This window comes from Bradyrhizobium sp. WSM2793, from assembly GCF_000379585.1.
GTDB lineage: Bacteria > Pseudomonadota > Alphaproteobacteria > Rhizobiales > Xanthobacteraceae > Bradyrhizobium.
Genome location: NZ_KB902773.1, coordinates 56,513 through 112,019, shown reverse-complemented (window position 1 = coordinate 112,019; position 55,507 = coordinate 56,513). Strand labels below are relative to the sequence as shown.

Annotated in this window: 53 protein-coding genes (2 of these 53 cut by a window edge); 26 read left to right on the top strand and 27 right to left on the bottom strand. The window is 63.2% G+C overall.

The annotated features are described in order from the left end of the window. Positions 1-213: the 3' end of a class I SAM-dependent methyltransferase gene (locus tag A3AS_RS0108710; protein ID WP_026201812.1), read on the top strand. The gene continues 594 nt to the left of window position 1, outside the view; only the last 213 of its 807 coding nucleotides appear in the window; its start codon lies off the left edge, out of view; it ends in the stop codon at positions 211-213. A gap of 198 nt (positions 214-411) precedes the next feature. Here A3AS_RS0108710 and A3AS_RS0108705 read toward each other — a convergent pair whose 3' ends face one another. Then, entirely contained in the window at positions 412-1,227 is an 816-nt protein-coding gene (locus A3AS_RS0108705; protein WP_018317213.1) for a DUF2927 domain-containing protein, read from the bottom strand. Between the two features lie 204 nt (positions 1,228-1,431). Then, a complete protein-coding gene (locus A3AS_RS0108700) occupies positions 1,432-2,010 on the bottom strand; it encodes a L,D-transpeptidase (protein WP_018317212.1) in 579 nt (192 codons plus the stop codon). A gap of 267 nt (positions 2,011-2,277) precedes the next feature. Here A3AS_RS0108700 and A3AS_RS0108695 point away from each other — a divergent pair, with 267 nt between their 5' ends. Together A3AS_RS0108695 and A3AS_RS0108690 are read left to right on the top strand one after the other, a co-directional pair. Next, a complete protein-coding gene (locus A3AS_RS0108695; protein ID WP_018317211.1) occupies positions 2,278-3,825 on the top strand; it encodes an acetolactate synthase large subunit in 1,548 nt (515 codons plus the stop codon). 191 nt (positions 3,826-4,016) lie between these two features. After that, the gene (locus A3AS_RS0108690; RefSeq protein ID WP_018317210.1) at positions 4,017-4,535 is read left to right on the top strand and encodes a hypothetical protein; all 519 of its coding nucleotides are present in this window, start codon (positions 4,017-4,019) and stop codon (positions 4,533-4,535) included. A 42-nt stretch (positions 4,536-4,577) separates the two neighbouring features. On the opposite strand, the gene A3AS_RS0108685 is transcribed toward A3AS_RS0108690, so the two are convergent. Further along, positions 4,578-4,811 (bottom strand): DUF3551 domain-containing protein, encoded by a 234-nt coding sequence (locus A3AS_RS0108685; RefSeq protein WP_018317209.1) that lies wholly within the window; start codon positions 4,809-4,811, stop codon positions 4,578-4,580. A 257-nt stretch (positions 4,812-5,068) separates the two neighbouring features. Here A3AS_RS0108685 and A3AS_RS0108680 point away from each other — a divergent pair, with 257 nt between their 5' ends. The 3 genes from A3AS_RS0108680 (at position 5,069) to greA (ending at position 6,619) form a co-directional block, all read left to right on the top strand. Next, positions 5,069-5,416 carry a hypothetical protein gene (locus A3AS_RS0108680; RefSeq protein ID WP_018317208.1) on the top strand — a complete coding sequence of 116 codons (348 nt, stop codon included), beginning with the start codon at positions 5,069-5,071 and terminating at the stop codon, positions 5,414-5,416. A 174-nt stretch (positions 5,417-5,590) separates the two neighbouring features. Further along, a complete protein-coding gene (locus A3AS_RS0108675) occupies positions 5,591-6,076 on the top strand; it encodes a hypothetical protein (RefSeq protein ID WP_018317207.1) in 486 nt (161 codons plus the stop codon). Between the two features lie 60 nt (positions 6,077-6,136). Beyond that, the gene (gene greA / locus A3AS_RS0108670; RefSeq protein ID WP_018317206.1) at positions 6,137-6,619 is read left to right on the top strand and encodes a transcription elongation factor GreA; all 483 of its coding nucleotides are present in this window, start codon (positions 6,137-6,139) and stop codon (positions 6,617-6,619) included. A gap of 122 nt (positions 6,620-6,741) precedes the next feature. Here greA and A3AS_RS0108665 read toward each other — a convergent pair whose 3' ends face one another. The 4 genes from A3AS_RS0108665 to A3AS_RS0108650 all read right to left on the bottom strand — a co-directional run bounded on the left by A3AS_RS0108665 (position 6,742) and on the right by A3AS_RS0108650 (position 10,076). After that, positions 6,742-7,515 carry an SDR family NAD(P)-dependent oxidoreductase gene (locus A3AS_RS0108665; RefSeq protein ID WP_018317205.1) on the bottom strand — a complete coding sequence of 258 codons (774 nt, stop codon included), beginning with the start codon at positions 7,513-7,515 and terminating at the stop codon, positions 6,742-6,744. 47 nt (positions 7,516-7,562) lie between these two features. Next, entirely contained in the window at positions 7,563-7,958 is a 396-nt protein-coding gene (locus tag A3AS_RS0108660; protein WP_198293688.1) for a cupin domain-containing protein, read from the bottom strand. A 130-nt stretch (positions 7,959-8,088) separates the two neighbouring features. Further along, on the bottom strand, positions 8,089-8,874 hold the full coding sequence (locus A3AS_RS0108655; RefSeq protein ID WP_018317203.1) for a carboxymuconolactone decarboxylase family protein: 786 nt from the start codon (positions 8,872-8,874) through the stop codon (positions 8,089-8,091). Beyond that, the gene (locus tag A3AS_RS0108650; protein ID WP_026201811.1) at positions 8,871-10,076 is read right to left on the bottom strand and encodes an arabinose transporter; all 1,206 of its coding nucleotides are present in this window, start codon (positions 10,074-10,076) and stop codon (positions 8,871-8,873) included. The genes A3AS_RS0108655 and A3AS_RS0108650 overlap by 4 nt, the downstream gene beginning before the upstream one ends. A gap of 99 nt (positions 10,077-10,175) precedes the next feature. Here A3AS_RS0108650 and A3AS_RS0108645 point away from each other — a divergent pair, with 99 nt between their 5' ends. The 3 genes from A3AS_RS0108645 (at position 10,176) to A3AS_RS47090 (ending at position 12,917) form a co-directional block, all read left to right on the top strand. Beyond that, positions 10,176-11,075 (top strand): LysR family transcriptional regulator, encoded by a 900-nt coding sequence (locus tag A3AS_RS0108645; RefSeq protein WP_018317201.1) that lies wholly within the window; start codon positions 10,176-10,178, stop codon positions 11,073-11,075. Positions 11,076-11,293: 218 nt separating this feature from the next. Continuing rightward, positions 11,294-11,971, top strand: coding sequence for a membrane protein (locus A3AS_RS0108640; RefSeq protein WP_026201810.1), 678 nt, complete (start codon positions 11,294-11,296; stop codon positions 11,969-11,971). Between the two features lie 577 nt (positions 11,972-12,548). Further along, positions 12,549-12,917: a hypothetical protein gene (locus A3AS_RS47090; RefSeq protein WP_157644238.1), complete on the top strand. Its 369-nt coding sequence runs from the start codon at positions 12,549-12,551 to the stop codon at positions 12,915-12,917. A 1,520-nt stretch (positions 12,918-14,437) separates the two neighbouring features. Here the strand turns inward: A3AS_RS47090 and A3AS_RS0108620 are convergent. After that, positions 14,438-14,743, bottom strand: coding sequence for a hypothetical protein (locus A3AS_RS0108620; RefSeq protein WP_026201808.1), 306 nt, complete (start codon positions 14,741-14,743; stop codon positions 14,438-14,440). A 357-nt stretch (positions 14,744-15,100) separates the two neighbouring features. Between A3AS_RS0108620 and A3AS_RS0108615 the strand changes: the two genes are divergently transcribed. The 4 genes from A3AS_RS0108615 to A3AS_RS0108600 all read left to right on the top strand — a co-directional run bounded on the left by A3AS_RS0108615 (position 15,101) and on the right by A3AS_RS0108600 (position 22,392). After that, positions 15,101-19,210 (top strand): GAF domain-containing protein, encoded by a 4,110-nt coding sequence (locus A3AS_RS0108615; protein ID WP_157644237.1) that lies wholly within the window; start codon positions 15,101-15,103, stop codon positions 19,208-19,210. Then, positions 19,207-19,596 (top strand): response regulator, encoded by a 390-nt coding sequence (locus A3AS_RS0108610; protein WP_018317195.1) that lies wholly within the window; start codon positions 19,207-19,209, stop codon positions 19,594-19,596. The genes A3AS_RS0108615 and A3AS_RS0108610 overlap by 4 nt, the downstream gene beginning before the upstream one ends. A gap of 116 nt (positions 19,597-19,712) precedes the next feature. Then, entirely contained in the window at positions 19,713-20,552 is an 840-nt protein-coding gene (locus tag A3AS_RS0108605; RefSeq protein ID WP_018317194.1) for a universal stress protein, read from the top strand. Between the two features lie 484 nt (positions 20,553-21,036). After that, on the top strand, positions 21,037-22,392 hold the full coding sequence (locus A3AS_RS0108600; RefSeq protein WP_020508644.1) for an integrase arm-type DNA-binding domain-containing protein: 1,356 nt from the start codon (positions 21,037-21,039) through the stop codon (positions 22,390-22,392). 797 nt (positions 22,393-23,189) lie between these two features. Here the strand turns inward: A3AS_RS0108600 and A3AS_RS0108595 are convergent. The 4 genes from A3AS_RS0108595 to A3AS_RS0108580 form a co-directional block, all read right to left on the bottom strand. Next, a complete protein-coding gene (locus tag A3AS_RS0108595; RefSeq protein ID WP_018317191.1) occupies positions 23,190-23,699 on the bottom strand; it encodes an Lrp/AsnC family transcriptional regulator in 510 nt (169 codons plus the stop codon). Positions 23,700-23,754: 55 nt separating this feature from the next. After that, positions 23,755-23,919 carry a hypothetical protein gene (locus A3AS_RS0108590; RefSeq protein ID WP_157644236.1) on the bottom strand — a complete coding sequence of 55 codons (165 nt, stop codon included), beginning with the start codon at positions 23,917-23,919 and terminating at the stop codon, positions 23,755-23,757. Positions 23,920-24,185: 266 nt separating this feature from the next. After that, complete coding sequence (locus A3AS_RS0108585; protein ID WP_018317189.1) at positions 24,186-25,001, bottom strand: MetQ/NlpA family ABC transporter substrate-binding protein; 816 nt, start codon at positions 24,999-25,001, stop codon at positions 24,186-24,188. A 39-nt stretch (positions 25,002-25,040) separates the two neighbouring features. Beyond that, positions 25,041-26,384 carry an LLM class flavin-dependent oxidoreductase gene (locus A3AS_RS0108580; protein ID WP_018317188.1) on the bottom strand — a complete coding sequence of 448 codons (1,344 nt, stop codon included), beginning with the start codon at positions 26,382-26,384 and terminating at the stop codon, positions 25,041-25,043. A 505-nt stretch (positions 26,385-26,889) separates the two neighbouring features. Here A3AS_RS0108580 and A3AS_RS0108575 point away from each other — a divergent pair. Genes A3AS_RS0108575 through A3AS_RS0108560 form a run of 4 tightly spaced genes read left to right on the top strand, consistent with a single transcriptional unit; the run spans position 26,890 to position 30,609 of the window. Beyond that, positions 26,890-27,816 (top strand): TauD/TfdA family dioxygenase, encoded by a 927-nt coding sequence (locus A3AS_RS0108575; RefSeq protein WP_018317187.1) that lies wholly within the window; start codon positions 26,890-26,892, stop codon positions 27,814-27,816. A 21-nt stretch (positions 27,817-27,837) separates the two neighbouring features. Then, positions 27,838-28,896 carry an ABC transporter substrate-binding protein gene (locus A3AS_RS0108570; protein WP_245283169.1) on the top strand — a complete coding sequence of 353 codons (1,059 nt, stop codon included), beginning with the start codon at positions 27,838-27,840 and terminating at the stop codon, positions 28,894-28,896. Next, positions 28,893-29,753 carry an ABC transporter ATP-binding protein gene (locus A3AS_RS0108565; protein WP_018317185.1) on the top strand — a complete coding sequence of 287 codons (861 nt, stop codon included), beginning with the start codon at positions 28,893-28,895 and terminating at the stop codon, positions 29,751-29,753. The genes A3AS_RS0108570 and A3AS_RS0108565 overlap by 4 nt, the downstream gene beginning before the upstream one ends. Next, complete coding sequence (locus tag A3AS_RS0108560) at positions 29,746-30,609, top strand: ABC transporter permease (RefSeq protein ID WP_018317184.1); 864 nt, start codon at positions 29,746-29,748, stop codon at positions 30,607-30,609. The genes A3AS_RS0108565 and A3AS_RS0108560 overlap by 8 nt, the downstream gene beginning before the upstream one ends. A 59-nt stretch (positions 30,610-30,668) precedes the next feature. Here the strand turns inward: A3AS_RS0108560 and epsC are convergent, their stop codons facing one another. From epsC to A3AS_RS0108530, 6 genes are read right to left on the bottom strand one after another with little or no spacing between them, the layout of a single operon-like run. Continuing rightward, positions 30,669-31,595 (bottom strand): serine O-acetyltransferase EpsC, encoded by a 927-nt coding sequence (gene epsC, locus A3AS_RS0108555; protein WP_018317183.1) that lies wholly within the window; start codon positions 31,593-31,595, stop codon positions 30,669-30,671. A 46-nt stretch (positions 31,596-31,641) separates the two neighbouring features. Beyond that, positions 31,642-32,214, bottom strand: coding sequence for a flavin reductase family protein (locus A3AS_RS0108550; protein ID WP_018317182.1), 573 nt, complete (start codon positions 32,212-32,214; stop codon positions 31,642-31,644). 46 nt (positions 32,215-32,260) lie between these two features. Continuing rightward, positions 32,261-33,493: an acyl-CoA dehydrogenase family protein gene (locus A3AS_RS0108545; protein ID WP_026201805.1), complete on the bottom strand. Its 1,233-nt coding sequence runs from the start codon at positions 33,491-33,493 to the stop codon at positions 32,261-32,263. Positions 33,494-33,515: 22 nt separating this feature from the next. After that, the gene (locus A3AS_RS0108540; RefSeq protein WP_018317180.1) at positions 33,516-34,520 is read right to left on the bottom strand and encodes an NrtA/SsuA/CpmA family ABC transporter substrate-binding protein; all 1,005 of its coding nucleotides are present in this window, start codon (positions 34,518-34,520) and stop codon (positions 33,516-33,518) included. A gap of 17 nt (positions 34,521-34,537) precedes the next feature. Further along, entirely contained in the window at positions 34,538-35,266 is a 729-nt protein-coding gene (locus tag A3AS_RS0108535; protein WP_018317179.1) for an ABC transporter ATP-binding protein, read from the bottom strand. Continuing rightward, positions 35,263-36,135 (bottom strand): ABC transporter permease subunit, encoded by an 873-nt coding sequence (locus A3AS_RS0108530; protein ID WP_018317178.1) that lies wholly within the window; start codon positions 36,133-36,135, stop codon positions 35,263-35,265. Before A3AS_RS0108530 ends, A3AS_RS0108535 begins: the two co-directional genes overlap by 4 nt. 266 nt (positions 36,136-36,401) lie before the next feature. Between A3AS_RS0108530 and A3AS_RS0108525 the strand changes: the two genes are divergently transcribed. Then, on the top strand, positions 36,402-37,487 hold the full coding sequence (locus A3AS_RS0108525; protein WP_026201802.1) for an LLM class flavin-dependent oxidoreductase: 1,086 nt from the start codon (positions 36,402-36,404) through the stop codon (positions 37,485-37,487). A 15-nt stretch (positions 37,488-37,502) separates the two neighbouring features. On the opposite strand, the gene A3AS_RS0108520 is transcribed toward A3AS_RS0108525, so the two are convergent. Then, on the bottom strand, positions 37,503-38,843 hold the full coding sequence (locus A3AS_RS0108520; RefSeq protein ID WP_018317176.1) for an LLM class flavin-dependent oxidoreductase: 1,341 nt from the start codon (positions 38,841-38,843) through the stop codon (positions 37,503-37,505). Positions 38,844-38,887: 44 nt separating this feature from the next. Then, positions 38,888-39,853, bottom strand: a complete 966-nt coding sequence (locus A3AS_RS0108515; RefSeq protein WP_157644235.1) for an aliphatic sulfonate ABC transporter substrate-binding protein — start codon at positions 39,851-39,853, stop codon at positions 38,888-38,890. A 482-nt stretch (positions 39,854-40,335) separates the two neighbouring features. Here A3AS_RS0108515 and A3AS_RS0108510 point away from each other — a divergent pair, with 482 nt between their 5' ends. The 4 genes from A3AS_RS0108510 to A3AS_RS0108495 are packed head-to-tail and all read left to right on the top strand — an operon-like array spanning position 40,336 to position 44,015. Then, positions 40,336-41,655, top strand: a complete 1,320-nt coding sequence (locus A3AS_RS0108510) for an O-acetylhomoserine aminocarboxypropyltransferase/cysteine synthase family protein (RefSeq protein WP_026201801.1) — start codon at positions 40,336-40,338, stop codon at positions 41,653-41,655. Between the two features lie 39 nt (positions 41,656-41,694). Next, positions 41,695-43,323 carry an FAD-dependent oxidoreductase gene (locus A3AS_RS0108505; protein WP_245283167.1) on the top strand — a complete coding sequence of 543 codons (1,629 nt, stop codon included), beginning with the start codon at positions 41,695-41,697 and terminating at the stop codon, positions 43,321-43,323. After that, positions 43,320-43,640: a ferredoxin family protein gene (locus A3AS_RS0108500; protein ID WP_018317172.1), complete on the top strand. Its 321-nt coding sequence runs from the start codon at positions 43,320-43,322 to the stop codon at positions 43,638-43,640. The genes A3AS_RS0108505 and A3AS_RS0108500 overlap by 4 nt, the downstream gene beginning before the upstream one ends. A gap of 27 nt (positions 43,641-43,667) precedes the next feature. Next, complete coding sequence (locus A3AS_RS0108495; RefSeq protein ID WP_018317171.1) at positions 43,668-44,015, top strand: DUF3088 domain-containing protein; 348 nt, start codon at positions 43,668-43,670, stop codon at positions 44,013-44,015. Positions 44,016-44,044: 29 nt separating this feature from the next. Here the strand turns inward: A3AS_RS0108495 and A3AS_RS43320 are convergent, their stop codons facing one another. From A3AS_RS43320 to A3AS_RS0108480, 3 genes are read right to left on the bottom strand one after another with little or no spacing between them, the layout of a single operon-like run. Then, the gene (locus A3AS_RS43320) at positions 44,045-44,869 is read right to left on the bottom strand and encodes an ABC transporter permease (RefSeq protein WP_018317170.1); all 825 of its coding nucleotides are present in this window, start codon (positions 44,867-44,869) and stop codon (positions 44,045-44,047) included. Beyond that, positions 44,862-45,677 carry an ABC transporter ATP-binding protein gene (locus A3AS_RS0108485; protein WP_018317169.1) on the bottom strand — a complete coding sequence of 272 codons (816 nt, stop codon included), beginning with the start codon at positions 45,675-45,677 and terminating at the stop codon, positions 44,862-44,864. Before A3AS_RS0108485 ends, A3AS_RS43320 begins: the two co-directional genes overlap by 8 nt. 1 nt (position 45,678) lies before the next feature. Continuing rightward, positions 45,679-46,683 (bottom strand): ABC transporter substrate-binding protein, encoded by a 1,005-nt coding sequence (locus A3AS_RS0108480; protein WP_026201798.1) that lies wholly within the window; start codon positions 46,681-46,683, stop codon positions 45,679-45,681. Between the two features lie 449 nt (positions 46,684-47,132). Between A3AS_RS0108480 and A3AS_RS0108475 the strand changes: the two genes are divergently transcribed. The 4 genes from A3AS_RS0108475 to A3AS_RS0108460 all read left to right on the top strand — a co-directional run bounded on the left by A3AS_RS0108475 (position 47,133) and on the right by A3AS_RS0108460 (position 51,062). Beyond that, a complete protein-coding gene (locus A3AS_RS0108475) occupies positions 47,133-48,755 on the top strand; it encodes an FAD-dependent oxidoreductase (protein ID WP_245283166.1) in 1,623 nt (540 codons plus the stop codon). Continuing rightward, on the top strand, positions 48,752-49,135 hold the full coding sequence (locus tag A3AS_RS0108470; protein ID WP_018317166.1) for a ferredoxin family protein: 384 nt from the start codon (positions 48,752-48,754) through the stop codon (positions 49,133-49,135). The genes A3AS_RS0108475 and A3AS_RS0108470 overlap by 4 nt, the downstream gene beginning before the upstream one ends. 136 nt (positions 49,136-49,271) lie before the next feature. Continuing rightward, positions 49,272-50,264, top strand: a complete 993-nt coding sequence (locus A3AS_RS0108465; protein WP_018317165.1) for an NAD(P)-dependent oxidoreductase — start codon at positions 49,272-49,274, stop codon at positions 50,262-50,264. A 15-nt stretch (positions 50,265-50,279) separates the two neighbouring features. Next, a complete protein-coding gene (locus A3AS_RS0108460) occupies positions 50,280-51,062 on the top strand; it encodes a class II aldolase/adducin family protein (RefSeq protein ID WP_018317164.1) in 783 nt (260 codons plus the stop codon). Here A3AS_RS0108460 and A3AS_RS0108455 read toward each other — a convergent pair. The 4 genes from A3AS_RS0108455 to A3AS_RS0108440 all read right to left on the bottom strand — a co-directional run. Further along, positions 51,059-52,411 (bottom strand): FAD/NAD(P)-binding protein, encoded by a 1,353-nt coding sequence (locus A3AS_RS0108455; RefSeq protein ID WP_018317163.1) that lies wholly within the window; start codon positions 52,409-52,411, stop codon positions 51,059-51,061. The genes A3AS_RS0108460 and A3AS_RS0108455 overlap by 4 nt on opposite strands. Positions 52,412-52,617: 206 nt before the next feature. Continuing rightward, a complete protein-coding gene (locus tag A3AS_RS0108450) occupies positions 52,618-53,193 on the bottom strand; it encodes a hypothetical protein (RefSeq protein ID WP_018317162.1) in 576 nt (191 codons plus the stop codon). Continuing rightward, positions 53,190-53,852 carry a nitroreductase family protein gene (locus A3AS_RS0108445; RefSeq protein WP_049814823.1) on the bottom strand — a complete coding sequence of 221 codons (663 nt, stop codon included), beginning with the start codon at positions 53,850-53,852 and terminating at the stop codon, positions 53,190-53,192. Before A3AS_RS0108445 ends, A3AS_RS0108450 begins: the two co-directional genes overlap by 4 nt. Before the next feature lie 195 nt (positions 53,853-54,047). After that, positions 54,048-55,507 carry the 3' portion of an ABC transporter ATP-binding protein gene (locus A3AS_RS0108440; protein ID WP_018317160.1) on the bottom strand. 301 nt of this gene lie beyond the right edge of the window, so 1,460 of the gene's 1,761 nt are visible here — the last part of the coding sequence; the start codon falls outside the window, past its right edge — the gene reads right to left on this strand; the stop codon is at positions 54,048-54,050.

Genomic DNA, 55,507 nt, shown 5'->3' with positions numbered 1-55,507 from the left:
ATGACACCGTCCGCCCTCAGCCCGCAGCATTTCCGCCGCACCATGGAAACGACGATCGGGCCTTTGATCAAGCTCGTCGCCCAATACAAGGACGAGCCGGACAAGCTCAAGAGCTTCCGAGCCGAATTCGAGGCGCTGATCTCGGAATATTTCGACCCCGGCCACAATGTGATGCGCCAGCAGTTCCTGATGTCGAAGGCAAGCAAGGTGTGAGGCTGAAGCGATAAGCCGCCGCGATCGCACGTGCTTTTCCTTCTCCCCTTGTGGGAGAAGGTGGCGCGAAGCGCCGGATGAGGAGTCTCTCTCCACTCAATGAAATTGAACTTGCGGAGAGAGACCCCTCACCCGTCTCGCCGCTATGCGGCGAGCCACCCTCTCCCACAGGGGAGAGGGTGCAGCGAGCAAGCGCCTTCACTCCTTCAGATCATTCACCTGCTTGACCCAGCCGCGCACGTCGGCGAGCACGGCGGGCAGCACCGCCTTGACCTCGGCCACGGTCATGCCGGGCTTGATGCGGGGATCGTACAGCAGATTGAGGATGTACTGGTCGTAGACGTCGAAATAGCCCATCGAGACGTTGTCGTTGAACATCGTCCACGGCACGCTCGCGGTGTCGTTGATGGGCCCGAGCGATTGCAGCAGCTCCTCATAGGCGCAGTCGAGAAAGACGAAATCGCCGTTGTCGACGGTGAGGATGACGTCGGAATGCTCGATCTCGAAATTGTCGTTCTTGCGGAAGCCGGACAGGCATTGCGGGTCGAGCGAGGTGCGGATCTCGCGCGCCTTCTCGGCGCCGTAGAAGCTGGAGATGGTGCGGAAGAGGTCGCGGTCGCGCACCAGCTTCACCCGCACATTGGCCGCTTCGGCGGTCGCGATCATGGCGATATCGAGATGCTGCACGCGATGGGCGATGTCGGCCACGACCTTGGCGAGCTGCGTCTTGCGGTCGGCGCGGTCGCTCTCGGCGTACACGCGCACCGGTCCGTCGAATTTGCGAATGCGGTCGACGCGGCCGGCGAGGTGATATTCGGCGCCGAACGCCGTCTTCAGGAAGCCCTCGACGATCTCTCCGTCGGTAAAATTCTTCTTCTCGGAGCGCTGGCGCGAGGAGACCGCGGGCAACTCGCCCGCCACCGCCGTGGTCGCGGGATCGGGCGCGCATGTGAGCGCGGCGAGCGCCAGCAGGGCGATGCGAAGGGCAGCCGAGGACGGATTGAGTGCGCTCATCGTCGTGCGACGCTGCCGTATTCACGTCGCGCGCACAAGGCCGCAGATTCACGCGGCCTGCGGGTTCCCGGCATTGTCTGTAGCAAGAGAGTTACAGTGTCGTAGGGTGGGCAAAGGCGCGAAAGCGCCGTGCCCACCATCGCGCCGCAACCGCAGTCAGTGGTGGGCATGCCTCCGGCTTTGCCCACCCTACGGAAGCGTGCGTCAGTTGTTCAGCACCACCACCGTGGTACCGACCGAGACGCGGCCGTAGAGATCGCTGACGTCGTCATTGGTCATGCGGAAGCAGCCCGAGGAGACCGCCTGGCCGATCGTCTCCGGCTCGTTGGAGCCGTGGATGCGGTAGAGCGTCGAGCCCAGATACATCGCGCGCGCGCCGAGCGGATTCTCGACGCCGCCCTTCATGTGGCGCGGCAGGTCCGGCCGGCGGGCCAGCATCTGCGACGGCGGCGTCCAGTCCGGCCATTCCTTCTTGGCGGTGATCCTGTGGACCCCGCCCCAGCGGAAGCCGTCGCGGCCGACGCCGATGCCGTAGCGCAGCGCCTGGCCGTTCTGCAGCACCAGATACAGCCGCCGCTCGCTCGTGTTCACCACGATCGTGCCGGGGGCGTAATTGCCGTTATACATGACGGTGGTGCGGGGGATCGGATTGGCGCCGGAACGGAAGAAGTTCGGTCCGCCGCCCATGATGTCGCGCGAGTCGAACTCTTCGGCGAACGCGCCGCCCGCCATGGCCGACAGCAGTGCGATGGCGGCAATCGGCGCGGCAAAAAACCGGATCATTGTTTCCCCCAGCAAAAAATCGATTCAACAAGGGCCACAGGCCATATTTGCGGGCTTTTCGCAAGCCACGGCCCCGTGAGGGATGCCATGCTTAACGATTGACGTCACCAGATCCGCAACCGCGCCAATTTGACGAAAAGCGTTATCCAAGCCAGCGCATCCTCGCGCGGGGCAGGGCCGCGATGGCCCCTATTGCTTTGACGGGGCCTGCGAACAATGATTGGTCGGATACCTCACTCGAAATCGGCGGTTGCGGGAGCAAGAAGAATGAACGGTGCGGAAAGCCTGGTGCGGACGATGGTCAAGGGCGGGGTGGACATTTGCTTCTCCAACCCGGGAACCTCCGAGATGCATTTTGTCGCAGCGCTCGACCGGGTCCCCGGCATGCGCTGCGTGCTCGGCCTGTTCGAGGGCGTGGTGACGGGCGCGGCCGACGGCTACTATCGCATGAAGGGTACGCCGGCCTCGACTCTGCTGCATCTCGGCCCCGGCCTCGCCAACGGTCTTGCCAACCTGCACAACGCCAAGAAGGCCAATTCCGGCATCGTCAACATCGTCGGTCAGCATGCCGTCTATCACATCGACTACAACGCGCCGCTGACCTCCGACATCGAGGGGTTGGCCCGGCCGATGTCGTCCTGGGTCCGGACCTCGCCGAACTCCAAATCGGTGGCCGCCGACGGCGCCGCCGCGATCGCCGCCGCCAAGAGCGCGCCGGGTCAGATCGCGACCCTGATCCTGCCCGCCGACACCGCCTGGAACGAGGCCGACGGCATCGCCGAGGTTCCGGCCGAGCAGCAGCGCGCGAGCTATTCGCCGCAGGCGGTCGAGCGGGCCGCGAAGATCCTGCACGGTGACGGCGAGGGCACGCTGCTGCTGATGACCGGCAGCGCCCTCAGCGAGCAGGGCCTGGCTCTGGCCGAGCGCATCGCCTCCAAGACCGGCTGCACCGTGATGGGCCCGACCTTCCGCCCCAAGATGGCGCGCGGCCGCGGCCGCTACTCGATCGACCGCATCCATTACGTGATCGAGAACGCGCTGCCGATGCTGGCCAAGTTCCGTCACATCGTGCTGGTCGAGTCTGACGATCCCGTGGCGTTCTTCGCCTATCCGAACAAGCCGAGCATGCTCAAGCCTGAGGGCTGCGACGTCCATCGCATGACCTCCTGGGGCGAGAACTCGGTCGCAGCGCTCGAGGCGCTTGCGGGTGCGGTGAAGGCCAGCGCCAAGGACGTCAAGCCGCAGGCCGTGCAGGAGCTGATCAGGCCGACCGGCGAGCTCACCTTCGCCTCGATCGCGCAGGCGATCGCCTGTGCGATCCCCGAGAACGCGATCATGGTCGACGAATCCCTCACCACAGGCCGCGGCTTCTTCCCGCCGACGGCCGCTGCCGCGCCGCACGACTGGCTGCAGAACATGGGCGGCTCGATCGGCTTCTCGACGCCGCTCTCGATCGGCGCTGCGATCGCCTGCCCGGACCGCAAGGTCATCACCATGGTCGGCGACGGCAGCGCGATGTACACGATCCAGTCGCTGTGGACCCAGGCGCGCGAGAACCTTGATATCGTCACCATCGTGTTCGCCAACCGGATCTACCAGATCCTGCGCGGCGAGTTCGACAATGTCGGCGCCGGCGAGCCCGGCCAGCGCGCCAACGACATGCTCCGCCTCGACCGGCCCACGCTGGATTTCGTGGCGCTGGCCAAGGGCATGGGCGTGCCCGGCCGTGCCGTCACCAATGCCGACGAGTTCAACAAGGCGCTGGCCGAAGCCGTCGCCGAGCCGGGGCCACGGCTGATCGAAGTCCAGATGTAGGGGTTGATTGAACAAGCTCTCTCCCCACGTCGTCCCGGCGAACGCCGGGACCCATAACCCCAGGGAGAGGTTTGGCGAAGACTCGGAGTTCGGAACGTGCGCCGTGTACACTCGATAGACCTCGCGGTATGGGTCCCGGCGTTCGCCGGGACGACACCGAACCAGGTGCGCGAGATGGGCCCGGAGGCACGATGCAGACCGAGCTGAACAAGGTAATCGCGGCGCTGCGGGACTTCTACGCCCACGAAGGCTTCCTGTTCGAGAAGGACATCGGCGAACGCGCGGTCACGCACCGCTTCGCCGTGCATCTGGAAAAGCAGTTCTCCGGCTGGTCGGTCGACTGCAACTATGACCGGCTCGGCGAGCGCACGTTGCATCTGCCGCACGGCACCATCATCTCGACCGACGACCATCTCGGCAAGTCGATCTACCCTGATGTCGTCGTGCATCAGCGCGAGATCCCGAACAATCTGCTCAGCGTGGAGATCCGCAAGGCGAGCAATCACACCCCGCTTGAGCACGACCAGCACAAGCTGAGGGCGCTGACCGACGTCCACGTCTGGTTTCCCTACTGGGTCGGCCTGCTGCTGGTGCTGGACAAGGACCAGGTGACGATGTCGGAGGTCTATGTCAGCGGCGCCGTCGAGGACCCGCTGTCGCGCTGGTTCGCGGCGCGGCTCGAGGAGATCGGCCTTGGAGCTCGCGCATAGAGACGTGCGGCGTGCGCGATCGCCGCGCACGCCGCGACGTGGTCAGTAGGCGTAGGGCTGCGAGTAGGCGTAGCGCGGGTTGATGCCGCAATAGGCCGATGTGCCGGAGGCCGTCGCCGCACATTGCTGGTAGCTGGCGAACTGGCAGTTGCCGGGATAACCCCAGTTGCGGCCTTGCAGGCAGTATCTGTCGCTTCCGGCCTGGGCCGGGGCCGCCGACAACGACGCGGCGATCAGCGTTGCGAACGATGCAAGCGTGAGGATGGTGCGACGCATTTCAATCTCCTTCATGGTAGGTGGAACGGCCGAGCCTTGTCGTTCCCGTGGCTTGTCTGACGCGGGGTCATGCTGTGTTGGTCTCTCCGGCGCCGGATGCGTTCGAAGCGAGGACCATCGTGACGCAGCCGGCGCCTTGCACTGTGATCTCGGCCACAGTTCGCACACGGGTTCCGACCTATCCTCAGCGAACTTGCACGCCTCGATCCGGTGGGACTAGGCTTGCCTCGTTCGGATCAAGGCATTTGGAGGTTCTCATGCAGAAATCATATTTGCTGGCTGCGGTGGCAGCACTGGCGCTCATGACGCAAACGCCGCCTGTCTTGACCCAAGCCCTGGCCCAAAGCGCGCCGGCCGCCGGCGGAACAGCTGCGCCTGCGGCGACAACCGCTGCGCCGGAAACGACGGCGGCGCCGGCCGCGACCACCGACAGCCCCAGCCAGCCGACCGACTCCAAGAAGAGTGCGTCGAAGAAGCCGGCGAAGAAGAAGATGACGCGGCAGCAGGAAATCGATCGCTCCGTCGACACCGGCACCGTGCCCGCGCGCTATCGCAGTTCGGTGCCCAAGCAGTACCAGCAATATATTCCGTTCGCTAAGCAGTGACGGATCGCATGGCGGCGCGGGATGCTCAGCTTCGCGCCGCCTGTGCGCTCGAAGCACCGGCGCTTCGACGAACGGCCTGCTACCAACCGCCTCTGCCCGGCGAACTCCGGCCCCACATCCTCGGTGGCGGTCTGCGAGCGCAGTGCTAGAGTAGGCCGAATCCCGGGGGGAGTGATGAGTGACGACGTGAAGGATGCTGGCCTTGTGGCCATGATCAGCAGCATCCTTGGAGGCAACAAGCGCGCAGACAGTGTTGCACCGCCGCCGCTCACCGAGGGCCCGCCGACCGTGCCGTCGAACGGAGCGGACGCCGTCGCGGCGCCCGTCCCTGAGGCGACGTCGACCGGGCAGGAGGATGCGGCCAACGCTGCGCCGGCCGCCGTGGAACCGGTCGAGCCGGCTGCGAAAATCGTCACGACGCGGGATGGCAAGCAGTTGTTGCCGGCAGAAGCGATCGCCGATCTCGTGCTTGGCGAGCTGCGCAAGCTGGAGAATTTCCCGGCGACCGGGGCCTCGGTCACGGTCTACGGTTACAGGCACTGGAACGCCATGATCACCTTCGCGCCGTTCTCGACCAATTTCCAGAACGCGACGCGGTTCCGCCAGGCCATGCCTGATCTCGTCTTCAAGCTCCGTCGTTTCGTCGAACTTGAGATATAGTCCAGGGCAATCGGCGGCGCGCGGCGCCGCCACTCCGGACAGTTCGACAGGATCTTTGAATTGAGCGTCGCCTTTACCAAGGAAGAAAGCGCCGAAACCGCGTCCGAGACGCTGTTGCCGGATCGCCCGATCTCGCCGCATCCCAACCTCGTGACGGAAGCAGGGCTGCAGGCGTTGCAGACGCAGCTTCAGCAAGCCCGCGAGGCCTATGAGGCCGCGCAGGCCATTGAGGACGTCAACGAAAAGCGCCGGCAGTCGGCGGTGCCGTTGCGCGACGCCCGCTATCTCACCGAACGGCTGCGCACGGCGCAGCTCGTTCCCGATCCGACCTCGACCGAAACAGTCGCCTTCGGCAGCACCGTGACCTTCAGCCGCAGCGACGGCCGCGTGCAAACCTACCGCATCGTCGGCGAGGACGAAGCCGACCCTAAGGCGGGGACGATCTCGTTCGTCGCGCCGGTCGCGCGGTCGCTGATGGGGAAGGCGGTGGGTGACGTCGTAGGGACGGGCGCGCAGGAGATCGAGATCCTGTCGATCGGGTAGGGCGAGCCCGTATTGGTCTGCCTCAAGCATGATCCGGAAAAGTGCGAAGCGGTTTTCCGGAAAGATCATGCGCAAACGTCAACCCAAAGCGCGACGATGATTCATCCAAATCGCATCGCTCTTTAGGCCTGCGGAAGCGGAACTCCGGTCAGCCTGCCCAATCTTTCGATGAGTGCGTCCTGAAAATCCGGATCGGTCGCCTCACCGGCCGGCTCCTCCCGCCGGAGATGATGCCAGTAGCGCCCGCTGACCAGAGCGGCGGGCTCCTCGCTCACCGCGAGCCAGGCTTGCGTCTGTTGTCCGGTGTGGAGATCGACCGCGGCGCCCGAGCCGCCCATCTTGGTGCGTACCCATCCGGGATCGACGGCGTTGCTCAGGACTTTGGGCCAGCGTCGTGCCAGACCGAACGCCAGCGCGACAACGTGCAGCTTGCTCTCGGCATAGGCCTTGGCCGAATCCCAGGCCCGCTGTGTCCAATCGAGGTCGTCGAGCGAGCCCTCTCCACCGCGGTGCAATCCGCTGCTGAGATACACCAATCGGTCGGGCCGCTCGATCAGGGCCGTCAGCATGTACGGCGCAAGCGTGTTGATCGCCAGGGTTTCGGCATGGCCTTCCGGCGTCGCGCCACGGCTAGGCCGTGTGTAGACGCCGGCGTTGTGGATGATCGCGTCCATGCGACCGATCGCGTTGACTTGGTCGGCGATGCTTCTTGCATCTGCGGCACTGCGGAGATCGCCGACCACGATCCCGGCGCAACGCGACGCGAACGCGCCGATATCGGCGGCGCGATCCGCCGACCGCGCGTGCAGCACCACGCGGTGACCTTGATCGACGAGCGATTGCGCCGCTGCCCGGCCGAGGCCGTCCGTGCTGCCGGTGATGAAGATGATCGCCATGCGCTGCTTCTCCGGATGTTTCAGGACGCACTCTACAGCGCCCGCCATCACTTCCGATATTGTTCGTCGCTCACTTTCTCCATCCAGTCGACGTTCTTGCCGCCGGAGGATTCCTGGATGGCAATATGGGTCATCGCCGTCGTCGGCGAGGCGCCATGCCAATGCTTCAGTCCCGGCGGAAACCAGACGACGTCGCCCGGCCGGATCTCCTCGATGGTTCCGCCTTCGCGCTGAACCCAACCCAGTCCCGCGGTGACGATGAGCGTCTGTCCGAGCGGATGCGTGTGCCAGGCGGTGCGGGCACCCGGCTCGAACGTGACCTGGCCCGCGCCCACCCGAGCCGGATCAGGGGCCTGGAATAGCGGGTCGATGCGTACCGTGCCGGTGAACCAGTCCTGCGGTCCCTTCTGGGACGGGCGCGATCCGTTTCGCTTGATGTCGATGTCCAAGTCCATGGTCATGTGCGTCTCCTGTGCGTCCGACGCGCGCGCCTGCGCGCGGCGAATTCCGATGATAACGGCGGTGCTGCCGCCAATGAGCACGTCCCTGCGCCTGATCACGGCACGTCTCCGCTCAGCGCGGCCGCTTTTCGACGACGTCCTTGATCACCGGCGCCGCGGAGAATGCGTTGGGCCAGCCGGCATAGAAGGCGAGATGGCCGAGCACCTCGCCGGCTTCCTCCCGCGTCAACCCGTTATCCATCGCGCGGTTCAAATGATAGGTGACCTGCGCGACCTGACCGGTCGCGATGAGCGCGCTCACCGTGACCAGGCTGCGGTCGCGTGGCGCCAGCGCCGGCCTCAGCCAGAGATCGCGGAACAGCACGTCGGTCGTGTACCGGACGAGGCTTGGCGTGATCTGCCCGAACTGCTCGCCGACGCGGGTCGCCCGCTGCTTCTCCGCGGCTTCGTCGAGCGGCAGTTGCGGCCCAGAGGCCGGCGGCAGCTGATCAGCCCCGATGTTGCGGCTCTTGAAGACGTCGCGCGCCGCCGGGATCGCATCCACCGCGTTCGCCCAGCCGGTGTAGAAGGCGAGGTGCGTGATGATCTCCGATATCTCCGCCGGCTTCACCCCGTTGTCGAGCGCGCGTGCGAAATAGTCGGGCAGCTCCACGGTCTGGTTGCGCGCGATCAGCGCCGCGACCGTGACGATGCTGCGGTCTCGCGGCGAAAGACCGGGACGCTTCCAGAGATCGCCGATGACGAACTTTTGCGCGTAGGCTTCGAGCGCCGGCGCAACGGCGCGGATGACTTCCGATGTCGACATGGGATTTGCTCCTTTGACGGCTGCCGTGTCCGCGGCGACCGGGCCGCCGGCGATGAGCCAGAATGACAACAAGGTGGTTGCGAGCGTTCTCATTGCGGATGTCCTTCGACGGTGAACGGGTGCGCCAGCAGCCACCAGGCGACCAGCGCGGCGCAGAGCACGGCGACGGCGCTGGCGAAAAACAAAACGTTCAGCCTTGCTCCGGTGGCGATCAATCCAAGCGTCGGGCTCGCGATCCCCTGGGCCATGTCGAGAAAGGCGGTGTAGGCGCCCATGGCCAGGCCGCGGTTCTGCACGGGGACGCGGCGCACGGCCTCGACGCCGAAGCCGGGATAGATCAGCGAAAAGCCGAATCCGGTGAGCGCGGCACCGGCCAGCGCCATCTCGGGTCGTGCCGCAAGCCAGATCAGGGCCTGCCCGGCGGCTTCGACCAGGGCACAGAGAAGCGCAACCCTGGCGCCGCCGATCGCATCGGCCAGATGACTGAACAAGACGCGCGCCAGGATGAAGGCGAGGGCATAGGCCGTGTAAGCAAGCCATCCATTGGCCCATCCGCGGCTGGCAAACAGCAAGGCGACGAACGTCGTCACCGCGCCGAAGCCGACGCTGCCGAGGGCCGATCCGAGGCCCGGCACCCATACCGCGCCGAGCACTTTGGCGAACGACAGGCGCACTTGCTGCACCGGCGCCACCGCGGGAAGCTGCATCACGAACAGCAGAGCCAGCAGCGGCGCTGCCGTCGTCGCGAGCGCGATCGCGGCAAAGCCGTAGGTGGCGTAAAGCGCTGAGCCTGCTGGGGCGCCGATAGCGAAGGCGGCGAACATCGCCGAACCGACCCAGGCGATGACCTTGCCGGTGTTGCCGCTCTCGACGAGGACCAGCCCCCAGCTGACCGCGGCCGTGATGATGAAGCTCTCGGCGGCGCCGAGCAGGCCGCGGCCCAGCAGCAGAATGGTCACCGAGGCCAGTGGAGCCTCGGTGAAGCCGAGCGAGAGCAGGTAGAACAGCCCGGACGCCGCGGCCGCGATGAGGCCGGCGATGACACCGCGCTTCGCCCCGCTCCTGTCCGAGACGTGGCCGGCCCATGGCCGCGAGACCAGGGATGCCGCGAACTGGCCGCCGGCGACCAGGCCGACCACGAACGTGCCGAACCCCAATCCGTCGTGCACATGAAGCGGAAGCACGGGCATCGCCATGCCGATGACGAGGAAGGCTGCGAAGACGACCGCCATGATCGGCAGCAAATTCGCCGTGACGCGAAGCGAGGCGACGGGCTGCATGGCTGTCACTGGCATGCTGATTCAGGGCTCCTGGTGGCTGCTCCGAACCTAGGACCTTCGCCGTGCCTTGATTAGGTGATAGATTTCGAATGAAGTTATTAGAGTGACTAATCAATGCATCGGGACGACGCGAGCGACCTTCTTGCCTTCCTGGCCGTGGCGCGGGAGCGCAACTTCACGCGCGCGGCGGCGAAGCTGGGCATGACACAGTCCGCGCTGAGCCAGATCATCCGGAATCTGGAGGAGCGGCTGGGTGTCAGGCTGCTCAATCGAACGACGCGGAGCGTCACGCCGACGCAGGCCGGCGAGCGGCTGTTCCAGAGCATCGGCCCCAAGTTCACCGAGATGGACAACGATCTCGCTGCCCTCGGCGAGTTTCGCGAAAAGCCTGCCGGAACCGTGCGGCTGACCGCGACGGAATATGCCGCCAGCGAAATCCTGCTGCCGGCGCTGGGAAAGCTCCTGCCGAAATACCCCGACATCCATGTCGAGATCATCATCGACTATGGGCTCACCAACATCGTCGCGCAGCAGGTCGATGCGGGCATCCGTCCCGGCGAGCTTGTCGCCAAGGACATGATCGCCGTGCGCGTCAGCCCCGATCTCCGGATGGCCGTCGTCGGCTCTCCGTCCTACTTTGCTGGCCGCAAGCGCCCGAAGACGCCGCAGGATCTGACCCAGCATAATTGCCTCAATCTGCGCCTGCCCACGCACGGCGGCAGCCTCTATGCCTGGGAATTCGAGAAGAACGGGCGGGAGCTCAATGTGCGGGTGGAGGGCCAGCTCGTGTTCAACAGCGCGGGGCTTCTCTTGAACGGAGCGTTGAAGGGCTTCGGCCTTGCCTACCTCACCGAGGGACATGTGCAGCCGTATTTGTCAGAGGGACGTCTTGTCCGCGTGCTCTCGGATTGGTGTCCGCCGTTCTCGGGATACCATCTCTACTATGCCAGCCGGCGCCAGCCTTCGCCGGCCTTCTCGCTGCTGGTAGAGGCGCTGCGATACCGCGGCAAGTAGAACGGCAAGTCGAATCGGCAAGTCGAACGGAATGACCCGCGTCCGGCACTTCAGGCGCGCAGAACATGGAGATTTGATCGATTGCATGGGGTGTGCAGGGTGAGACGAGGATTGCAGGAGCAATCCCATTCGCCTAAAGCATGAGCCATGCGTTTCCGTTGTCTTGTCTTGATATCGATGGTCTCCGCCGTGTCCGCGAAACAAAGCCCGATGGTTGGATGAGACGGTTTCTGTCGGGAGCGTTGCCGTTCTACGCGCTGGCTGTACTGGCCATGTGCATGTACCTCGTCCTGTACAGGACGAACCTTTTCGATCTGAACGCCATCGTCCATGGCGCGACAGGGTCGTCATGGTTTCTGGTCTTCATGTTCGTCTGCGTGCTGCTGGAAGCGGTCTTCCCGTATTTCGGCTATTTTCCCGGAACCGCCCTCATCCTGATGTCCGTGGCGCTCAATCCGAAGTCCGCGGATGGCTCCGTCTTTGTCGTGGCGTGGCTCGCCATCATCCTGGGCGCCGTCTTGAGTTACGGACAGGCTCGGTTCTTCAGGCCGTTCCTGCAGCGGGTGGCCTCGAAGGCGGCCCTGCGCCGATGTGAGTCCCTGTTCGACGCCTATGGCGCTTACGCCCGCATCGCCTTGTTCGTTCATCCCAACGCCTGCGCGATGTATTTCACGGCGCTCGGACTTCTCGGCCGCAGCCTGACGCGGGAGCTCGCCTATCTCTGTGTGGGTGCAGCGGCCGCCGTGGGCATTCTGTTCGTGATCGTGACCAGACTCGTGTCGTCGGTAGGCCCCACCGATGATGGGGAATTGCAGGTGCTGCTGGCGGCAGCGCTGGCCGCCATGGGGACGCTTGTTGGTCTCTACGCGGCCTGGCGGCCGGAGCGGGTCGCCTGAAGCTTGCTCCGTCTTGCACCTCCGCCGGCGGGCGCCGTGATCGCCTGCGAACGACAGGCTTCAGGGCGACGGCGCTGATCTAGCCACACGCTAATAATGCGCCTCTACCCGCCAGGCTTAGTGCAATACCCGAGCGGCTTCTGCTAGCCGGACTTTCTCTCTGAGGCCCTCGAGATCCTGTATTGCCTTAAGCAATCTCACCAAATCGGAAGCTATGTGTGCCAGAGTAGGCCTTTGCGGCTTTGGGGTTCGAGATTTCTGTTTCATCGCGAAACGGCTCCCTGCCAGGACCGGTAAAGATAGGCCGGGATTGGCAAGGACCGTGCCAGGGAAGCGCAACCGGCATTTCAGGCCAGAGAGCGCAGGAGGCAAGCGAAAGGGTTATCTGGCCGGTGCCGCTTTCCATCCATACGACTGGCGTGCGATCTGGCCAGTGATGTCGGTGTCCTTTTCGTCAGAGAGGCGCCAGGCCGCCACCCCGAAGCAGACGGTTAGAACCACGGCTGTTGTTAGAAGCAGCATCGATAGAAACTGGCTCACACCTACACCCCCGAATACGACGCATGAGCCAGCGACCATGGAACGTCGATTCGGAAAATGCAGATGCGTTGACCTAGTAGCAGGTATCCCCAAGCTACGCACAATGCGCAATTATCCTTGGTTGCAATTGTTATTCGTTCAAGCCGTTGAAATTGAATCAGGTTCTGATCGACCAGCGGAGTGCCGTTCCATGGTTTGGAAAACAGCCGCTCAAGAACGCACGCTCAAACCCGCCCGCGGCCTGGGGGCGAAAGTGCAGGCAGCATTTGGTGCTGGCGCGAACCGCGTTGAGATCGTTGCGGACTTCGCATCCCGCGTTGCCGAAAGAGCGGCCGAAACAAAAGATGAAGATCCGATCGTTGCTAGCGCTACGAGCACTACCCCGAAAATTAGGCTGCGCATTTAATCCTCCCTCACTCCATCTCAGCATCGGACGGCGATGTTTCAGCGCCGCTTCGTTTGGCCGCCAAAATGGTTTCGTGCACGCGACCGTGAAGTGTGGATTGCTGTTTTGCTCCGGCCCATGGGCTCTCTAGGCCGAAGCAGAGCCCAGCCGGCCTCAGCCGCCCAGACTGCTCCAAGAACGCGCGCGGCCAGGGCTGCTGTGGACCGATAGCGCTTACAAGTCCGATGACTATTGGGACGAGCCCCGATAGGACAGGTGAGCTGAATGAATGGTCGGAAATGCAGCGGCCCCGGCACCCGTTCGCTGAGGCCGCTTTTATTTGCTCGGTAAGCGGAACGACTTTCCCAATTCCGAGTCGAATCCAAGCTCCCGGCAAGTCCCCAAATCAAAAGCCCCCGTCGGGAGCAAACCTTCCCCAAGGTTGGCGACCTCGGCCCCAAACCGAGGTCGCTTGTCATAAATGTGGAAAAAGGCGTCGGCAAGGCGTGTGCGAGCAACGCAAATCGCGCGCTTCTTGCTTTGAATGCGCCGGTTGCAGTCGCGTGAGAGCGGAATTAAATCAAACCTGATTTCCGTGGCAAAGTGCCTTTAATTCAGTCATTTAAGCTGGAGTGTCGCGGCAGAGACTTTCGGCTGCCGTGCCATGATTGCCGCAGCAGGAAGCTTAAAGGTCATATCAACCGTTTCCAGTAAGCTTTGGGCTTGACCGACGCATAATGCGAGTTCCCATTTAAATCTCCAGTTCGAGATGAGTCGGGATTTGCCGTGGGTATTTACTTGCTCTCGCTCGCGGCGTGCGTTGTCGGGGTTCTTCTATTCATGGCATTCCATCGATAGGGCCGACAACGGACGCAACAGTTACATTGAATCCTCAACCCAAGCCGAAATTAATGATTTTGGCCGGTTGTTTTTGACTGTGCACAGTTGCTCGCGTTCAATTCCAAAGGTGGAGGCGAACGTGTTTTTGAACTGGGTCCTCGTTATTCTTATCGGCGTCAGCGTTGCGGTCCTGATAGCCCACGCGATTGACGCGATGCGCTCCTGACGTGCGCTTCTGGAGATGATCTCTGATGGACCTTGTCGGTACGGGCAGCGCACAGCCCAGCGCGATGAAGTTCTTCAAGATCGATGAACTCCACGGCTCGCTGTCTTAATGAAACCCTGGCCGCAAAGCCGGCATGGAGCCAAGCCATAGATTGCGTGTGCCCAGCTTTGCGCAAACTGTTTCCCCACCAGGCATTGAACTTGTACGCTGACGGCGGCAACGGTCTGCCGAGAATTGCTTCAATTTCCGAGAACGTGAGCCGAATCGTTTGCGCTCCTGTGCGCTGTAGCTCTTCCCGTAGTGGATCGTAAACGGACATAACATTTGGCTCGTCGCGTTGGCCCGTAGGCGTCCCTGCCATGCTCCGGGTATCTGGTGCAGCTGATTGATCGCTCCGCTTCGCCCAGCATGAGTTGGCTCGCATCACCAGATTCAATTGCTCCTGGATCAGCGACGATGGCGCAGCGAGTATCGATTAGTGCACTTTTTGCTCAAGGTCTCTCAGTAGCGAGTGCAGAAAGTCGCTGGCATGGTCATATTGAGCGTTGCCGTTCGTGATTTGACGGACGCGCGGGCTCACCAAGCGACCAACGGTTTCAGAGCGGAGCAGCTCAGCTCTGTCCGAACACTGCAGCAGTAAAGCATCGGGTAAATCTTCCGCAGATCCGAACAGCTTCAAGAGACAATGTTCGCCCTCGGTCTTACGGTCGTGATGCGCCCTCGCAGCATATAAAGCAAACAGCCCACGGAAAGCATCGCGGGAAACGGCAGGTTTTCCCATCGGAACGCCCTTAAAATTAAATCCATAATAAAGGCAAGTCTGAAGCATTGGTGCGGAAAAAGCTAGCGCAAAATTAAATCAACCCGTATCTCGCATTGGGAGATCAGAGGCGGTCCGAAATCAGCCGCCGCAATAGCCGCACCTGGATCCGGCGATCTGCCACCATGTGGACCAAAGCAGCGCGACTTGTGGAGCTGGCTGCTTCGGTAGATCGAGGAGGCGAATTGACGCGTGGTCGATTGAAAATCAACTAACGATACGTCTGGTCGCAGGCACCTGATGGTGGAATAATTCCGACGCTTTCTTGATTGGATTTTGACGTCGGCCGCGAACCGGCTGGCGACCTGGATTTTCATCATGGCCGCGCTTCCTCAGGGCGTTGTGGCGGAATTGCAGCAGGAGAACGCGCGGCTCCTGGCCGAATTGCGCGCCGCACAAGATCGCGAGACCGCCACCGCGGACATCCTCAAAATCATTGCCAGTTCGCCATCGGAGGTAAAGCCGGTATTCGATGCGATCGCGAGGCGCGCCAATGCCTTGCTCGGCGGCTTTTCGACGACCGTATTCCGCTTCATCGACGGCACTGCCCATTTGGCGGCCTTCACGCCGACCAATTCTGCCGCCGATCATGCTTTGCAGCAGATGTTTCCGCGGCCGATTGCCGATTTCGAGAGTTTTGAAAGGACGCGGGCCGGTAAGGTGGTGCCGACCCCCGATACCGAAGCGCTGACAAACGACATCAAATTCATCGCGCGCGCCCGCGGCTTTCGCAGCATGTTGTTCGTTCCGCTCGCGACCGGAGGCGTGGTGATCGGCATGATCAGCGTAACGCGGGTCGAGCCCGGTAACTTCGCTCCGCATCATGTGCAACTTCTGCAGACTTTCGCCGATCAGGCCGTTATCGCCATCGAGAATGCGCGGCTGTTCGATGAGGTGCAGGCGCGCACTGACGACTTGCGGGAATCGCTGCAGCAGCAGACGGCGACCGCCGATGTGTTGAAGGTCATCAGCCGCTCCGCGTTTGATTTGCAAACCGTCCTCGACACGCTCACGGAATCGGCGGCGTGGCTGAGTGGTGCCGACATGGCGGCAATCGTCCGGCAGGACGCCGACGGCTACTATCATGCAACTCGGTACAATTTCTCGCCCGAGTGGGCCGAAGTCTCGGCGGGCATTCGACTCAATGCTGGACGCGGCAGCGTCGTTGGGCGCGTCCTGCTGTCCGGCAAGGCTGTCCAGATCCAGGATGTCGTGGCCGATCCCGAATACGCTTATCCCGAGCAGCAGAGGGCCGGCGGTTACCGGACCCTCCTGGGCGTACCTTTGCTTCGATCCGGAGAAACGATCGGCGTGCTGTTCCTGGGTCGCAAGGCCGTGAACTCGTTCACGGACAAGCAGATCGACCTGGTCTCCACTTTCGCCGATCAGGCCGTGATCGCGATTGAGAATGTCCGGCTGTTCGATGAGGTCCAAGCGAAGACCCGCGATCTCGCCGAATCGCTCCAGCAGCAGACCGCGACTGCAGACGTGCTGAAGGTGATCAGCCGCTCGACCTTCGATCTGCAGACCGTGCTCAACACGCTGGTCGATTCGGCGGCACGGCTGTGCGAAGCGGAGATGGCGTTCATCATGCGTCGCGAGGGCGATGAATACCAGGCCGGAGCAGCGGTGGGGTTTTCCGAGGAATACATCGCGTTCCTGCAGGGTCACCCGATTACGCCCGGCCGGAGCACGGTTACAGGCCGGGCCGTACTCGAGCGCCGCCCGGTGCAGATCCTCGATGTCGCTGCCGACCCCGAATACGGGCTGCGCGAGTCGACGACCATGGCTGGTCAGCGCACGGCGCTCGGTGTTCCCCTCATGCGCGAAAATGAGCCGATCGGCGCGATCGTGATCGCTCGCAAGCGCGTGCAGCCCTTCACGGAAAAACAAATCGAGCTGGTCGCCACCTTCGCCGACCAGGCCGTGATCGCCATCGAGAATGCGCGGTTGCTCAAGGAGTTGCGCCAACGCAGTGAGGATCTCAGCGAGTCGCTGCGTCAGCAGACCGCAACGGCCGACGTGCTCAAGGTAATCAGCCGTTCGGCGTTCGACTTGCCCAATGTTCTCGAAACGCTTGTCAGCTCGGCCGCACGGCTCTGCGGCGACCCCAGAGCAGCGATCTATCTCATTCGCGATGGGCTGCTGCACCTGGAGGCCGCCCATAACAACCCACCGGAATGGGTCGCGCTACGCAAGAGTCAACCGCTTGCGCCGAGCCGCGACACGCCGAGCGGCCGGGCTGCGCTCACCGGCCGGGTCGACCATGTCGCCGATCTCATGAAAGACCCCGACTTCTCGCGGCATGACCTCGCGAGAATCGGCGGCTATCGCGCGACCCTCAACATACCTCTGGTACGCGAGGGCGCCGCGATCGGGGTGCTCAGTTTGGCGCGACCGGAGCCGGGCCCGTTTACCCCGCGACAGATTGAGATCGTGCAGACCTTTGCCGACCAGGCCGTAATCGCCATCGAGAATGTACGGCTGTTCGAACAATTGCAGACCAGAACGCGGGATCTGTCTGAGGCGCTGACGTACCAGACCGGCAGCGCCAATATCTTGCGGGTTATCGCTTCCTCGCCGACCGAGGTCGGTCCGGTGCTCAAGGCGATCGTGGAAAGCGCATGCGGACTTTGCGAGGCATATGATGCGCTGGTCGTTCTGAGGGATGGCGACGACATCGTCATCCAGGCCCATCATGGACAAGTTCCCGTGGTGTGGAGCCGGCGGGCGATCAGTGTCAAATCGCCCACCGGCCGGGCGATTATCGATCGTCGCACCGTTCAAGTGCGCGACTTGCTTGGGCCCGATGGAGAGGATTACCCGATAGGACGCGAATATGCGGTTCGCTCCAACGTTCGGACTGTTTTGAGTGTGCCGCTGTTGCGCGAAGGCGAGAGCATGGGGGCGATCGTACTGCGTCGTATGGAGGTGCGCCCATTCGACGACAAGCAGATCACTCTGCTTCAGACTTTCGCAGATCAAGCTGTCATCGCCATCGGCAACGTGCGTCTGTTCGAGCAGTTGAACGAATCGTTGGAGCGGCAGACGGCAACGTCGGAGGTGCTGGAGATCATAAGCGCTTCATCGGGCGCATTGACTCCGGTGTTCGACAAGATGCTGGAGAACGCGACGCGAATTTGCGGCGCCGGCTTCGGCACCATGAATCTCTATGAGGACGGCGGCTTTCGCACGGTCGCATTGCATAACGCGCCACAGGCTTATGTTGATACCCGGCTGTACCAGAGCATCCGCCCACATCCGGCGAGCGGGCTCGGCACCGTCGAGAAAACCCATCAGACGGTTCATATCGACGATATCAGGACTCAGCCGCCCTATGTCGAAGGCAACCCGAACGTTCGCGCGCTTGCCGACCTTGCCGGCGCAAGGACGCTCGTCATCGTGCCGATGCTCAGGGAAGATGAGCTGATCGGGACCATCACGATCTTCCGCCAGGAAGTGAAACCCTTCACAGACAAGCAGATCGAGCTCGTGTCCAATTTCGCGCACCAGGGCGTGATCGCGATCGAGAATGCACGCCTGCTGAACGAGCTGCGCGAGCGCACCATGGAACTGTCGCAATCGCTCGAGGAATTGCGAAATGCGCAGGATCGGTTGATCCAGACCGAGAAGCTTGCCTCGCTCGGGCAACTCACCGCCGGCATTGCGCATGAGATCAAGAACCCGCTCAATTTCGTCAACAATTTCGCTGCGCTTTCCTCCGAACTCATCGACGAACTCGGCGACGCGCTGCGCTCGGCCGGGCTCGGCGAGGCAGCAAGGCTGGACATCGACGCGCTGATACACATGCTGCAAGGCAACCTGGAAAAGATCGTGCAGCACGGAACGCGCGCCGATTCCATTGTCAAGAATATGCTTCTGCACTCTCGCGACGGGTCTGGCGAACGCCGCGCGGCCGATATCAACGCCATCCTCGAGGAAAGCCTCAACCTTGCTTATCACGGAGCGCGCGCTGAGAAAGCAGGCTTCAATATCACGCTTGAAAGGAACCTCGATCCGTCTGCGGGCGCGCTCGATCTGTATCCGCAGGAAATCACGCGGGTGTTCCTCAATCTCGTTTCAAACGGCTTCTACGCGGCGAGCAAACAAAAGGACGCCGCCGGCGACGGCTTCGAGCCAAGGCTGCGCGCGACGACCACAAACCTCGGCGCCGCCGTCGAGATCCGGATTCGCGACAATGGCGCCGGCATCCCGGCCGACGTGAGAGAGAAGATATTCAACCCATTCTTCACAACCAAGCCCGCAGGCGAAGGAACTGGCCTTGGCCTTTCAATTTGCCACGACATCATCGTGAAACAGCACGGCGGCAGCATCGAGGTCGATACCGAGCCCGGCGATTATACGGAGTTCATCATCAGGCTGCCGCGTAGGCTGGCGGCGCCATTGCAGACCGGAGGCAGAAGTTGAGCGTCTTCATAATGGTGGTTGACGACGAGCCCGATGTCGAGGTGCTGTTCCGCCAGCAGTTTCGGCGCGATCTGCGCTGCGGTCGTTTTCGCATGGAATTTGTACCGTCGGCACCGCTGGCGTTGGAGCGCGCGGCCGAGACAGAGGATGCAACCCTGATTCTGATCCTGTCCGACATCAACATGCCCGGAATGAGCGGGCTGGAGCTGCTGCCTATCGTGCGCTCGGCCCGCCCCGATGTACCGGTCATCATGATCACGGCCTATGGTGACGCCGAGACCAGGCGCAAGGCGCTGGCGAACGGCGCAGCCGACCTGTTGACCAAGCCAATCGACTTCGCGGCGCTTCGCCAGGAGATCGATGCGAGGCTTGAGCAGGTCGCATGACCGCAAGCATTGTTGATGACAACCGGAACGAGGCGAAGTGAAATTATCGTAGGCATCAATTCAAGCGAAACTAGGCATCCTGCGTCACTGCTCACTGCAAACACCGGAGGTCGAAAATGAAGACGCTCTTGGTCCCGCTTCAGAATATTCCGATGATGACATCCACGCTCGATGTCGCCGTACGCCTTGCGCAACGTACCGGCGCCTATATCGAAGGCTTTCCGCTCCGGTTCGGCATCCCGCAATATCTAGCCGCGGAATTGGCCACCGGCATTCTGTTAGATACGTATGAAGTGAAGAGCGAAGCCGAATTGAACGACATGCGCGACTTTTTCGACGCATTCATGCTGAAGCACGATGTTCCTCGATCCCCTGCCGGATCGGGTCGACCATGTTTCGGCTGGCTGGAGAGCGCGCCTGAGGGCGAAGACTTTGTCGGAAGTTACGGGCGCGCCTTCGATCTGATCGTGATGGCACGGTCTGACATTGATGCTGCGGGCCCTCACCGCCGCGCGATTGAGTCCGCGCTGTTCGAGAGCGGCAGGCCCGTTCTACTTGTGCCATCGAATGCACCGAGAAGCGTCGCAACAAACATCATGATCCACTGGAACGGGAGTACCGAGCAAGCTCGGGCCAACGCATTTGCCATGCCGTTGCTTCGTCTGGCCGAAAGGGTATCAGTCCTAACCGTCGTTGGCGGCCAAGCGGTACCAGGACCGTCTGCCGATCAGATCCTCCAGCAACTGCGGTACAATGACATTGCAGCGCAGGCGAGAACGGTTGAACTGGAGAATCGTGATACCGGACAGGCAGTGCTCGATGCCTGCAGAGCTGAAGGCTGCGACCTCTTGATCAAGGGAGCCTTCACACGCACCCGCTTGCGGCAAATGATATTCGGCGGGGCGACCAGCTATATCATGGAGCATGCGCAGCTGCCTGTCCTGATGGCTCATTAGAACGCGCGCCCCTCTTCAGATCATGCCGTCCTGCTCCTGTCTTGCCTGACGAGCCAAACCAGGGTTCGGTAAAGGCGCAACCCATTGATCCGGCTGGGGCCGGCTACTGTGCATGGGGTTGTTTTCGACATTTTTGATACCGACGGTCCCGACAGCCATGAGGCTTGGGCGATCGTCCGCATCCGGCTGGGTTCAGGAAACGAATGGTGGGCGCACAAGGGATCGAACCTTGGACCTCTCCCGTGTGAACCACAATCTGTAGACCGCGCCCAACCAAATTTCGCCATAGTAAAATTAGAGAAAGTGCTGCTGTATAAGGACAATTGTCCATATGCGACCATAGTGGGCCATAGTTGGATATCCCATATCTTGTATGCCCCAGCTGTGCCCTTCGTGGACTTTCCCTGTGGGCACAACAAAGTCGGGACATGGAGCGAACGGGTTGTGGGCGCCGTGTAGCGGGGGAAGGAGGGAGGCAGGGACGATGGAAGCGAGCGACAAAGGCCTCAGCGCTGGAGTGACGACGAACTACTTAAGGCTCACTGACGCGGCTATCCGCGCGGCCACGCTGCCATCGGGTAAGTCCCAGCACTATTTACACGACACCGAGCAGCCTGGGCTTGCGATCAGGATGCGCGCGACTGGCGGCCGGACTTGGGTCTACCTGTTTACCAAGCCTGGGGCGAGGGGCACGCAACGCAAGACGTTGGGTGCATGGCCCAAGTTCAACGAGAAGGCCGCGCGCCAGGCCGCTACCATCGCCGCCGGCGAAGTGGCCAAGGGGAGCGATCCGAACGACGCCAAGCGCGAGGCCAAACGGCAACAGCTGGCCGAGCGGGAGTGCATCACGCTGGCGAACCTGATCGTAGAGGACGGCCCCTACGAAACGTCGCTGACTGGACGCCAAGTCGTCAACTGGAAGCCAGCGATGTCGGCGCTCAGGCGCGGTCTCAAGGCTCATGTCGATCTCGCCATCGGCGACCTGACGCGGCGGCAAATCATGGCGGCGGTCGACAAGATCGCCAAGACCGGCAAGCGCGGTGCAGCCAAGGACTTGCGCAAGCACGTGCACACCTTCCTCGAATGGTGTGTCGGTGAAGGTTACGTCGAGCACAACGTGCTCGCCGGCTATCGCGCGCCCAAAGAAACCCGGGCGCAGCGGCTCGGGCGTCGCACAAAGGGGCGGGCGCTGACCGACGAGGAGATCATCAAGGTCTGGCAAGCGGCCGGCAAGCTTGGAGCGTTTGGGCTATTGACGCGCATGTGCCTGCTCAGCGGCCCGCGCCGAAGCGAGCCAACCATGATCCAGTGGCAAAAGCACATCATGGATGACCGCGTTACCTTTGATGAGGCATGGACCAAGATGGGCTTGCACCACGACGTGCCGCGGACCCACCTCGTTGACGAAGTGCTCGCAGCGGCGAAATATTTCCAGCGGGCAACGTCCGACTATGTCTTCCCGTCACCGAAGACAGGCGGCCAGATGTCGGGCTTCACCAAGATGGTCAGCCGTCTGGTCAAAGAAGCAGGTGTCGCCAAATTCACCATGCATGATTTGAGGCGCAGCTTGCGCACCATCATGTCACGGTGCGGCTACGACAACGAAATCCAGCGGCTGTGTGTCGGGCAAAAGCCGCGTGGAATCGATCAGGTCTATAACCACGACGAACAGTGGATCATCCGCAAGATGGCCTTTGAAGCTGCACATGACTATATCGCGCAGTTGGTCGGCGCTAAACGGGTCGGCAAGGTCGTGCGCTTGCAGCGGACGAATCCGCTAGATGGTATTAAGGCAGAACTGCTCGGTCGTCTCCGCGAGCATTATGCGGCTGAGGGCTAGTAGTTTTGTCGCACCCAGCCAGATAGTCGCGCACCGCATCAACACGATAGAGCGGGCGCCCATCGACGTAGCGCCATCTCAACGAGTGGTTCGGGTTGCGTCGCCATTGCTCGAGCGCTCCAGGCGTACGCCGGATAATCGCGGCGACCTCCAATGCCGTCAAATTGGAGCTGCCCGGCAGCGTATCGAAATCGAACGGTGCGGGCGGCGGCATGCCACGGTTCTTGCGACGGCGTTTCACATCACGCGACATTTTCCTATTACCTGGCAACCTAATTACATCGATCCGAGTCATTTCGTCCTTGCCGCCCACGTCTTCGCCTGAACCATGATAGCTCCGAGGCAATAAGATAGTGGGCTTCCTTGAGAAAGGAATCTGGAGCGCAGGTATGGCTGCTGGGTAGCCATGGGGGACGCACGAGGTCGTGATCCTTGACGACGCGTCCAGGCCACATCTTTTCTCGGAAGATCCGTATCTGGATCTTCGCCAACCGCGATCAATCCTTTGCCGTCGCTGGTTCGGCAGGGGACGCAATCGACGGATTGCACTACTTGGAAAAAACGCTGGCGTCGGGCGTCTTTACATCTGAGCGCGCAAGGCTCATCGAGTTCTCGCGACGCAAGCGGCAATTTCACTGGAAAACACCCGTCTCTACGGCGCTCTCAGAGATCGAGAAGATCGGGTACTGCGGCGAACAAATCGGACAACCGTTAGGCATTACGCATGTGCGCGCGATGGCACCGTGCTGTAGTCGCCCATCCATAAGCTTGGGATCGAGTCGCTTCCCACTATCGCTCTAGTCCGCCACCGCCGGCGGCACCGGGAGCGCCGTGATCGACTTGATCTTCTCCATCGCAAAACGCGAGGTGACGTTCTTGAGAGGGACGGCGTGGATCAGCTTCTTGTAGAACACGTCATAGCTCGGCATGTCCGGAATGACGACGCGCAGCATGTAGTCGACGTCACCCGCCATCCGGTAAAATTCCATCACCTCTGGCATGGCGCTGACCGCCGCGGCGAAGCGCTTTAGCCAGGCATCGGAGTGATCGGAGCTTTCCACCGAGACGAACACCGAAAGGCCAAGCCCGATCCTGTTCTGGTCGACCAGCGCAACGCGTTTCAGGATCACGCCGTCGGCCTCCAGCCGCTGGATGCGCTTCCAGCAGGGCGTGGAGGACAGGCCGACCCGGTCGCCAATTTCGGCTACCGAGAGTGAGGCGTCCTCCTGAAGCACCGTCAGGATCTTGCGGTCGATGGCATCAAGGCGGCGGCCAGTCTCGGCGAGCTGCAACGCAGCGTCGGTCATTGTCTGATTACCTTTGTGTCAGTGGAAGCTCGGGGCCGGCGCTCGCGCAAAGTTCTCAGCCGTGAGGCCCGAACAGGAAGATCTCGTAAAGGTCGTCCTGATGGCCGCGCTGGTCATCGTTCGGGCCACCCGCCTGCGGCTGCAGCAGGCGCTGGAACCATCCGCGTGCCTGTTCGAGCCAGCTGGCGATGCTTAGGTGCAGCGAGACGATGTAGCTCATGTTCACTCCGGACAACATTGTAGGGCGAGAACCCGGCAATGCTATCACGGGCGACAAGACGTTGAACATCGCCTGGCTTTGGCGACGATCAGTTTGGTTGGATCGCACTGAAGCTGTCACCTGTCCAAGCAGAAAATTCCATAGCGGCGTTTCGCAAGGAACGATTTTCATGCGGTACATCGGGCGCGGGAGCGTTGGATCAGTCGTTTGTGAGTAGCGCGAGCACGTCGACGTGCCGCAAGTGCTGCATGGAACCGACGTGCCCCTCAATTCATGTAGTCGGGCAACGTGAACCCGTCATAGAAATGATCGGCCTTGATCGCCGTCTTGAACGCCGGTGACTTGTAGCTTGCGACGATGTCCTGGGTCCATTCGGCATTGGCGTTGGCTTTCTTCACCGCGAGCACGTTGATATAGGGCGTCGTCATCTTCTCCAGCGCAAAGGCATTGGTCAGTTTCAGCCCGCTGAAGATTGCGAAATTGCCCTGGATGGCGGCGAAGTCGACGTCGTCGAGTGCGCGCGGCGCCTGCGCGGCTTCGAGTGGAACGAGCTTGATGCCGCCCGGATTCTTGATGACATCGAGCTCGGTGACGTCGACCGGCTTGCTGTCGCGAATCTCGATCAGGCCGAGATCGCGCAGCACCCACAGCGCACGCTGGAGGTTGACGGGATCGTTCGGCACCGCGACGCTGGAGCCCGGCTTGATCGGCGTGCCCAGCGGGTGCTTCTTCGAATAGAGTCCCATCGGCGGTGTGGGGACGTGGACGATGCCGACGAGATCGGTCTTCTGGCGCTCGTTGTAGGACTCGAGGAAAACCGTGTGCTGCATCACATTGGCATCGATCTCGGACTTGAACACCGCGTTGTTGGCTTCAAGGCCGGTCGAGAATTCGACGTAGCGGATCTTGTAGCCCTTCTGCTTCAGCTCGGGCTCGACGCCGATCTTGAACTCATCGATGTACGGCCCCGGCACGAAACCGACCCGCAGCTCGGGCTTAGCGGGTTGCTCCGCCATGGAGTTTTCGGCGGCGAGCGGGGAGAGAGCCAAAAGGCCGGAGAGCATAAACAACGCGATCTTCATGTCTTTTTACGGTTTTCCAGTTTGGAGGGGAGAACGGTGTCAGGCGATTGCCTTGACCTCGTTCGAATAAATGCTGGCGGGGCGCGCGAGGCCGTAATGCTCGCGCAGCGTCGCGCCGGTGTAGTCCTCGCGGAACAAGCCACGCTTGCGCAGAAGCGGGACGACCTGCTCGGCAAAGACATCGAAGCCGCCGGGCAGCCAGGGCGGCATCACGTTGAAGCCGTCGGCCGCGCCGCCCTCGAACCAGGCCTGGATGTTGTCGGCGATCTTTTCCGGCGTACCCGTAATGACCCAGTGGCCGCGCGCGCCGGCGAGGCGCTGGACGAGCTGACGGATCGTCGGCTTCTCGCGATCGACGATGTCGACCACCAGCTTGAAACGGCTGGCGACGCCGCGCGCACTGGCGGTGTCGATCAGATGGCGTGGCACCGGACCGTCGAGATCGTACCCGGTAAGATCGACCCCGATCATCTGGCGTAGCTGCGTCAGGGAATATTCCGGCTGGATCAGCTCATTGAACTCTTCCTGAAGGCGGTCGGCCTCGGCTTGCGTGCTGCCGATGAAGGGGCTGATCCCGGGCAGGATCTTGATCTGATGCGGGCTGCGATCGAACAGGCGCGCCTGCTTCTTGATATCGGCGTAGAATTCCTGGGCGCTCGCGAGCGTCTGATGCGCGGTGAAGATGGCTTCAGCGAATTGCGCGGCGAAGGCGCGGCCGTCATCCGAGGAACCTGCCTGCACATAGACCGGGCGGCCCTGCGGCGACCGCGGGATGTTGAGCGGTCCGCGCACGCGGAAATGTTTGCCGATATGCTTGATGGCGTGGATCTTGGCAGTCTCGGCAAAGACTCCGGTGGAGGGATCGTTGACCACAGCGTCGTCCTCCCAGCTGTCCCAAAGCCGGGTGACGACGTCGAGATATTCGCGCGCCCGCTCGTAGCGCTCGTGGTGCGGTGGGTGCTCGGGCAATCCAAAATTCTGCGCCGCCTGCGGGCTGCTCGTCGTGACGATGTTCCAGCCGGCGCGGCCGCTGCTGAAATGGTCGAGCGAGGCGAACTGGCGGGCCAGATTATAGGGCTCGGTGTAGGTCGTGGAGGCTGTGCCGATCAGGCCGATCCGGCTGGTCGCGCTGGCGATCGTCGTCAGTAGCGTGATGGGATCGAAGCGGAAGCGCTGGGCGTAGCGGACATTGTCGGCGAGCGCCGGTCCGTCGGCGAAGAACACCGCGTCGAACTTGTGGGCTTCGGCGCGCTGCGCGAGTTCCTGATAATAACGAATATCGAGGACGCGTTCTGTCGCCGAGCCCTTATAGCGCCAGGCTGCCTCGTGATGGCCGTCAGGATAGATGAAGAGATTGAGAGCGAGTTGCCGTCGATTGCTCATGCGAAATGCTCCGTGATCGGCTCGCTCAAAATCTATGTCGAGCCTCGCTCGATTGTCGATGGAATGGATTTGCGTTGTTGAGATGTGCGCGAGCATGAACTTGCGAGAAAGCCTGTAAATAGAGATCGTGCGCGGTGCGATCGATGGTCTGTTCGCTTATGGATGTCCTAACGAACGTCGCGATGACGACGATAGAGCGCAACCGAGCGGGATCGGTCCTGCATTTCGTCGTCGCCGATTCCGCGAATGCAACTATTCCCCGCCCAGTTCAAACTTTGGAAGCCAATTCCGAAAGACGTGAGTTAGCATCCTCTGACTGAGCACGTGGCTGCGCCGATGCAGCCACCACGAAAATGGTCCTGCCAGACGCGATCGCTGCCTGAGCAGACAGCGATCCGCAAGAGGGTCGACTACCATCACCACCTGCATTCACTCCGCTGTCGCATGAGCGGTCGGCGAACGGCGGAGCTTTGTCCAAACGGATCGCGGTCTCGGGGAAGATGACATGACTGACGGAATCACCATCGACAACGTCATTCCGCGCGCTGATATCGTCAAGCGATCGGCCCGCATCGGCGCCGAAATCAGGAACATCAAGCTATCCGGCGATCTGCCGGATCGGACGATTGCGGCGATCAACCAGGTGCTGCTCGAGCGCAAAGTCATCTTCTTCCGTGACCAGAATCATCTCGACGATGCCGAGCAGGAGCGTTTTGCCCATCGGCTCGGCAAGCTCGTGCCGCATCCAACGGTCGGCGCCACCAAGGGAACAGCGTCGATCCTCGAGCTCGACTCCGGGCGAGGCGGCGGACGTGCGGACCAGTGGCACACCGACGTCACGTTCGTCGACGCCTATCCCAAGATCTCGGTCTTGCGCGGTGTCGTGATCCCGGAGTTCGGCGGCGACACGATCTGGTCGAATACGGCCGCGGCCTATCTCGACCTGCCGGCGCCGCTGCGCAAGCTCGCCGACGAGCTCTGGGCGGTGCACAGCAATGCCTATGACTACGCAGTCAAGACCCGTGCGAGCGAAGCCGACCGGAAGCAATTCGAGGAGGTCTTCACGGCGACGGTCTATGAGACCGAGCATCCCGTCGTTCGCGTCCACCCCGAGACCGGCGAACGCACGCTGGTGCTGGGCAACTTCGTCCAGCGCTTCGTTGGCCTGTCGAAATATGACGGCCAAAAGTTGTTCGACCTGTTCCAGTCGCACATCACCGCGCCGGAGAACACCGTGCGCTGGAATTGGCGGCAAGGAGACGTGGTGATCTGGGACAACCGCGCGACCCAGCATTACGCCGTCAATGACTACGGCGATCAGCATCGCGTCGTGCGCCGCGCGACCATTGATGGCGAGGTGCCTGTCAGCATCGACGGCCGGAGCAGCGTCACTCGGGTCAAGGTGGCGAAGCCGCAGGCGAAGGCCGCCTGAGGCGGGCAAGGAGAAAACACAATGAGAATCGCTATCTCCGCTCTGCGTCGACTGGTTGCCGGGCTCGGTGCAAGAGGCCGACAACTTAGCCTCGTCGCTCTCGGTATGACTGGCCTGGTCGGCAGCGCTCTGGCCGAGCCGCAGCTCGAGAAGACCGAGATCCGTTACCAGGGCTGGGCCGGGCAGGTCACCTTCATCGAGCTGGCCGACGATCTCGGCTATCTCGCTCCCCTCAAGCTCAAATGGATCGGCAACACCATCAGCGGTCCGCAGGACATCCAGACCGTCGTCACCGGCGATATCGACATCGGTGGCGCGTTCTATGGCGCGATCATCAAGCTGATCGCCGCCAAGGCGCCGATCAAGGCGGTGGTCGGCTATTACGGCTCGGACGAGAACACCTACAGCGGCTACTACGTGAAGGAGGATAGTCCGATCAAGACTGCGCGCGACCTGATCGGCAAGAAGGTCGCGGTCAATACGCTGGGAGCGCACCATGAATTCGTGCTGCGCGAATATCTGGCCCGCAATGGCCTGACGCCGGCGGATGCGAAACAGGTGACGCTGGTCGCGATACCGCCGGTGACGGGGGAGCAGGTGCTGCGCCAGGGACAGGTCGAGCTTAGCACGCTCGGCGGCGTCCTGCGTGACAAGGCACTCGAGCGCGGGGGCATTCGGCGGCTCTTTGCCGATACGGACGTCTTCGGGAACTTCACCGGCGGGGCCTATGTGCTGCGGGACAAGTTCATCAAGGACAATCCGAACACGTCCCGTAAGCTGATCGAGGGCGTGTCTCGTGCCATCGACTGGGCTCAGACAACGCCGCCGGAGGAGGTCCGCGCCCGCTTCGAGCGCATCGTCGTCGATCGCAAGCGCAACGAGGACGCCACCCCGATCAAATACTGGAAAAGCACCGGTGTCGCGACCAAAGGCGGCGTGATCGGCGATGCCGAGCTCCAGGTGTGGATCGACTGGCTGGTCAGGGACGGGCTGCTGAAGCAGGACCAGCTCAAACCGTCGGATCTCTACACCAACGCGTTCAACTATTTCCGTCCGGGCAAGACCGCGGAGGCCAAATGACGACGGCCAAGATCCGCTTCGAGCATGTGCGCAAGGAATTCCTGGTCCGCGGCAAGGATGGCGGGCCGACGCAGCGCTTCACGGCGCTCGACGACATCACACTGGATGTGCGCGCCGGCGAATTCCTTGCGCTGGTTGGGCCGAGCGGCTGCGGCAAGTCGACCCTGCTGGACCTGCTCGGCGGCCTGACGACGCCGAGCAGCGGTCGCATCCTGCTCGATGGCAAGGTCATCGAGGGCCCGGCGCGCGACCGCGGCATCGTATTCCAGCAATATGCGCTGTTCCCCTGGCGTACGGCCGCGCAGAATGTTGAGTTCGGGCTCGACATTGCCGGCCTGAAAGCCCGGGAGCGGCGGGAGAGGGCGCTGCATTACCTCGATCTGGTTGGTCTGTCGGGCTTTGCCGACCGCTATCCGCACGAGCTGTCCGGCGGCATGAAGCAGCGCGTCGCGATCGCGCGCAGCCTTGCCTACGATCCGGAGGTGCTGCTGATGGACGAGCCGTTTGCGGCGCTCGATGCGCAAACGCGCGAGACGCTGCAAGGCGAGCTGTTGCGGATCTGGCGCAGCACAAAGAAGACCATCCTGTTCATCACCCACGGCATCGACGAAGCCGTGGTCCTTGGTCAGCGCGTGGCGGTGATGACCTCGCGTCCCGGCTGTATCAAACAAATCATCGATGTCCCCGATGAGCTGCACCGCGAGACCGAGGACGTGCGCTCGCTACCCCAGTTCGGGCATGTCAGGCACGAAGTGTGGTCCTTGCTGCGCGACGAGGTCTTGAAGGCGCAAGACCTCCAGGCCGCTGCATCGGGTGGCGAGCGCGTGGCAAAGGCGAAGGAGCTGGCTCATGTCTAATCTGGAGGTCCTGACGCTGCTGGAGCTGGCCGAGGGGAGCCCGAAAGACCGAGCCAGGCAACGCGCCGGCGTGGCTGCCGCGGCGACGGGCAACGTGGTGCGCTGGTTCGGCATCATCGGGCAACGATCCCTGCTGCTGCTGCTGTTCCTGACCGTCTGGGAAACGGCGCCGCGCCTCGGTCTGATCGATGTGACCTTCCTGCCGCCGTTCTCCGAGGTGATCGCCGCGGGCTGGCAGCTTGCGCAGTCGGGAGAGCTCTACGACGACGTCGGCGCAAGTCTGCTTCGAGCCTTGAGCGGCTTCCTGATCGCGATTGCCCTGTTTGTGCCGTTGGGTGTCTTGACGGGATGGTACGCCCGGCTTGGGGACCTCCTGAACCAGATCATCGAGATCGCGCGCAACACGGCGCCGCTGGCGTTGCTGCCGGTCTTCATCCTGCTGCTTGGGATCGGCGAGCTCTCGAAAGTCACCATGGTGGTCTACAGCTGCGCCTGGCCGCTGCTACTGAACACGATCTCTGCGGTCCGCCAGGTCGATCCGCTTCTGGTCAAGTCGGCACGGACGATGGGCGCGACGCCCAGCCAGCTGTTCCGGAAAGTGATCCTGCCGGCGTCGTTGCCGACGATCTTCGTCGGCATACGCTTGGCAAGCGCCTCCGCCATGCTGGTGCTGGTCGCATCCGAGATGGTCGGGGCTAAGTCCGGGCTCGGCTATCTCATCATCAACAGCCAGTACAGCTTCCTGATCCCCCAGATGTATTTCGGCATCCTCGGCATCACCGTGATCGGCCTCACCTTCAACGCAATCCTTGAGGCTCTGGAGCGCCGCCTGATGCGCTGGAAGGCGCCGGCTTAGCGTTTTCGAGCGAAGTGGAGACCGGTTCGCGTCAAGAAAACGCGTAGAAGCAAGAAGCTCTAGCCTTGCTTGTTGCGGACCGTGGCCTGGGTCACGATGCTGTTCGGCGGGACACTGTGGGTCAGCCAAACATTGCCGCCGATCGTCGATCCGCGACCGATGGTGATCCGGCCCAAAATCGTCGCGCCGGCATAGATGACGACGTCGTCTTCCACGATCGGATGGCGGGCGTCGCCCTTGATCAGACTGCCATCGTCGTCGGTCGGAAAGTGACGGGCGCCCAGCGTGACGGCCTGATAGACGCGGACGTTGTCGCCGATGATGGCGGTCTCGCCGATCACCACGCCGGTGCCGTGGTCGATGAAGAAGCCGGAGCCGATGCTCGCGCCGGGGTGAATGTCGATCCCGGTGCGGGTATGCGCGATTTCGGCGATCAGGCGAGCGATGAGCCGGGCGCCCAGCCCGTGCAGGATATGGGCGAGGCGGTGATGAATGATTGCGGTCATCCCGGGATAGCCGATCAGGATCTCGGGAAAATTTCGTGCGGCCGGGTCACCGACGAAGGCGGCCCTGAGGTCATTGATGAGGAGCCCGCGCACCATCGGCAGTCGCGAGCCGAATGTCCGGGTCAGTTCGACGGCGTCCTCGCGGCGGAAGCCGGCGGTGAGCTCGTCGCCGATGAAGAGGGCACCGCGATGGATCTGGTCGCACAACGAGTCCAGGGCGACGCTGAGGGTGTTTCCGACGAAATAGTCGATATTCTCGCCGTCGAGCTCGGAGCGACCGTAATGCCGTGGAAACAGTGCTGCCGTGAGGCCATCGAGCACCGCCTCCAGCGCTTCGCGCGATGGGGCCTGGCGTGCTTCGCCGTCCCTGCGAATGCTGTGCGTCTCCTCCCGGGAGACGCGTAGCTCGGCCACGATCCGGTCGAGCTGCCACCGCCTGGCAGTCGGCTCCAGGTCCGATGTCGGGATTTCGCGTTTCATGCTGCCCTCGTTTTATGCCGGAGATCGAGAAGCTGCAGGAGCGCTCCTACCTGACATGCGCCAGGGGGATGCTGATCTCGGCGAGTAAATCCAGGTCGAAATCGTGCTTTATCTCGATGTATTGACCGTTCCAGTATACCAGTCCCGACAACTGGGGCGACAGCTCGAAGCTCAAGATGCTGCCGACGATGATCCCATGCGAATACCGCTCGATGATCTCCTCCACCCGGCATTCGACCGTCGCCAGTGAATTGCCAAGCAGGGGAACGCCGGATACCCCGGCCGTCCAGGCTACGCCTTCATAGCGCTGGGGCCCCTTCAGCCTGCCATCGCTGAATCGGCTCGCGAGCTCCTGCTGGTCGGATCCGAGAATGTTGACCCCGAACACCCTGTGACGCTCGATCGGGGCAAACGACGACGCCTGCCGGTTGACGCTGACCAGCACGCGCGGTGGGCTCGCGCTGAGCGAGGTCAGCGACGTGACCGTCATCCCCGTGATGTCCTCGCCGCGGCCGGCCGTGATGATGCTGACGCCGCCGGCCAGGCGCCGCATCACGGCGCGGAACTGGTGCTCGATCTCATTGCTGTCAGTGACGAGATGGATGTCCGACTTTCCCATGTCTGTCTCTCCTTGCATCGGACCGTCGAATCCGGCGCCCTCTTGCCTAGAAGAAGCCCTTTGCCGGCAGTGGCGTGCCGCTGATTTCGTACTGGCCGATCGAGCGCGCCTTGTAGGTGGTCGGATTGTGCGAGGACAGCGTACGCGCATTGCGCCAGTGCCGGTCGAAATTGGTGACCTTCTTGCTCGCGGATGCGCCGCCGACGTCGAATAGCAGGCTGCCGCCGCGAATGGCGAAATCGTCGGCGATGATCTTGGCCTTGGCCGAGAGTAGCGCGGCGGTGTGGGCGGCCTCCGCGGCGTTCGATGCGCCCGCGTCGAAGGCATCGGTCGCGACGTCGAGCGCCTCGGCGGCCGCCAGCACGACCGTTTCGGCCGCAAACGCCCCGCTGGCGATCTGGCCGACGGTCTGCTGAAGCAGGGGATCATCGGTCGGAACTTCGGCGGGTGCGTAATAGAAGGTGCGCTTGCGCGAATGGACGAGCGCGGTGGCGTCACGCAGGGTCGCGCGCGCGATACCGGCAACGATCGCGGTCAGGAACAATTGGGCGAATGTGTTGGAGTAGGGTACGCCGTAGCCGATGTCAGGGGTGTCGAAGACGAGCTCCTGTCGTTTGACGCTGACGTTGCGGAAATGCGTCGTGCCGGTTGCGGTGAGCCGCTGTCCGAGCCCATCCCAGTCGTCGACCAGCTCGATGCCGTCGCGCTTGATCGGAACGATGGCCGCACCGCTGGCGCCGTCAGGATCGGCGGCGCGGACGAGGACGTAGTCTGAATACAGCGTGCCGGTGCTGTAATATTTGGTGCCGTTCAGGAAGTAATCGCCGTTTCCATCGGGCGTGAAGGTCGTGCCCGGTGTGACATTGCCGACGCGCGGGCTTTCGAGCTCGGTGGTGGCGAGCCCGATGATTGCGCCTTCGGCGACCGCCTTCTGCCACGCGCGGCTTTGCTCGTCCTTGGGCGTGCGCACCAGCCGTTCCACCACGCTGAAATGGTTACGTAGGATATGCGCGACATTGGCGTCGGCCTCGCCGAGCCGGATCACGAAGGCGAAGAGATCGCGGATCGTGCTACCCGCGCCGCCAGCGTCCACGGGAAGCCGCAGCGCGCCGAGACGCGCGCGGCGGATGAGATCAATGACCTCGAAGGGCAGCACGCGGTCGCGTTCCCGCGCACTCGCGCCTTCTGCGATCTGGTTAAGCAGCGCCTCCAGCTCCGGCGAGGTGGTCTTGAGCGGCTCCGATGTGCCGAGCGAGGGGGCAGATACGGTCTTGTTCATGATCGGCCTGTTGGTCACGTTCCTAGAGCTGGGCGAGATGGTCGGTGACCTTGACCGGCTCGGGCAATACCTTGCGGGCGACGAGCCAGTCGGCAGCCTTTTGCAGCTCGCTGATGAAGCGCTCGTCATTGACGGCGAAGTAGCGATACTTGCGCTTCAATGCGATGAACTGGTCGCGGACCTCGTCGCTGTACTTGCCGGCTTTCTGGGCGATGTACTCGGCGTCCTTGCCGTTCTCCGAGATCCACTTGCCTTCGGCGCGGAACGCATCGTTCACGGCACTTACCAGCGCGGGATTGTCCGTGGCGAATTTGCGGGTAGTCAGGTACGAGGTGTAGTCGATCTGGAAGTCGAGATCGCGGCCTTCAAGGAAGATGTTATGCGCCTTGTATTCGAGCCTGGCGATGTCGACGCCGGGGCTCCACATCGACCAGGCGTCGACCTTGCCGGAGGCCAGGGCCGGTGCGGCATCGGGCGGATTGAGATAGACGAACTTGACCTTGGACCGGTCCACCTTGTGCTTCTCGAGCGCCGCGACCAGCAGGAATTCGCCGAGACCCGAGCGGTTGACCGCGACCGATTTGCCGACGAGGTCCTCGACCTTGTCGATGCCGGAGCCGTCCTTGGCGATGATCGCGGTAGTGCGGGGCTCGTAGACGACGAACTGGGTGAAAACCAGCGGCGAACCCGCGATGATCGCGGCCAGCGCCGGCGTCGTGCTGCCACCAAAGCTGAAATCGGCGCTGCCGCCGGTGACTGCCTGCAATGTCGGGGCGTGGTTGGGGAAGGGCCCGAGCCATTCCACCTTGATGCCGTCCTTGGCCAGCACCTTCTCGAACTCGCCGCGTTCCTTGGCGATCAGGTTGAGGCCGCTCATGCCCCAAGTCAGTCGCACGGTGTCTGTCGTGCGGCCAGTTGCGGCCTCGGCGAAATCGCCGATGTTCAGGCCGGCGAAGGCGCCCACGCCGAAAGCCGCGGTGCTGAGAAAGCTGCGGCGGGACGGCTTTGCGATTGGAGAGTCGGACATAATGGCCTTCTGTTGAATTAGTGGGTGGAATGCAAATTCACGCCGAGCTCGGCAAGGAGCTCGCTACGCGAGATGGGTGTCGAGCCGTTTCGTGCGACGCGGTGCTCGTAGGCGATGGCGCCGTTCCGCATCACGAGGATGCGATCCGCCAGAGCAATCGCTTCGTCGACGTCGTGCGTGACGAGCAGAACGCCCGGCTGATGATTGGCGACGAGCACGCGAACGAGCTCATGCATGCGGATGCGGGTGAGCGCGTCCAATGCGGCAAACGGCTCATCGAGGAGCATAAGCTCAGGCTGCTGCACCAGCGCGCGGGCAAGCGCGACGCGCTGGGCCTGTCCGCCGGAGAGATTGCGCGGCCAATCGTCGAGACGGTCGCCGAGGCCCACCTCGGTCAACGCTTCGGCGGCGCGCTCGCGTGCGTCCGGCACCTGCAAACCAAGCGACACGTTGCGCCAGAGGCTGTCCCAGGGCAGGAGCCGGTGCTCCTGGAATACCACCGCCGGCCGGCGCGGCGCGACGATGCGCCCACCCTGGATCGAGTCCAGGCCGGCGAGCGCCCGCAGCAATGTCGTCTTGCCGCAGCCGCTTTCGCCGAGCAGGGCAACGAACTCGCCCCGCTCGATGCGCAGGTTCAGCCTTTCGATGACCACGCGACTGCCGTAGCTGCGCACGAGATTGCTGACGGTGACGGCCGGTCCGGTTTCGAATGAAGCGGCCGGCAGCGAAGCGACGTGAGCGTTCATCGTGCTGCCCCGTAGTTCGGGTGCCAGGCGAGCAGGCGCCGTTCGAGGAATCGGGCAATGCCGTCGGCTGCGACGCCGATGAGCGCGTAGATCACGATCGTCAGCACGATCACGTCGGTGCGCAGGAATTCACGCGCGTCCATGGCAAGAAAGCCGATGCCGGACTGCGCGCCGATGGTTTCAGCCACGACCAGCGCAAGCCAAGCCGTCGCCAGCGCATAGCGGACCCCGGTCAGGATCGACGGCAAGGCGCCTGGAAGGATGATCCTGCGGATCAGCTGAATGGAGCTCAGTCCCTGGACGCGGCCGAGCTCGAGCAGCTTTGGATCGACCTGGCGAATACCGAGGACTGTGTTGATGTAGATCGGGAAGGTGACGCCGAGGGCGACCAGGAAGATCTTCTGCGTTTCGCCGACGCCAAGCCAGACGATGACTAAGGGCAGCGCTGCGAGGAACGGGATGGCCCGGATCATCTGCACGCTGCGGTCGATCAGAGCTTCGGCGATGCGGGAGAAGCCGACGAGAATGCCCAGGCCGCCACCAACGGCCGCGCCGATCACGAATCCCGCCGCCGCCCGCAGCAAGCTCACGCCGAGATCGTTGAGCAGGGTGCCCGTGGTTGCAAGCTTAAAGGCGGTCCGGATCACCTTGCTGGGTGCGGGGAGGACATGTGGCGAGAGCCATCCCGCCTGCGCAAGCCATTCCCAGATGGCGACAAGCACGACCGGCGCCAGCCATGACAGAAGCTGAAGGCCGCGCGCGCCTAGCTTTCTGTTTGCAGGGGTCGGAGCAAGTGCGCTGTTGCCGCTTTGCGCCGACGGCGCACTGTTAGCACCGATCGCGGCACGATCGATGCCGCTCAGTTCCATATTGCTCAAGACGCGAGACCTCGTTTTCACGCACTGCATTTGAAGCAGGAAGCGTGACGGCAATCACCTGCCATCTCCACAAAATGTCCCACGAAATCGGGTCGACAGAAATAGAGCGGTATTTCAATTGTCGCTTGCTCCGGAGTGATCTGCTGTCGCCGCAGCGCGGATGCGCGACAAAGATAATCTTTTGATGCGCGTCTGCTTGAACTTGCGCCAACGATTGGCGAGAACGGCGAACGTCGAGAGAGTTACGGGAGAACATGATGACGGCTGCACCTCTTCGCTTCGGCATCTGGGCGCTGGTGCATGGGCCGCGTGCCGCGCATCAGGACCCGGAGGAGCCCTATGATGCCTCCTGGGAACGCAATCGTGATCTCATTCTGGCAGCCGAGGAGCTCGGCTACGACTCGACCCTGATCGCGCAGCACACCATCAATCCGCATCAGGAGGATCTCGATCAGCTCGAAGCTTGGAGCGCTGCTGCAGCGATTGCGGCGCTGACCAAGCGCATCGAGATCATCGCTGCGATCAAGCCGTATCTCTATCACCCCGTGGTGCTCGCCAAGCTGGCGCTCGGCATCGAGAACATCAGCCGTGGCCGCTTTGCGATCAATTTGGTCAATGCCTGGAATCGTCCAGAGCTAGAGAAGGCCGGAATCGGCTTTCCCGAGCACGATGCGCGTTATGCCTATGGCAAGGAATGGATCTCCGTCGTGTCCCGCCTGATGGAAGGCGAGCGTCTCAACTTCAGCGGCGATCACTTCAAGGTCACGGACTATGCGCTGCGGCCGACCAGCCTGTACCGCAAGCGCCCGGCCGTCTATGTCGGCGGAGAGTCCGAGCCCGCGCGCGATCTGGTCGCTTGCCATGGCGACGTCTGGTTCATCAACGGCCAGCCGCTAGACGATGTCGCCGGCCTGATAGCCGACGTCGCGGTGCGGCCGCGTGGTTCAGCGCCGCCATTGCGCTTCGGTCTGTCCGCCTTTGTCGTGGCACGCGAGACCCGGGAGCAGGCGCAGGTCGCCTATGAGCGGCTATTGAGCCTCGCTGCAAAGGATGCGCCGATGAAGGCGATCCAGAAGCAGAACACGGATCCGAAGGTCGTGATGATGCAGACCATGCAGAAGACGCCGCGGGTCGGCAGCAATGGCGGAACGGCCGCGGGGCTGGTCGGCAGTTACGATGAGGTCGCAGCGCGCATCGAGGCGTTCCATGCCGCCGGTATCGAACTCTTCATGCTGCAATTCCAGCCGTTCGAGGCAGAGATGCGGCGTTTTGCAGACGAGATCATTCCCCGTGTCCGAGCGCGGCAATCACCTGGGCCTGCTGCGAAGCTGGCCAGTCGATAGGGTAGCTTGTTGCGATCAGGCCGAGGCGACGGCGGGCGGCCGCTTTGCATAGCGGCTCGTCGGCCGTGCCAAACCAAAATGGTCGCGCAATGTCGTGCCCGTGTACTCGGTTCGGAACAGACCGCGCTTCTGAAGGATCGGCACGACGGTATCGACGAAGGTCTCCAGGCCCGTGGGCAGAACGTCCGGCATAAGGTTGAAGCCGTCCGCGGCACCGGCCTTGAACCAGGCCTCGATATCGTCCGCGATCTGCTCCGGCGTCCCGACGATGATGCGATGGCCAACGCCGCCACCAAGCGCGCGGATTAGTTGGCGGACGGTGAGGTTGCCGCGACGGGCGATGTTCACGGTGCCCTGGAACATGGTGTGGTTGGCGTTCGCCGGAAGCGGTAACGGATCGGGCAGCGGCTTGTCGAGCTCGAGCAGGGCAGGGTCGATCTGAAGCGTACCGGCGAGACGCGCCAGGCTGTATTCGATCGGGACCAGTTCCCAGAGCTCGTCCTGCCGCCGCTTCGCCTCGGCCTCGGTGCTGCCGATGACCGTGGCAAGCCCGGGCAGGGTGACGATCGAATCGCCGGAACGCCCGTAGGCTTCGGCGCGCGTGCGCAGGTCGCGCGCATAGGCAACGCCTTCGTCGATCGACTGCGCCAGTGTGAACACGGCTTCCGCATAGGCGGCGGCGAAGTCGCGGCCGTCATTGGAGCCGCCGGCCTGCACCGTAACAGGTCGCCCCTGCGGGGAGCGCGGGACGTTCAGCGGTCCGGCCACCGAATAATGCGGGCCGCGATGCGCGATCGGGTGCACCTTCGACGTATCGACAAATCGCGCGCTCGCCTTGTTGCCGACGAAAGCGTCGTCCTCCCAACTGTCGAACAGAGCGTGGACGACCTCCGTGAATTCCTTGGCCCGCTCATAGCGGGCCTTGTGCTCCAAGGCACCGGTGAGGCCGAAGTTGCGGCTTGAAGCAGCATCTGCGGTCGTGACCGCGTTCCATCCCGAGCGGCCGCCGCTGGCATGATCGAGCGTCACGAAGCGCCGCGCAATATTGTAGGGCTCGTTATAGGTCGTCGACACCGTCCCGATTAGGCCGACATGCGTTGTTGCGGCCGCCACCGTCGCAAGGATGATGGTCGGTTCCAGCGAGGTGAACGACCGGTAGTCGATGCGATCGTTCACGGCTGGGGAATCCGCCAGAAAGATCGCGTCGAGCTTGCCGCGCTCGGCAATCTGCGCGACCCGGACGTAATGCCCGAGATCGAAGAATGCGCGCGGATCACTGTCCGGGAGGCGCCAGGCCGACGGATAGACGCCGGAGTGAAGCAGATTGACGTTCAGGTGCAGTTGGCGTGGCGGCATTCGGGATTCCGAAGGTCAGCGGCCTGAGCCGCGTGTAGCGATGATCACGACCCCTTCGGGGACCAGATCTTGATGGTCGTGGTGTCGAGCTTCACCGGGATCAGACCCTCGGCGTGGAATGCATCGGCAATGCGCTGCTGCTCCGACAGGCCGGGTCCGGTCACTGCGCCCACCTGATAGGAGCGGTGGCTGTTGGCCTCCTCGACAATCGCCGCGTCGATACCCCAGAGCCCGGCCAGCAACGTGGCGGCGTCCTTCGGCTGGGCTTTGACCCATTTTCCGGTTGCGGCAAGCTTCGTGAAGATCACATTCAGCACCTCGGCGTGCTTATCCGCATAGGCGGCCGAAGCCAGGTAATAGCGCTTGTAGCTCGCAAGGCCGTTGCTGCCGTCGGACAGGATCCGGCCCTTGGTCTGATGCAGGGCGCTGGTCATGAACGGATCCCAGGCAACCCAGGCATCGACATTGTTGCTGACGAAGGCCGCGCGGCCGTCCGCCGGCGTGAGATAGGCAGGCGCGATGTCCTTGAAGCTGAGCCCCGATTTCGCCAGTGCTGCGAGCAGCAGATAGTGGCTACCGGCGCCCTTGGTCACGGCGATCTTCTTGCCCTTGAGGTCCGCGATAGTCTTGATGGCTGACGACTGCGGCAAGACGATCGCCTGCGCCGCCGGCGAGGCGGCTTCCTCGGCGATATAAGCGAGCTTGGCACCGGCGGCCTGCGCGAAGATCGGCACCGTGTCTGCGACATCAGCGCCGAAATCGATGCTGCCGATGTTGATGGCTTCCAGCAGCGGCAAGCCGCTGGTGAATTCGTGCCAGGAGATGGTGACGCCGAGCGGCGCCAGCGCCTTCTCCAACTCGCCGTTCGTCTTCAGGATCGCCGTCAGCGTCGAGGATTTTTGATAGCCGATGCGGATCTCCTCGGACATCGCAGGCTGAATCGACGCCATGGCGAAGAGGCCGAGTGCGGCCGTGGCGAGGGCCCGCAGGCGGGACATGGGGCGAGGCATGAAGGGCCATCCTTAGGGCTCAGCCGCTTTGAGCAGCTCATATGGGCAAGGCAGCAAGCCTGCAATGTGCCTGCAATCGACGCCGCCTTGCAATTTCAAGGTATCGCTCCGCGCGGCACGAACATTCTCCAGTCGGCTTCGATCTGAGACGGAGTTTCTCCAGCGCGATTACGGCTCGGCCGGGTCGCGTTGAAGGTGTTGAAGCGCAGCTCGCGCGCGGTCTCGTCATAACCGGGCACGATTGTCTATTGCGCGGCAGATCCGCTGCGCGCGACCGTCAATAGTATTTTGCACGAGCGAGTTTGTTTCCAATTCAGTGAAGGCGCGGAAACAAACGCGTTGCGCGACGACGACGCAGCAGCACGCGCATCGCTATTTTCCTGAACCGCTCGACAGAGGCAGAATCCGACCGCATCATTTTCGTCGACAAGCATGGCTTGCCGCGCATGACGCGCGCTCTCGAGACGACAGGGGAATTGCAGATGGCCTTGGAGACGCGGAACTTCGAAACACTCGCGTTGCATGGCGGATCGTACCGCACCGATCCCCCGACTGGTGCGGTAGCAGTTCCGATCTATCAAACGACGTCATTCCAGTTCGAGAACGCCGATCATGCCTCGCGCCTGTTCGCGCTCGAGCAACTGGGCCCGATCTATACCCGCATCGGCAATCCGACGCAGGAGGCGTTCGAAACGCGGCTTGCGGCATTAGAGGGCGGGGTGGCCGCCCTTGCCGTTGCCTCGGGCCAAACTGCCTCCGCCTTCGCAATCTTCAACGTCGCGCAAGCCGGCGACAACATCGTGTCGTCGACCGATCTCTACGGCGGAACCTGGACGCTGTTCTCGCAGACCCTGAAACAGTTCGGCATCGAGGTGCGGTTCGTCGATCCCACAGATCCCGAAAACTTCCGCCGCGCGACCGACGCAAAGACGCGGGCCTATTTCGGCGAGACGCTTCCGAATCCCAAGCTGAATGTGTTCCCGATCAAGGAGGTCGCGGAGATCGGCCGCTCGCTGGGCGTGCCGCTCATTCTCGACAACACGGCCTCGCCACTGATCGCGCGTCCGTTCGAGCACGGCGCAGCGGTGGTGGTCTATTCCACAACCAAATATATCGGTGGCCACGGCACCGCGATCGGCGGCGCCATCGTCGACGGCGGCAACTTCGACTGGGCTGCGCATGCGGAGCGCTTCCCTCTGCTGAACGAGCCTGACGAGGCCTATCATGGCGCGATCTGGACCGAGGCGGCCAAGCCGCTTGGTCCGATCGCCTATATCCTGCGGGCCCGTGTCAAGCTGTTGCGTGATCTTGGCGCGTCGATCGCACCACAAAATGCCTTCCAGTTCATCCAGGGCCTCGAGACCTTGCCGCTGCGGATCCGCCAGCACAACGAGAATGCGGTGAAGGTCGCAAATTTCCTCGCCAAGCACGCCTCGGTGTCGAACGTGATCTTCCCTGGTCTGCAGAGCGGAGAGAACAAGCGCCGGGCGGATGCCTATCTGAAGGGTAGCTACGGCGCCCTCGTCGGCTTCGAGCTGAAAGGCGGCGTCGAAGCTGGCCGTCGCTTCATCGACGCGCTCAAGCTGTTCTATCACGTCGCCAATATCGGTGACGCCCGCTCGCTGGCGATTCATCCGGCATCGACGACGCACCAGCAGCTCACCCCGGCCGAGCAGCTCGCCGCCGGCGTTACGCCCGGCTACGTCCGCCTTTCGGTCGGGATCGAGCATCCCGACGACATCCTGGCGGATCTCGGTCAGGCGCTGGCCCAGGCCGATGCGGGCGCGCGCAAGGCGGCCTGAGATGCATTCGGCAGAACAGCGTCAATCCGGAGACGAGCGATGACAAACCCACCTGGTCGTGCCGAGATGCTGTCGAGTTCGGCAGGATCCGTCGTCTTCGACGCGGACGTGCTGGTGCTTGGTGGGGGTCCCGCGGGCACATGGGCCGCGATCAGCGCCGCCGAGCATGGTGCGCGTGTCGTGCTGGCGGACAAGGGGTTTTGCGGCACCTCAGGCGCGACCGCGGCGGCAGGCACCGGTGTTTGGTATGTCGACCCGGATCCGACGCGCCGCGAGGCCGCCATGGCCAGCCGTGAGAAACTGGGTGGCTATCTCCAGGATCGCCGCTGGATGGCGCGCGTGCTCAATAGCACCTACGTCCAGAGCAACCAGCTCGCTGACTGGGGCTATCCTTATCCCACCGATGACGACGGCAGGCCGCAGCGGAATTCGCTGCAGGGCCCGGAATACATGCGGCTGATGCGCAAGCGCACCAAGCAGGCCGGCGTCACCATCCTCGATCATTCGCCGGCGCTCGAGCTGCTGGTCGACGGTAACGGCGTGGCGGCGGGAGCTGCGGGCTTGCGCCGTCAGAAGGGTGATCGTTGGGTCGTTAACGCCAAAGCCGTGGTGATCGCCACGGGCGGGTGCGCCTTTCTCAGCAGGACACTCGGCTCGAACGTGCTGACCGGCGACGGTTATCTCCTCGCCGCCGAGGCGGGTGCAGAATTCACCAGCATGGAGTTCTCCAACGCCTACGCGATCTCGCCGGCCTTCGGATCGGTGACCAAGACCTTGTTCTACAGCTGGGCGAGTTTCACCGATGAGCAGGGTAGCGTCATCCCCGGAGCATCGTCGAAAGGCGGACGCTCGGTGATTGCGCGGGCGCTCCGCCAAGGCCCTGTGTATGCGCAGCTTGATCAGGCCGATGCCGAGACCCAGCGGCACATGCGCGCGTCGCAGCCGAACTTCTTTCTCCCGTTCGACCGCACCGGTGTCGATCCTTTCACGCAACGTTTTCCGATCACGCTGCGCCTCGAAGGGACGGTCCGCGGTACCGGTGGTTTGCGCATCATCGACGACACTTGCGCGACCACCGTACCGGGTCTCTACGCCGCAGGCGATGCCGCGACCCGCGAACTGATCTGCGGCGGCTTCACCGGCGGCGGCAGCCACAACGCCGCCTGGGCGATGTCGTCAGGTCATTGGGCCGGCCAGGGTGCCGCCGAGTTCGCGCGACAATTGGGCACGACCATCGGGCGCCAGGCCTTCCGGCGCGGCACTGTTGGTCTGCACTCCGGCAACGGGTGGCCGTTGCAGGGCGGCGCGCTCGCGCGGAGCGTTCAGGACGAGGTGTTCCCCTACGAGCTGAACTATTTCCGCGAGGCCGGGCGATTGGGCCAGTCGCTCGGTCGGCTGGATGCATTGTGGTCCGATGCGTCGGCTGCCGCTGCGCCAGACGATCAGGAGCTGCTACGTGCACGCGAAGCGGCCGCCATGCTTGCGACCGCGCGCTGGATGTATCGCAGCGCGCTGGTGCGTCAGGAAAGCCGGGGCATGCATCGCCGTGACGATTACCCCCAGCAGGATGACCGCTATCTGCATTTTGTGACGACCGGCGGGCTCGATGATGTCTGGACGTCCGCGCGGGCGCTGGCGTCTGCACAATATTCGGAGGCCGCGGAATGATCGAGGTTATCGATGCCGAACAGTGCACGGCCTGCGACATCTGCGTGAGCGTGTGCCCCACCAATGTCTTCGACAAGACCGATGGCATTCCCAGGATCGCGCGTCAAAGCGACTGCCAGACCTGCTTCCTGTGCGAGCTCTATTGTCCCGAGGATGCGCTGTTCGTCTCGCCGTTCGCCGACGCGCCGCAAGCGGTCGACGTCGCGGCGTTGAAGGAGGCGACCCTGCTGGGCAGTTATAGGCGCGCGGTGGGCTGGGTCGGCGAGAGCCGGCACCTGCGGGCGGCAGATCGGAGCTATCGGCTGTTCGGCCATTGAAAATCATGTCGTCTCTGGAGGCCTGCCATGAGCGGAGATCGCCTCTTTCTGTTGAAGCCGGGATTTGAAGATCCCGAGCAGCCGGGCCGCTTCTTCGTCTGCCCGCACTGCAATGCAATCGAGGGATTGCTGGCGTCCTTCCCCGGGCTGGCAACGCAGATTGAGGTGCACCGCCTGCCGTTCGCGCGGCCGCGAACGGCCCTCATCGAAATCCTGGGCGAGCAGCATCAATCGCTTCCAGTTCTGATCTTCGATGAAAGCCGGCCGGTGCCTGAGGACGCCGGCGTTGCCAACGGCCGGCGTTTCACCGATTCCTCGGAGCGAATACTCCGCTATCTGGCCGATCGCTACGCATTCCCGTATGTTCACCATTAGGATCGATCCGGATTGCGCCGGCATTCTCCCTAGGTTTGCACCTGTCCCCAGCGCTGCACCGTGATCCGCGTCAGGCTCCGGAAGATCACACCCTCCACAAGGAGGCCGATCAAGATCACGGTGAGCAGTCCCGCGAAGACGCTCGCCGTCTCCAGCTGTGCGCGGCTGGTGTAGATGAACCAGCCGATCCCGCCGGACCGAGCGCTGACGCCGAACACCAGCTCTGCCGCGATCAGCGTGCGCCAGGCGAACGCCCACCCGATCCGCAAGCCGGATAGGATCTGGGGAAACGCCGCTGGCACCAGGATCTCCGCAACGAACCGGCCGCCCGAGAGGCCTAGGTTGCGGCCGGCCATTCGTAGCGTCGGCGGCACCGCGAGGAATCCGCCATAGCAGGCCAGCGCCACCGGCCACAAAACGGAGTGCACGATGACGAAGATGAGGCTCGGCGTTCCCACACCGAACCATAGCAATGCGATGGGCAGCAATGCGATGGCCGGAAGCGGGTTGAACATCGACGTCAACAGGCCAAGAGCCTCATTGCCCCAGCGCGACAGGGCGGCGAGGGTCGTCAGCACCGCCGCGATGGCAACGCCCAGCGCGTAGCCGGTGACGAGGACCCGCAGCGAGGTTGCTGCGCGGTTCGGCAGCTCGCCCGACAGCACGGCCGACCACAGCGCCGACAGCGTCGCGCCCAGGGTCGGCAGCAGAAGGGCATTGTCGAGCCAGCGCGCATAGAGCTCCCAGGCGAGAGCAAAGCCGGCGAGAATGACGAAGCGCCGCCAGGGCGTGCCTTCGAGGGCGCGCCGCCACGTTTGCACGCGCACGAGTTTGGGGGTCGTGATGTCAGACATGGTCGGCTTCCGGTGCGGAAAATACGGTCTCCTGGATCCGCCGCTCCAGCTCGCCGAAACCCGCGCTTCCACGAGCGCGGGTTTCCGGCGGGACATCGAAAGTGGCGGCCAGCCGTCCCGGGTGAGGCGTCAGCGCCAGGATGCGGGTTCCGACGCGGATCGCCTCGTCGATGCCATGGGTCACGAACAGCGCGGTGTTTCCGGTCTCCTCACACAGCTTGAGCAGTTCGTCCTGCATCTGCCGCCGCGTCAGCGCGTCCAGCGCGGCGAAGGGTTCGTCCATCAGCAGCAGCGCCGGCTCCAATGCGAAGGCCCGTGCGATTGCGACGCGCTGTTTCATGCCGCCAGACAGGGTGTGGGGGAAGGCGTCGACGAAACTCTTCAACCCGACGCGCTCGAGCCAGCGCCGCGCGAGGCGCTCGGCGTCCCGCCGCGGCATCGATTTTCCCCGCTCCAGGGCGTAGCGGACATTGCCGAGCACGGTGCGCCAGGGCAGCAACTGGTCGAACTCCTGAAACACGGTCATGCGGTCGGGCCCCGGGGCTCCGATCCGCCGGCCGTTCATGCGAAGCTCGCCTGCGCTTGGCTTGAGGAAACCGCCGACGGCACGCAGCAGCGTGGACTTGCCGCAGCCTGATGGGCCGAGCAGGACCAGCCGTTCACCAGTCGCGATCTTGAAGCTGACGTCTAAAACCGCCGTAAGGACACCGTCCGGGGTAGGATAGCTGATACTGACGTGATCGAGCTCGAGCAGCGTCGACCCCGCCGTATCGCCGACGAGGCCGGTCAGTCGCGGAGCGATGTTCATGTCAGCTTCCCGGTTTCTCTCCGAGCCCCGACCAGAACAGGTCCCGCCACCACGCCGGCGCCTGCTTGATCAGGCCGACCTTGGCCTCGAAATCCGCGAACTTCTGGGCTCCCTCGGGCACGGTGGTGAAGTTCACGTCCTTGTCACGGATGATGCTCTCGACGAAGTCGGGCGCGAGCTTCGAACCTTCTGCCTTGATGTAGAGCGCGGCTGCTTCCTTCGGATTGGCCTTGATCCATTCGTTGGCACGATCGAGACCGCGGACGAACGCCAAAATCGTCTTCGGGTTGTCGTTGATGAATTTCGTAGTCGAATAGACCACGTTGAATGTGTGGGGGCCTCCGAGCACTTCGTAGCTGTTGAGGACCTGGTGTACCTTGCCGCTGGCCAGCTGCTGCTGCGAGAATGGCGGCGAGGTGAAGTGGGCCGTGATCTCGGAACGGCCCGACAGGATCTGGGCCGTCGCGTCCGGATGCGGCATGCTGACGGTGAGCTCGTCGAGCCTGTCGTACTTGCCGAACGCCTTGTCCGCCGCCATCTGGAGGACGATCGGCTGGAAACCGACCTTGACCGAGGGGAGTGCGATCCGGTCCTTCTCGGTGAAATCGGCCAGCGTCTTGATGTTCGGATTGTTGGTGGTCAGGATGTTGGCCATCGAGCCGAGCGCGGCGATGCCGATGATCTTGGCCGTGGTCCGCGTCTTGTCCCAGGTCAGGATCATCGGCGTGATGCCGGCCGTTGCGAAATCGAGGCCGCCCGAAATCAGCGCCTCGTTCATGGCCGCCGCGCCGGACAGCCGCAGCCATTCGATCTTCGGCGGCGCAATGCCGAGTGTTTTGGCTTCTTCCTCGATCAGCCCCTTCTCGCTGGCGACGATGAGCGGAAGATAGGCGATGCCGAACTGTTGGGCGATGCGAAGCTGGCCTGCCTCGGCGCGGACGACATTCGTGCCGCCCAGCGTAATGATCAGCGCGAGCGCCGCCTGCAAAAGCCTCGATCCATTCATGTTACGTCTCTTGAATTCCCGTTCGCCCGACGGCTCACCACGAGCCATTGCGGCACACTTCAGGAAATCAAGCAGCCGGTCCAGTGAACTGATGTCGCTGCGCCATTTTCGAAAGAATCGCACTTGCTCGCCGCGTTTGACGCGACGTCCGTTCTCCCATCCCGCTCGATGAAAGAAGTCTGTTCCTGCGCCTCGAGGAGCTTCGGTCCGCTCTCGGGCGTCCGACATTAGCTGACAATATCAGAACGTTACGTTTCACTGGCCGCTCTCGCCGGAGAACTCTGTTCTACGCTGAAATAGACATCTTCCCGACGAGCCGAGGGCGACGCGTGTCGTTTCCGGCAAGCCGCCAAAAGAGTTTTGCCTTTCATTGACGCGGCTGTGGTCCGGCCCAAACATGGGCTATCTGAGTGGCCAGGCACCCTCATGCTGCCGGCCGAGCCGCCGTTTTGTCAGAGGCCGAGATCATGGTGTCGTCCGCGCTCGAAGAGCTATCGATAGCGACCGACGTGCTGATCGTCGGCGGCGGGATGGCAGGTGCGTGGGCCGCGACCTCTGCAGCAGAAGCGGGGGCGAAAGTCGTGCTGGTCGACAAGGGCTATTGCGGCACCAGCGGCGTCACGGCTGCGGCAGGGCCGGGCCATTGGTGGGTCCCGCCGGATCCTCCAGCGGCGCGCGAGGCAGCCGTTGCCAATCGGATTGCCGCCGGCCTTGGTCTTGGCGAAGCAGACTGGATGTATCGCATCCTCGACCAGACCTGGCGAACGCTGCCGACGCTGGCGAGCTATTACAAGTTCGGGGCGGATGATGAAGGGCGGGTAAACTATCGCGCGGTCCGCGGTCCCGAATACATGCGCGCGCTGCGGCAGCAGGTGCTGGGCCACGACGTCACCATCCTCGATCATTCTCCCGTTCTCGAACTTCTGGCCCGATCCGACGGCTCGATCGGCGGCGCCCGCGGCCAGCGCCGCCAGGATGGCGGGAGGGCCTATCGGATCGAGGCGGGGGCGGTGATCCTTGCGGCCGGCGGCACCAGCTTCCTCTCTCATCTTCTGGGGTCCCGCACCAACACGGGGGACGGCTATCTCATGGCGGCCGAAGCGGGCGCGGAGATGTCCGGCATGGAGTTCACTGCGGCCTACACCATCGCGCCCGCGCATTCGACGATGACGCGAAGCATGGCGTATTCGTTCGCGACCTATTACGATGCCGACGGGCACGAGCTCGATCTTCCGTTCGGTCCCGACCAGACCCTGCGTCTGGCACGCGCTCTTCAGCGCGGTCCGGTCTACTGCTCGCTGCACCGTCTGCCCGACGACATCAAGGCGCGGCTGCACACGATCTCGCCAAACGTGCCATTGGTGTTCGACCGTTGGGGGGTCGATCCCTATCGCGACCGGTTCGAGGTGACACTGCACAACGACGGCACCATCAGGGGCATCGGTGGGGTGCGGGTGCACGACGTGGATGGCACGACATCGGTTCCGGGGCTGTTCGTGGCCGGCGATAACGCCTCGCGCGAGAAGGTTGCGGGCGCGATCTCTGGCGGCGGCAATGTCAACTCGGCCTGGGCGCTTTCGTCCGGCGTGTTTGCCGGACGTGCTGCGGCACGCCTCGCGCGCGGCGCGAAGAGGAGTGTGGGCGGGCTGCGGCCGCTTGGTCGCGTCGGGCGCGAGCCCCGCAGCGGCGCCAGGGCCGTCGATCTCGCCGCGCTTCGCGACGGCGTGCGCGCCGAAATGCACCCCTTCGACAAGAATCTATTCCGTACCGGGCAACGACTAGCAGCATCTGCACACGCACTCGAAGGCTTGTGGACCGAGTTGGCCGATCACGCTGACATGGGCACAATCGCCTCGCGCGAGGCGGCAGCTCTCTTGGCAACGGCGCGCTGGTCCGTTGCCGCGGCGGCAACACGCAAGGAGAGCAGGGGCCTTCATCGCCGCGTGGATTTCCCTTCACGGGATTTCGGGCTCGCATTCCGTCTGCTGAGCGGCGGCCTGGACCAGGTCTGGGTCGCCGTCGACGGTGCTCCTTCGGACGCCAAGTCAGGCCAACTCGAGGCGGCAACATGATCGAGCTCATCGTCGCGGACCGCTGCACGGATTGCGGGACATGCATCGAGGTGTGTCCAGCCAATGTGCTCGACGCCGGGCACGGTGGCTTGCCGATCCTCGCGCGTGTCGAGGATTGCCAGACCTGCTTCATGTGCGAGCTCTATTGTCAGGCCGACGCCATCTACGTCGCACCCGATTGCGATGGGCGTGTCACCGTGGACGAAACCGAGGTGGTGGCCTCCGGTCGCCTGGGTCAATACCGCAAGCATTCCGGCTGGGACGAATGGTCCGATCGCTTTCCGAATGAGCAATGGCTGATGGAAACCGTCTTCCGCCGCGCCGGCGAGGCCGCGGCGCAGGCGAAAGTGACGTCGGCTGACGTTATCCGCACGAAGTGAGTCCGGAGAGACAAACTCTTATGTCGTGCCGAGATGCGTCGTCCTGTTGTTGCAGGACAGCGGCGATCTTTGAAAAGACTATCTTGGTTCGAGCGCCTAGCATGTCCTCGTTATTGCCATCGCAAAGCTGCAGGACATGAACACTCCGCGAATTGAGGGCAGGCGCGCCTCCACCAGCGTGCGGTCGCCGATCATCGTCAATCAGCTCGGCGCGGAGGTTCGTGCCGTCCTGGCCGATCACTGGTCGCGTCCGCTGATCATCGATCATCCCGCCGATCGCGCGCCATGGGAGATCGCTCCCGAGGCGGACGTATTGCTGACGCGGCCGCTGGCGGGCTGGCACGGCGCGCCCAAGGAGAAGCCGGCCGGCTGGCCGTTCGGCCTGCACTGGATCCAGACCGCTTCGACAGGTATCGATTTCTTTCCGGCGTGGCTGCTCGACGGTCCCGTGGTCACGGTCGGTCGCGGCATCTCGGCCGATCCGATCGCCGAATATGTCCTTGCGGCGATCCTCGGCTTCGAGAAGCGCATCCACGACATCAGGCCGCGTAGCCGCACAGAATGGAAGATCACCCCGCTGGGCTCGCTCAGCGGCAAGACGATCGGCATCGCGGGCTTCGGCGCCATCGGCCGTGCCGTCGTCGAACGCGTCAAGCCGTTCGGTGTCAACATCAGGGTTTTGCGGCGCGCGGCCTGGCCCTATGTCCTTCCTGGCATTCAGCCCGCGGACAGCATCGAGCAGCTGGTCGAGGTCTCCGATCATCTCGTTCTTGCTTTGCCGGCGACGACAAAGACGACGCGTCTGATCAGCGCCGACGTGCTGGCACGCGCCAAGCCATCGCTGCACCTCATCAATGTCGCGCGCGGACGGATCGTCGATCAGGGCGCGCTGCTGCAAGCGCTCGACGAGGGGCGGATTGCCGGCGCGACGCTCGATGTCACCGATCCGGAGCCGCCGCCAGAGGGCGATCGGATCTATGGTCATCCCAAGGTCGTCCTCACTCCGCACGTCTCGTGGACGGGGGGCGAGGATGCCAAGCGGCTTGCCGACAAGACGCTGGTCAACCTCGACGCCTATGCGCATGGCGTGGGACTGGCCGACGTCTTCGACAAGAATCTCGAATATTAAGAAGGAGCCGCATCCATGAACAAGGTCGTCGAGAAGCCCAAAAAGTATTCCCTGGTCGAGCGTACGCCGGCGGCGACGTTCGAGGAGGAACGGCTGCACCGCAAGCAGCGGCTTGCCGCAACATTCCGGCTGTTTTCGCGCTACGGCTTCGATCAGGGTCTGGCGGGCCATGTCACGGTGCGCGATCCGGAGTTTCCCGAGCGGTTCTGGATCAACCCGCTGTCGAAGCATTTCAGCCAGATCAAGGTGTCCGACCTTCAGCTGGTCGACCACGACGGCAACATCCTGATCGGCGACAAGCCGATCAACCAGGCCGGCTTCGTGATTCACTCGGCGATCCACGCCGCGCATCCGGAGGTGATTGCGGCGGCCCATACCCACTCGACTTACGGCAAGGCCTGGTCGGCGCTTGGACGCCTGCTCGATCCACTGACGCAGGATTCCTGCGCGTTCTACGAGGATCATGTGCTGTTCGATCCCTTCTCCGGCGTCGTGCTGGAAGCGGAAGAGGGCCGCAAGATCGCGCAAGCGCTGGGATCGAAGAAGGCCGCCATCCTGCAGAACCACGGCCTGCTCACGGTCGGACCGACCATCGAGGCGGCCGCGTGGTGGTACATCGCGATGGACAATGCCGCGCGCGCCCAGCTACTTGCCGAGGCCGCCGGCACGCCAAAGCCGATCCCGCACGAGATCGCCAGCCTGACGTCGCGACAAGTCGGCACGCACAAGGGCGGCTATTTCAGCTTCCAGCCGCTGTGGGACTGGATCACCGCGGCGGAGCCGGATCTGTTCAACTAGGGATCTCGGCCCCGGAGACGCGTAGCCAGCTCCGCACATTGCTGCCGGATGTCCGGAACGGCGATGATCTCCCAGAACGCCGCCCGCGTCAGCGGTCCGACCGCGTACAGGCGGCGAGAGGGAGATCCATCACGATTGACGATCGCGCAGTCGCGCGTGACGTCGATCCCGATCCGCAGCGGATCGATGCGGGCAAGGCCTTGGTCGCGCAGGCTGCGCACGGCCGGGTTGGTGCTGGCGCCGGGATCGCGGACGATACCGGTGCAGTCGATGATGGCTCCGACCTGCAGCTCGGAGGTCTCGACTTGGCCGCGCCTGCGATAGCGAACGATAGCGCCGCCGGAGTTCGGTGCGATAGCGGCGAGCTTGCCCGCGACGACGGTCAGCCGCTTCATGGCGAGGGCCTCTGCGATGCGCGCCTCCACCTCCGGCGCTGTACGGTGGCGATGGACATCCCACCAGGCGCGGGCGTGTTCCAGGAAGCGACGTCTGGAGCTCGATGGCAGCTCCTGCCAAAGCCGCTGGGTGAAGGGCCTGATCGCATCGATGGTCGCGCGCCAGTCGCCACCCGCGGCGACATGCACCTCGATGCGGCGGCGAAACCAGCGCAGCAGCGTGCCGATCTCGGCGCCGAACGGAATCTCGCTCTCGGCAAAGCGCGTCGGATCGACGCGCCGATGCGCTTGCGGCAGCAGGCCGCGCCGCGACATTGCGACGATCCGTCCCTGATGTCCGTAGCGGAGCAGCGACAGCACGTAGTCAACCATCGAGAGACCCGTGCCGAGGATGAGCACGGTGGCATTCTTGTCGATGCCGGCGTCGGCGGGTGAGGCCCAGGGTTCGGCATGGCCCGCCGGCACCGGGGCTGCGGCGTCATGGCCTGTTGCGAGAATGGCCGTGCTGCCGGTGATGCATGTTCCGTCGGAAAGGGTGACTGCGACGTCGGAGGGATTTTCTCGGATCGTCGCACACTCGCCGCGCACGATGGTCAGGCCTTGTGTCCCGTCGCGCGATCTCAGCGGCGCGATCAGATCGGCGAGATAGTCTCCATAGGTCTGCCGCGGAACAAAGCAATAGGGATCCGGACAGAGCGGCCCGTCGGGCCGGGCACATAGCCAGTTCCAGAAATGCTGGGGATCGTCGGGAAGCGCGCTCATATTCGTCACGCGCACGTTGAGGAGATGTTCGGGATTGCCTGCGTGATAGGCAAGTCCGCGTCCGATCTCAGGCCTCTTCTCGATCAAGGTCACGCGGAGATCGGATGGATTGGTCTTCAGCAGCTGGAAGGCGAGAAGGACGCCGCTGGCGCCTCCCCCGATGACGATCGCGTGCCACCCCTCCGGACCCATCGTGCCGCCCCCGTTTCGCTCGCTCAGTCAACGTCGCAGGACGGGGAAACTCTACCGCTCAAATGCGTTGATAGTCAGACAAGTATGATATTTTCTTCTTCGGCAATCCAGGGTGATCGCACTGTGTCGAGAGCTTCCTGGGCCATAATTGACGCAAGAAGCCGCGTCAGAGCGGCGGAAACAGACCTACCGATCTGGGGTGTGCCTCAGACCCAGAGATTTGGCACGAACGCGTTCGAATATCCCGAGACGAACTCGTGCTCGGCTCCGGTCGTTGCATCGAAGACGGAGCGGTGGATCCTGCCGATGTTGCCGCCATAGACGTGAATGCTGATCGACGGCTTGTCCGGCAGGCCATTCGAGATCGCATGAATATCGCCGATATCAGGCGAGACGGCGGCCACGGTGCCTCTCGCCAGGCGCTCGGTGGTGCCAGGCCGCAACGAGCCGTCGGGTTGCCGCGCGTAGCTCACCGAGAGCTCTTCTCCCCGCAAGACGCCCACCAGTCCCCAGACGCGATGGTCGTGGATCGGGGTGCCCTGTCCGGGTCCCCAAACGAAGCTGACGATCGAGAAACGGTCGAGAGGATCGGCGTAGAGCAGGTATTGCCGATAGGCCTTGCCATCAGCCGCAGTGAAAGCGTCCGGCAGCCAGTCGTCGGCGGCGACCAGTTCCTTGAGCTTGGGCGCAAGCTTAGCGAGGGTCGCGCTCTCATCCAGCTTCGCTTCGACGACCCGGGCGACCTCGGCGACGAAGGTGCGGAGTGTGGGCAGGCCGGTCATCGCGCGGCCTCGAACCGCTTTGGAAACAGACCCCGCGCGGCGAATTCGTCGACGGATGCGCGCGGACTCGGCTGCTCGCGCTGAAGCAGGGCTGGCGCCAGATGCGCTCCATCGCCCTTGCGACCGAGCGCGATCACGATCTCGACGTCAAATCCCTCGGGGACGCCGAGGAGCGTGCGCGCCTTGTCGACATCGAACCCGCTCATGCCGTGAGCCGCCCAGCCGCCGATTGCAGCCTGATTGGCGAAATTGGCCCATGCGGCGCCTGCATCGAAGGAATGGGTTCGCGAAAATTGTGCTCCGGTCTTGCCAGGCGGCGTGAACTCCTTCTTGGAGAGAAGGTAGATCAGGGCCGCCGCATGTTGAGCCCATCCGCGATTGAACTCGATCAACGGAGCAAGAAAGGTATCAAAATCCGTCTCGCCTCTGAGCGCGTAGAGAAAACGCCAGGGCTGCGAGTTGTAGGCGGAGGGCGCCCACCGCGCCGCCTCGAACAACGTCCGAAGTTCGCCTTCCGCAATTTGATCTTGAGAAAATCCCCGGGGGGACCAGCGATCGACGAAGATGCGCTCGGCGGGGTGGTCAGCGACGCGGTTCGTGCGCTGCGATGTCTGGTCGGTCACGGTATCTCTCTCATTGCGACGAGGCACGTTCAACATGGGATGCGCGAGCAGATATCACGATCAACGTCATGCCGGACACAGGATACTCGCGCCGGACTCAAGTTTGGCAGGATCTCTGCGAGCGCGACGATTTCCTGAGGACGACATTTCCGAATTGCCTGCACGCAGAACAATTCCTTGCGGACCGTCGATCCCGCCCCGGCAAGATTGGTTGTCGTTGGCGGTATTGTGTTACGAGCGGGGTATTCTGCGGAATGCAGGCCGCTCGCGGACTTCAACCTGCGGTCGGAGGGTACGCGTGGGCGCCGCCTGCGCAACACCAGCGCCCCCCGACGGAATGGATTCCAGCAACGACCTCGTATAGGGCTGCCGTGGATTGTCGAAGATCTCGGCGACGGTCCCGTGCTCGACGATGCGGCCACGGTGCATGACCGAAACGGTGTGAGCGAGCTGGCGTACCAGCGCCAGGTCGTGCGAGACGAACACATAGGTCAGGCCGAGATTGGCCTGCAGCGTGAGCAGGACTTCGACGATGCCGGCCTGGACGGTGACGTCGAGTGCGGAGGTGGGTTCGTCGAGCACGATCACGTCGGGCCTGAGCACCAGCGATCGTGCAATGGCCACACGTTGGCGCTGGCCGCCTGACAGGGCCCCGGGCTTGCGGGACAAGAGGTGCTCGCCAAGCTCGACGTCGGCCAACGCTTCGCGCACCCGCTCGTCGCGCTCCTTGCGCGTTCCGATCTTGAAGCGGTCGAGTGGCTCGCGCACCAGCCGCTCGACCGTCCAGGTCGGATCCAGAGAAGTGAACGGGTTTTGGTAGACCAGCTGAAGGTGACGCCATGCCGAGCGCAGCGTCTCAGGCGAACGACCGGTGACCTGCTCGCCTGCGACCGAGATGGTCCCGCTGTCGGGTTGCTCGAGACCGAGCAGCAGCCGCACCGCCGTCGTCTTGCCCGAGCCGGATTCGCCGACCAGCGCGTGCGTGGTGCCGGCCGGAACGGTGAACGACAAATCGCTGGCGGCCGTCAGCGTCTTGCCATCGACGGTGAAGGTCTTCGTGACGGCGCTAACCTCGATCTTTGGTGCCGCAGTGTCGCCGGTCCCAACGGTTCGACGGCCGACGTCGCGCAGGGCGGCGTAGCGGTCTGGATTGAGGGCCGGAACGTCGGCGCGCAGCTTCCTGGCGTAGGCAGACGCCGGTGAGGAAAAGACGGAAGCGGTCCGGCCGGCTTCCTGAATGACGCCGTCCTTCAGCACCACCAGCGAGTTCGCCCGTTCGGCGGCGATCGCCAGATCGTGGGTGATGAGGAGCAGGCTGATCTTGTGGTCGTGCTGCAGCCGCGTGAGCAGGTCCAGGATGCGCTTCTGGATCGTCACGTCGAGCGCGGAGGTCGGCTCATCCGCCACCAGCAATGCCGGCCTTGGCAGGATCGCGAGGCCGATCAGCACGCGCTGGAGCATGCCGCCGGAGAGCTGGTGCGGATACGAGCCGTAGACACGCTGAGGGTTGTCGAGTCCGACCTCGGCGAACGTCTCCAGGATGAGCTGCTTGCGGATCGCCCTGTCGGGCTCGTCGAGAAGCGCGGCCGCCTCCTGTGCCTGGGCGCCGATCGTCCGTACCGGGTTGAGCGAATTGGCAGGGTCCTGCGGCACGAATCCGATGGCTCGCCCCCGCAGCGGCCGGAAGCCGC

What these genes read in the sequence shown, in the direction of transcription:
- A3AS_RS0108470 (WP_018317166.1), top strand. Translation starts at nt 48,752, where the DNA reads ATGATCGAGCTCATCGTCGCGGACCGCTGCACGGATTGCGGGACATGC.
- A3AS_RS0108695 (WP_018317211.1), top strand. Translation starts at nt 2,278, where the DNA reads ATGAACGGTGCGGAAAGCCTGGTGCGGACGATGGTCAAGGGCGGGGTG.
- A3AS_RS0108580 (WP_018317188.1), bottom strand. Translation starts at nt 26,384, where the DNA reads ATGAGCAATCGACGGCAACTCGCTCTCAATCTCTTCATCTATCCTGAC.
- A3AS_RS0108700 (WP_018317212.1), bottom strand. Translation starts at nt 2,010, where the DNA reads ATGATCCGGTTTTTTGCCGCGCCGATTGCCGCCATCGCACTGCTGTCG.
- A3AS_RS0108690 (WP_018317210.1), top strand. Translation starts at nt 4,017, where the DNA reads ATGCAGACCGAGCTGAACAAGGTAATCGCGGCGCTGCGGGACTTCTAC.
- A3AS_RS0108675 (WP_018317207.1), top strand. Translation starts at nt 5,591, where the DNA reads ATGAGTGACGACGTGAAGGATGCTGGCCTTGTGGCCATGATCAGCAGC.
- A3AS_RS0108535 (WP_018317179.1), bottom strand. Translation starts at nt 35,266, where the DNA reads ATGAACGCTCACGTCGCTTCGCTGCCGGCCGCTTCATTCGAAACCGGA.
- A3AS_RS0108590 (WP_157644236.1), bottom strand. Translation starts at nt 23,919, where the DNA reads ATGAGCTACATCGTCTCGCTGCACCTAAGCATCGCCAGCTGGCTCGAA.
- A3AS_RS0108455 (WP_018317163.1), bottom strand. Translation starts at nt 52,411, where the DNA reads ATGGGTCCGGAGGGGTGGCACGCGATCGTCATCGGGGGAGGCGCCAGC.
- epsC (WP_018317183.1), bottom strand. Translation starts at nt 31,595, where the DNA reads ATGAAACGCGAAATCCCGACATCGGACCTGGAGCCGACTGCCAGGCGG.
- A3AS_RS0108650 (WP_026201811.1), bottom strand. Translation starts at nt 10,076, where the DNA reads ATGCCAGTGACAGCCATGCAGCCCGTCGCCTCGCTTCGCGTCACGGCG.
- A3AS_RS0108465 (WP_018317165.1), top strand. Translation starts at nt 49,272, where the DNA reads ATGAACACTCCGCGAATTGAGGGCAGGCGCGCCTCCACCAGCGTGCGG.
- A3AS_RS0108615 (WP_157644237.1), top strand. Translation starts at nt 15,101, where the DNA reads ATGGCCGCGCTTCCTCAGGGCGTTGTGGCGGAATTGCAGCAGGAGAAC.
- A3AS_RS0108605 (WP_018317194.1), top strand. Translation starts at nt 19,713, where the DNA reads ATGAAGACGCTCTTGGTCCCGCTTCAGAATATTCCGATGATGACATCC.
- A3AS_RS0108570 (WP_245283169.1), top strand. Translation starts at nt 27,838, where the DNA reads ATGAGAATCGCTATCTCCGCTCTGCGTCGACTGGTTGCCGGGCTCGGT.
- A3AS_RS0108450 (WP_018317162.1), bottom strand. Translation starts at nt 53,193, where the DNA reads ATGACCGGCCTGCCCACACTCCGCACCTTCGTCGCCGAGGTCGCCCGG.
- A3AS_RS0108565 (WP_018317185.1), top strand. Translation starts at nt 28,893, where the DNA reads ATGACGACGGCCAAGATCCGCTTCGAGCATGTGCGCAAGGAATTCCTG.
- A3AS_RS0108645 (WP_018317201.1), top strand. Translation starts at nt 10,176, where the DNA reads ATGCATCGGGACGACGCGAGCGACCTTCTTGCCTTCCTGGCCGTGGCG.
- A3AS_RS0108560 (WP_018317184.1), top strand. Translation starts at nt 29,746, where the DNA reads ATGTCTAATCTGGAGGTCCTGACGCTGCTGGAGCTGGCCGAGGGGAGC.
- A3AS_RS0108485 (WP_018317169.1), bottom strand. Translation starts at nt 45,677, where the DNA reads ATGAACATCGCTCCGCGACTGACCGGCCTCGTCGGCGATACGGCGGGG.
- A3AS_RS43320 (WP_018317170.1), bottom strand. Translation starts at nt 44,869, where the DNA reads ATGTCTGACATCACGACCCCCAAACTCGTGCGCGTGCAAACGTGGCGG.
- A3AS_RS0108530 (WP_018317178.1), bottom strand. Translation starts at nt 36,135, where the DNA reads ATGGAACTGAGCGGCATCGATCGTGCCGCGATCGGTGCTAACAGTGCG.
- A3AS_RS0108550 (WP_018317182.1), bottom strand. Translation starts at nt 32,214, where the DNA reads ATGGGAAAGTCGGACATCCATCTCGTCACTGACAGCAATGAGATCGAG.
- A3AS_RS0108500 (WP_018317172.1), top strand. Translation starts at nt 43,320, where the DNA reads ATGATCGAGGTTATCGATGCCGAACAGTGCACGGCCTGCGACATCTGC.
- A3AS_RS0108510 (WP_026201801.1), top strand. Translation starts at nt 40,336, where the DNA reads ATGGCCTTGGAGACGCGGAACTTCGAAACACTCGCGTTGCATGGCGGA.
- A3AS_RS0108620 (WP_026201808.1), bottom strand. Translation starts at nt 14,743, where the DNA reads ATGGGAAAACCTGCCGTTTCCCGCGATGCTTTCCGTGGGCTGTTTGCT.
- A3AS_RS0108520 (WP_018317176.1), bottom strand. Translation starts at nt 38,843, where the DNA reads ATGCCGCCACGCCAACTGCACCTGAACGTCAATCTGCTTCACTCCGGC.
- A3AS_RS0108515 (WP_157644235.1), bottom strand. Translation starts at nt 39,853, where the DNA reads ATGCCTCGCCCCATGTCCCGCCTGCGGGCCCTCGCCACGGCCGCACTC.
- A3AS_RS0108545 (WP_026201805.1), bottom strand. Translation starts at nt 33,493, where the DNA reads ATGAACAAGACCGTATCTGCCCCCTCGCTCGGCACATCGGAGCCGCTC.
- A3AS_RS0108705 (WP_018317213.1), bottom strand. Translation starts at nt 1,227, where the DNA reads ATGAGCGCACTCAATCCGTCCTCGGCTGCCCTTCGCATCGCCCTGCTG.
- A3AS_RS0108525 (WP_026201802.1), top strand. Translation starts at nt 36,402, where the DNA reads ATGACGGCTGCACCTCTTCGCTTCGGCATCTGGGCGCTGGTGCATGGG.
- A3AS_RS0108585 (WP_018317189.1), bottom strand. Translation starts at nt 25,001, where the DNA reads ATGAAGATCGCGTTGTTTATGCTCTCCGGCCTTTTGGCTCTCTCCCCG.
- A3AS_RS0108480 (WP_026201798.1), bottom strand. Translation starts at nt 46,683, where the DNA reads ATGAATGGATCGAGGCTTTTGCAGGCGGCGCTCGCGCTGATCATTACG.
- A3AS_RS0108445 (WP_049814823.1), bottom strand. Translation starts at nt 53,852, where the DNA reads ATGTTGAACGTGCCTCGTCGCAATGAGAGAGATACCGTGACCGACCAG.
- A3AS_RS0108540 (WP_018317180.1), bottom strand. Translation starts at nt 34,520, where the DNA reads ATGTCCGACTCTCCAATCGCAAAGCCGTCCCGCCGCAGCTTTCTCAGC.
- A3AS_RS47090 (WP_157644238.1), top strand. Translation starts at nt 12,549, where the DNA reads ATGGAACGTCGATTCGGAAAATGCAGATGCGTTGACCTAGTAGCAGGT.
- A3AS_RS0108600 (WP_020508644.1), top strand. Translation starts at nt 21,037, where the DNA reads ATGGAAGCGAGCGACAAAGGCCTCAGCGCTGGAGTGACGACGAACTAC.
- A3AS_RS0108685 (WP_018317209.1), bottom strand. Translation starts at nt 4,811, where the DNA reads ATGCGTCGCACCATCCTCACGCTTGCATCGTTCGCAACGCTGATCGCC.
- A3AS_RS0108640 (WP_026201810.1), top strand. Translation starts at nt 11,294, where the DNA reads ATGAGACGGTTTCTGTCGGGAGCGTTGCCGTTCTACGCGCTGGCTGTA.
- A3AS_RS0108665 (WP_018317205.1), bottom strand. Translation starts at nt 7,515, where the DNA reads ATGGCGATCATCTTCATCACCGGCAGCACGGACGGCCTCGGCCGGGCA.
- A3AS_RS0108460 (WP_018317164.1), top strand. Translation starts at nt 50,280, where the DNA reads ATGAACAAGGTCGTCGAGAAGCCCAAAAAGTATTCCCTGGTCGAGCGT.
- A3AS_RS0108505 (WP_245283167.1), top strand. Translation starts at nt 41,695, where the DNA reads ATGACAAACCCACCTGGTCGTGCCGAGATGCTGTCGAGTTCGGCAGGA.
- A3AS_RS0108595 (WP_018317191.1), bottom strand. Translation starts at nt 23,699, where the DNA reads ATGACCGACGCTGCGTTGCAGCTCGCCGAGACTGGCCGCCGCCTTGAT.
- A3AS_RS0108655 (WP_018317203.1), bottom strand. Translation starts at nt 8,874, where the DNA reads ATGAGAACGCTCGCAACCACCTTGTTGTCATTCTGGCTCATCGCCGGC.
- A3AS_RS0108680 (WP_018317208.1), top strand. Translation starts at nt 5,069, where the DNA reads ATGCAGAAATCATATTTGCTGGCTGCGGTGGCAGCACTGGCGCTCATG.
- A3AS_RS0108575 (WP_018317187.1), top strand. Translation starts at nt 26,890, where the DNA reads ATGACTGACGGAATCACCATCGACAACGTCATTCCGCGCGCTGATATC.
- A3AS_RS0108495 (WP_018317171.1), top strand. Translation starts at nt 43,668, where the DNA reads ATGAGCGGAGATCGCCTCTTTCTGTTGAAGCCGGGATTTGAAGATCCC.